Consider the following 57671-nt stretch of genomic DNA (forward strand, 5'->3'; position numbering starts at 1 on the left):
TGTTAAGCACGCCGCCAGCGTTCGTCCTGAGCCAGGATCAAACTCTCCGTGAATGTTTCCGGGATATCCCGGTGACACCACGAGAGCGGAACCAGGGAGAGGAATAGTCTCCCTGGTCCACAGCGTCCTCGCTGTGTGCCTTCCGCAATCGGAAGGACTTTTTCAAAGGAACCTCGTCACCGGACATGATGTCCGGTAGACGGGGTATCAACATATCTGGCGTTGACTTTTGGCACGCTGTTGAGTTCTCAAGGAACGGACGCTTCCTTTGTACTCACCCTCTCGGGCTTTCCTCCGGGCGCTTCCCTTCGGTGTTTCCAAACTCTATCAGGTCTTTTTCGTCCCTCTGACCACGATCTTCTGTGGACATACGGAACCAGACCCCGCGATTAGGATCTGACTCGATAGATGCTGCCGGTCCTCGGCGCTGATCCGATCTTTACTGATCGCGCCGCTCGGCCCTGGGCAGGAACCTGACTCTACATGGGGGTCCAGGCCGGTGCAAATCGTTTGTGCAGCGCTTCTACGTCTGCCAAGCAGGGCCTCCGTACAGAAGCGGAACGAGAAGTTCCTATGACTTACAGTTCTGAACAGTGCGTCGTCCAGGACAGGTAGTGACGGCGGTTCCGAATCTCCACCCCTGGGAGGCTTCCCATGACCAGCGTTACGTCCCCGCTCGCCGGACGCGCCATCGGACTCACTGCGGTACCTGATCCCGTGTTCTCCGGCGCGATGGTCGGCCCGGGCACGGCCATCGACCCCGTGCGCGAGCCCTCCGAGGCCGTTTCCCCGGTTGACGGCATCGTCGTCTCGCTCCACCCGCACGCCTTCGTCGTCGTGGACTCCGAGGGGCACGGTGTGCTGACGCACCTGGGCATCGACACCGTTCAGCTCAACGGTGAGGGCTTCGAGCTCCTCGTCAACAAGGGTGACACCGTTCAGCGCGGTCAGGCCGTCGTGCGCTGGGACCCGGCGGCCGTCGAGGCCGCGGGCAAGTCGCCCGTGTGCCCCATCGTTGCCCTGGAGGCCACGGCCGAGTCCCTGTCCGGCGTCGTCGAGGACGGCGACGTGAAGTCCGGCGACGCTCTCTTCAGCTGGCAGTGACGTCGGCGCCGTCCGTGCTCGACGGCAGGTAGGACATCCACCGCGGCGGCTGGGCCCGTCGCACTATCGGAGACGGGTGAAATGGAGACAACGCTGCGAGGCGTCGGCGTGAGCCACGGAGTGGCGATCGGCGAGGTTCGGCACATGGGAACGGCGGTGCTCGAACCGCCGGCCAAGCAGATTGCGGCGGAGGAGGCCGAGCGCGAACAGGGGCGCGCTCGCCAGGCCGTCGAAGCTGTGGCGGCCGACCTCATGGCGCGCGGCAACCTGGCGGGTGGCGAGGCACAGGCCGTGCTCGAGGCCCAGGCGATGATCGCTCAGGACCCGGATCTCATCGCCGACGTGGACCGGCGCATCGCCGTCGGCAGCACCGCCGAGCGCGGCATCTACGACGCCTTCTCCCACTACCGCGAGCTGCTCGCGGGTGCGGGTGAGTACATGGCCGGTCGTGTCGCCGACCTCGACGACGTGCGGAACCGTATCGTCGCCCGTCTCCTGGGCGTGCCGATGCCGGGTGTTCCGGACAGCGACGAGCCGTACGTCCTCATCGCCCGTGACCTCGCGCCCGCGGACACCGCTCTGCTCGACCCCGCGCTCGTGCTCGGCTTCGTGACCGAAGAGGGCGGGCCGACCAGCCACAGCGCGATTCTGGCGCGGGCGCTCGGCGTGCCCGCGGTCGTCGCGCTGCCCGGCGCCGGTGAGCTTGCCGAGGGGACGGTCGTGGCCGTCGACGGCAGCACCGGTGAGATCTTCGTGGACCCGAGCGCGGACAAGCGTGCCGAGCTCGAGGCCGCGGCCGCCGCGCGCAAGGCCGCGCTCGCCGCCTCCACCGGGCCGGGCGCCACGTCCGACGGCCACAAGGTGCCGCTGCTCGCGAACGTCGGCGGTCCCGCCGACGTGCCGGCCGCGGTCGAAGCGGGCGCCGAGGGCGTCGGCCTGTTCCGTACGGAGTTCCTCTTCCTCGACGACAGCTCCAAGGCACCGAGCGAGGAGAAGCAGGTCGAGGCGTACCGCAAGGTGCTCGAAGCCTTCCCCGAGGGGCGGGTCGTCGTGCGGGTGCTCGACGCCGGTGCGGACAAGCCGCTGGACTTCCTCACCCCGGTCGACGAGCCGAACCCGGCCCTGGGCGTGCGCGGCCTGCGGTCGCTGCTGGAGCACCCGGAGGTGCTGCGGACGCAGCTGACCGCGCTGGCCAAGGCTGCCGAGGGGCTGCCGGTCTACCTCGAGGTCATGGCGCCGATGGTCGCCGACCGTGCCGACGCCAAGGCGTTCGCCGACGCGTGCCGCGAGGCGGGCCTGCAGGCCAAGTTCGGTGCGATGGTGGAGATCCCCTCCGCCGCGCTGCGGGCGCGCTCGATCCTGCAGGAGGTCGAGTTCCTGTCGCTCGGCACCAACGACCTCGCGCAGTACACGTTCGCCGCCGACCGCCAGGTCGGTGCCGTGTCCCGGCTGCAGGACCCGTGGCAGCCCGCGCTGCTCGACCTGGTCGCGCTGTCGGCCGATGCGGCCAGGGCCGAGGGCAAGAGCTGTGGCGTCTGCGGTGAGGCCGCGTCGGATCCGCTGCTCGCGTGTGTGCTGACGGGTCTGGGCGTCACCTCCCTTTCCATGGGTGCCGCGTCGATTCCTTACGTTCGGGCGACGCTCGGCAAGTACACGCTGGCCCAGTGCGAGCGTGCCGCGGCCGCCGCGCGGGCGGCGGACAGCGCCGAAGAGGCGCGCAAGGCCGCGCAGGCGGTGCTGTCCGGCGAGTAGCCGGGCCGACGCCCGCTGACGAGGGCTGTTCCGAGGGGCGCTCCACCACTGGTGGGGCGCCCCTCGGGCGTTCAGTGCCGGTGTCCTGCGGGGGGATCGTCGTCGTCGAGGTCGGGTGCCGCGCAGTAGTCGACGCCTGATTCCGGGGCGATGAGATCGCCGGAGTGGGCGTCGGTGCAGTAGGCGTCGAAGACTTCGGCCGCGGTCAGGGGGTGCAGGCGCTCACCTTCCAGGCGCCAGCCGCGGACGCGCTCTCCTGGGTCGTCGCTGGTGCGCATCACGAGGCCGCCGTTGCTGTGCGTGGCGATGCCCACCGCCAGGACCGTGGTGAACTCCAGGGCTTCGGTCTCGTCCAGGTGGGGATTGCCGTCGGTGCCGATGGTGACGTGCAGCGCCGCGAGCAGTGTCTGGCCGTCGGACGGGACGCTGCACACGAGGTGGCTGGCGCGGCTGCCCGCTGTCCCGATCGCGCGCATGAGCAGGTCGGAGGCGCGGGCGAAGGCGGCGCGGCCGATGTCCACGCCGCACTCCGCGCAGGCGCCGATGCGGGCCAGGAGCATCGTCGCGTACTCCCAGGTGCTCTGCCGGACGGTCTCGTCGACGAGGTCCGGGACCAGGTCGGTGAAGTCCTGGCCCTCGTACGCGACGGTGGGGGCCGCGGTCGCCAGTTCCGCGGTGAAGCGGGTGCGGCTGGCGGAGGTGTCCGGGTCGAGGCCCGTGTCCGCGCAGAACTCCTCGTACTCCTCCGGGTCGAAGAGCGCGATGCTCGTGAGTCGACCCTGCGAGGCCAGGGACCTCAGCAGTCCCTCCACCTGCCTGAGGTAGGTCACGTGGTCGTCGAAGGTGAAGGTGCGGTAGCGGCGCATCGCCGCGAAGTCCTCCGCGTCGGCCAACAGGCCGATGGTGCCGGCGACTTCGCGGCGCAGGGCGCGTCGCATCGTGTCGTGCTGGGTGTGCCCCATGGTTCCCCCTGCGGTCAGTCGATCAGTGCTCACTCAACGTAACGGGTGGCACTGACAATGGCCGCGGAGCGTGAGAATCAGGCGCGCTCGTGGGCCAGTCGCTCGTAGAAGCGGAGCAGGTCGATGTTGTCCACGGAGCCCGGGTTGACGGCCTTGTCGAGCGGAGTGCCTTGCAGAAGGCGCTTGACGGGGACCTCGATGCGCTTGCCGGTGAGAGTGTGCGGGATGCCGGGGACCTCGATGACCTCGTCCGGGACGTGGCGTGGTGAGAGCTGTTCGCGAATGGTCGTCTTGATGCGGGCGCGCAGGTCGTCGTCGAGCGCGGCGCCGGGGGCGAGGTGGATGAAGAGGGGCATCCAGTAGCCGCCGTCGGCTTGTTCGACGCCGATGACCAGGGACTCGCGGATCTCGGGGAGGCGCTCGACGGCTTCGTAGATGTCGGCCGAACCCATGCGGACGCCCTGGCGGTTCAGGGTGGAGTCGGAGCGGCCGTGGATCACCACCGAGCCGCGTGCGGTGAGGGTGATCCAGTCGCCGTGGCGCCACACACCGGGGTAGGTGTCGAAGTAGCTGTCGTGGTAGCGGCTGCCGTCCGGGTCGTTCCAGAAGCGGATCGGCATGGACGGCATGGGGTTGGTGACGACGAGCTCGCCGACCTCGTCGACGAGCGGCTTGCCCTGGGGGTCCCAGGCCTGCAGGTCGGTGCCGAGGCAGGGGGCCTGGAGCTCGCCGATGTGCACGGGCAGCGTCGGCACGGCTCCGGCGAAGCAGGAGCACACGTCGGTGCCGCCGCTGACGGAGGCGATCCACACGGGTCCCGTCACCTCGGCGAACGCGTCGTGCAGCCAGCGGAATCCGTCGGGCGGCAGCGGTGAGCCGGTGGTGGCGACGCACTTGACGCGGGACAGGTCGTAGTCGCGCGCGGGGTGCACGTCCGCCTTGCGGCAGGCCATGACGTACGCGGCGGACGTCCCGAAGAGCGTCGCTCCGGTGCGTTCGGCGATGCCCCACTGCGCTCCGGTGTCCGGGTACCCGGGGCTGCCGTCGTAGAGGATGATCGTCGTGCCGGTGAGCAGGCCGGAGACGAGGAAGTTCCACATCATCCAGCCGGTCGAGGTGTACCAGAAGAACCGGTCGTCCGGGCCGAGGTCGCAGTGCAGTCCCGCCTGCTTCAGGTGCTCGACGAGGATGCCGCCCTGGGACTGGACGATGGCCTTGGGCAGGCCCGTCGTACCGGATGAGTAGAGCACCCACAGGGGGTGGTCGAAGGGGACCGCTTCGAAGACGGGGGTGGTGTCCGCGGCGGTGAGCGCGGACCACTCCAGGGCGCCTTCGGGGGCGGCGGTGCCGAGCAGGGGGATGTGGACGACGGCGCGCAGGGTGGGCAGTTCGCGGCGGAGCTCGGCGACGGTGTCGCGGCGGTCGTGTTCCTTGCCTCCGTAGCGGTAGCCGTCGACCGTGAACAGGACGACCGGTTCGACCTGCTGGAAGCGGTCGAGGACGCTGCGGGCGCCGAAGTCGGGGGCGCAGGAGGTCCAGACGGCGCCGACGGCGGCGGTCGCGAGGAGGGCGACGACGGCCTGCGGGATGTTGGGCAGGTAGCCGCTGACCCGGTCTCCGGGGCGGACGCCGAGCGTGCGCAGTTCCGCGGCCAGGGAGCCGACTTGGCGGCGCAGCTCGGCCCAGGTGACGGGGGTCGGTTCGTGCGACTCGTCGACGTGGAGGATGGCCGGGTCGTCCGCGCGCGCGGGGTCCTCGCCGGCGCGCAGGGCGTGCTCGGCGTAGTTCAGGGTTGCGCCGGGGAACCATGTGGCGCCGGGCATGGCGCGGTCGCCGAGCACGCGCGTGTACGGCGTGGTGAAGCGCACGTCGAACCACTCGGTGACGGCTTTCCAGAAGGTGTCGAGTTCGGCGACGGACCAGCGGTGCAGCGCCTCGTACCCGCCGGTGGCGGGGGCTCCGTGGTGTGCGGCCGCCCATGCCTGGAAGCGCGTGACCTGTGCGTCGGCGATCCGCTCCTGGTCCGGCTGCCAGAGCGGCGAGGGGTTCGCTGAGGACATGGGGCTGCTCCTGGGCTGTACGCGTCGTGGGCGTCTGTCGTGCGCACGGGCTCGGTGTGCGCGTGACACGGCTGACAGGACGATGCCATGTGATCGACTTACGCACCAGGGTGTGCCGCTCGGGGGCGGTTCGGCGACGCCGAGTTGCCGTCCTGGGTGAACGGCAGTTGAACGCGGTGCACCTGCCGCGCCTTCGGTGGCAGGGTGAGCAGCATGAACGGTCGTGACCTGGTGCGTTCGGTGAAGGCAGTCGGTTTTTCCGATACGGCCCAGAGGGTGCGCATGGTGCGCTCAGCGTGGCGTAGGCGGCGGGCCGACGCGGCGGGTCTGGCCGTACGGGGCACCGAGCGGGCCCGTACGCCGGGTCCGGTGACGATGGTCGAGCCGGGTCCCGGTGGCGGGGTGGTGCGGTTCGCGCGCTCCGAGCTGAGGGTGCGGGTCACGTCGGGCGGCGCGGTGTTCTGGGGCTGGGACGGGGCCGAGCCGAGCCCGTCGTGCGCGCTGGTGGGCGGCAGTCCTGAGGCGGATCCTCGGGCGGTTCTGGAGCCCGACAAGGAGGGCGGCTGGCGGGTGGTGTCGGAGCGGGCGACGGTGGTCGTCTCGCGGCACGGGGCGGTGGAGCTGCGGACTCCCGGTGGGGTGATGCTGCGGCGCGATCTGCCGCCGCGCTGGTGGGAGCCGGTCGGTGGCGGCACGGCCCGCTGGGTGCAGCGCTCCGAGGTGGCGGCGGACGCGCGGTTCTTCGGGCTGGGTGGCAGGGCGGCGGGGCCGCGGTTGCGGAATGGGACGTACCGGTTGTGGAACACGGATCCGGGTGGTTCGTTCGAGCCCGGTGACGATCCTCTGTACATCACGATGCCGGTGCAGTTGGTGGTCGCCGACGGGGGCACGCATCTGGTGTTCCACGACGACACCTGGGACGGCACGGTGACCCTGCGCGAGGGCGAGGAGGGTGCGGGTTCCGGTCACGACAGGGTGGGGTCGTGCGAGGTGCGGATGGAGGGTGGTCCGCTGCGGTGCTGGGTCATGGTGGGCACCCCCGCGCGCGTGCTGCACTCCTGGGCGTCGCTCACGGGTGCGCCGGCGGTGCCGCCCACCTGGGCGCTCGGTCATCATCACGCGCGGTGGGGCTTCGGCAGTGAGCAAGAGGTGCGCCGGATCGTCGCGGGGTACCAGGAGCGCGGGTTGCCGCTGGACGCCGTCCACTTGGACATCGATCACTTCGACGCGCACCAGGTGTTCACGGTCGACAAAAAGCGTTTCCCTTCGCTGCCGAAGCTCGCCGGGGATCTGCGCCGGGACGGCATCCGGCTGGTGTCGATCGTGGATCCGGCGGTGAAGGCGCAGCCGGGCAACGCCGTGTACGACGGCGGGGCGGCCGCGGACGCGTTCGTGCGGGACGCTGCCGGACGGGTCGTGCGCGGGCTCGTCTGGCCCGGTGACGCGGTGTTCCCGGACTTCACGGCCGGGCGGGTGCGCAAGTGGTGGGGCGGCCTGTACGACGAGCGGCTCGCGCAGGGCTTCTCGGGCTTCTGGCACGACATGAACGAGCCGGTGTCGTTCGCCGCCTTCGGGGAGACGACGCTGCCCCGCTCGGCCCGGCACGCCCTGGACGGCCGGGGCGGCGATCACCGGGAGGGGCACAACGTGTACGCGTTGGGCATGGCCCGCGCGGGCTACGAGGGGATGCGTGAACTGCGCCCCGGGGAGCGCCCGTTCCTCTTCTCGCGCTCCGGCTGGGCGGGAATGCAGCGCTACGGAGGGACCTGGTCGGGCGATGTGGCCACCGGGTGGCCGGGGCTGCGGGCCTCGCTCGCGCTCGTCCTCGGGCTCGGCCTGTGCGGTGTGCCGTATTCGGGTCCCGATGTGGGCGGCTTCGACGGCAGCCCTTCGCCGGAGCTCTATCTGCGGTGGTTCCAACTCGGCGCGTATCTGCCGCTGTTCCGTACGCATGCGGCGCTGCGGGCGGGGCGCAGGGAGCCGTGGGAGTTCGGTCCCGAGGTCCTTGAGCACGCGCGTGTGGCGCTGGTCGAGCGCAGACGGCTGCTGCCGTACTTCGTGACGCTGGCGCATCTGGCGCGGCGCACCGGTGCGCCGTATGTGCGGCCTCTGTGGTGGGGCTCCCCGGAGGACCGGGCGCTGCGGGACTGCGAGGACGCCTTCCTGCTCGGTGACTGTCTGCTGGTGGCTCCGGTGCTGTGGGAGGGGGCCACGCAGCGGCGGGTGCGGCTGCCTCCGGGGCGGTGGTACGACACCGTGACGGGGCGCGCGTACGAGGGGCCGGGGCAGGTCCTTGTCGAGGCCCCGCTGTCCCGTGTCCCGGTGCTCGCCCGCGCCGGATCGGTGCTGCCCGTGCGGGACGAGGACGGGCAGCCGGCCCTGGAGGTGTGGGCGCCCGCACAGGGGCGTACCGGAGGCGGTCTGGTGATCGCGGACCCGGGTGACGGGTGGGACGAGCCGGAGCTCCAGCGCTTCGGGGTGCGCTGGAGTGATGACCGGGTGCTCGTCGAGCGGGAGGGCGAGGAGTCGAGCGGTGAGGTGGGGTATCCGGTGCGGGTGCGCGGGCTCGACGCTCCGCAGCCGCGGAAACGGCCCTCTTCGAAGTGACCTGTCGGATGGCCGAAGTGGCCCGCCGGACGGCCCGCTCCGGAGGGGGTGTTCGTGAGAGCTGCCCCCTCTCGGCCGTGTCAGATGTAGCGTCCTTCGAACCAGGCCCGTACCACCGACGTGTGCAGCGGGAAGGCGAGTTCGGCGGGCCGGTACAGCAGTTCCCAGCCCTCGGTCTCGTCCGTGGGCGCGGACTGCGGCAGGTCGGCCGCGGGGCGCTCCGGGAGCAGCCCGAACAGCAGCAGGTGCCCGTCGGGCGAGCTGAGCGCTTCGACGATGCGCACGTCGCGGCTCGCGGCGCTGATGCCGGTCTCTTCCTTGAGCTCGCGGACGACGGCGTGCCGCCAGTCCTCCCTGTCGTCCACGTAGCCGCCCGGCAGGGCGGTGCCCCCGCGCGCGGGGGCGATGGAACGGGTCACGGTGACGAGGGCGGTGCCCTTCGTGTCGTACACCGGCTGGAGGGCCACGGCGACGGGCAGTGGGTTGCGGTAGGCCACGGCCTCGCAGTCGGCGCAGGTGCGCGGCCAGCCTGTCACGTGGTCTCCGTAGCGCGCGCCACAGCTCGTGCAGTGGGAGTCCGGTGCGGAGTCGGCGGGGTGCTGGGTTGGGGACACGCGGCGGACTGTAGCCGATCTCCGAGCGTCGGTCTTCCGTGGAGTACCGGGATCCTGATAGACGCACGGACATGACAGCATTTGGCTCCGCTCCGCGGAAGTTCGCCGTGGCCGCCACCGCTCTGCTCGCCGTGGCCGCCGCACCCGCGCCGGCCCGGGCGGACGACGATCCCCACGCCCCGGACGGGTTCGTCGCGTTGAGAGACGTGGACCCGACGATCATCCAGGACATCCGGTACTTCACGCCGCACAACTTCGTGGGTGAGCGCGTCGACGGCTATCGGAAGCCGATGTGCATCCTCACCGAACCGGCGGCGAAGGCACTGCGCAAGGCGCAGCGGACGCTGCTCCGCCAGGGCTACTCGCTGAAGGTGTACGACTGCTACCGGCCGCAGCGGGCGGTGGATCACTTCGTGCGCTGGGCCGAGGACGTGCGCGACGAGCGCATGAAGGGGGAGTTCTATCCCCGGGTCGACAAGTCACGGCTCTTCGAGGACGGGTACATCGCGAAGAAGTCCGGGCACAGCCGCGGCTCGACGGTCGATCTGACGATCGTGCGGCTGCCCGCTCCGCCCACCCGTCCGTACATCCCTGGTGAGCCCCTGACGCCCTGCTACGCGCCGCAGAAGGAGCGGTTCCCGGACAACTCCGTGGACATGGGCACCGGGTACGACTGCTTCGACACGCTCTCGCACACCGACGATCCCCGGGTGACCGGCAAGCAGCGCGCGCATCGTGACCTCCTGCGCGGCACACTGGTCAAGTTTGGCTTCGTGAACCTGCCGGAGGAGTGGTGGCACTTCACGTACAAGCCGGAGCTGTTCCCGGACACGTACTTCGACTTCCCCGTGTCCCGTCGTTCCCTGCCCCGCGCGTAGCCGCTGATCCCGTGGCGCACTGCTGACGCCGTGCCGTCACCCGTGGCAGACTTCTGACGTTCCGTCAGATCCAGCGCCCTGGAGGGATCTTGTCGCGAGTGCCTACGCCTGTGGTGGCCAACTGGTTCGCAGGAGAGGGGGACGCCTTCCGGCTCCTGGGCACGCGGTGTGCCCGGTGCGCCGCGGTGTTCTTCCCACGCGAGGACGGCTTCTGCCGCAATCCCGGGTGCGCGGGTGGCGAGCTCCTGGAGGTGGCCCTTTCGCGGCGCGGGCGGGTGTGGTCGTACACCGACGGCCGCTACCGCCCGCCCGCGCCCTACGTGTCCGACCCGGAACTTCCCTGGCAGCCCTACACGTTGATCGCTGTGGAGCTCGCGGCCGAGGGCATGGTGGTGCTCGGCCAGGCGGCTCCGGGTGTGACCGTCGCCGATCTCGAGGTCGGCATGGAGGTGGAGGTCGTGCCCGGCGTGCTCCATGAGGACGCGGACGCGACCTGGACGACGTGGCACTGGCGGCCCCTGGGGGTGAGGGCGTGACAGGCGAGGTGGCGGTGCTCGGCGCGGGCATGCACCCCTGGGGCAAGTGGGGGCACGGCTTCGTCAGGTACGGGACGGCGGCGGCTCGCGCGGCGCTGGCGGACGCCGGGGTCGACTGGCGGGACGTGGGGGCGATCGTCGGCGCCGACACCGTGCGCGGCGGCTATCCGGGGTACGTGGCCGGGGCGACGTTCGCGAAGGCACTCGGCTGGCAGGGCGCGCGCGTGGCGAGCGTGTACGCGGCGTGCGCGTCCGGGGCGCAGGCGATCGACACGGCACGCGCGCAGCTCCTGTCGGGGCTCGCGGACGTGATCCTCGTCGTCGGCGCCGACGCGGCTCCGAAGGGCTTCTTCCGGCCCCCTGGAGGGGACCGGCCGGACGACCCCGACTGGCTCCGCTTCCGCGTCCTCGGGGCGACGAACCCCGCGTACTTCGCGCTGTACGCCCGCCGCCGGATGGCTGTGCACGGCGACACGCTGGAGGACTTCGCCCAGGTCAAGGTGAAGAACGCCGCCGCGGGGGCGCTCAACCCGTACGCGCGCTACCGCAAGGCCGTCACCTCGGACGAGGTGGCCGCGTCCGCCGTCGTCGCCGACCCGCTGCGGCTGCTCGACATCTGCGCGACGTCGGACGGCGCGGCGGCCCTGGTCCTCTCCACCCTGGAGTACGCCCGTCGGCACGGCGCCGCCGACCCGGTGCGCATCCGCGCGGTGTCCACCGTCACGCCGACGTATCCGAACGCGGTCCTCGACCTCCCGGACATCGCCACCGACTCGACCGCCGCCGCCCGCCCCGCGGAGAGGGCCTTCAGGGCGTCCATCGCGCACGCCGCGTACGAGGAGGCGGGCATCGGCCCGGAGGACCTCTCCCTGGCCGAGGTGTACGACCTGTCGACGGCCCTGGAGCTCCAGTGGTACGAGGATCTGGGGCTGTGCGAGGAGGGCGAGGGCGCCAAACTCCTTCGGGCCGGGGCCACGGCCCTGGGCGGGCGCATACCCGTGAACACCAGCGGCGGACTCGCCTCCTTCGGAGAGGCCGTCCCGGCCCAGGCCCTGGCCCAAGTGTGCGAGCTGACCTGGCAGTTGCGGGGTGCGGCGGGCGCGCGTCAGGTAGAGGGGGCGCGCGTGGGCATCACCGCGAACCAGGGGCTCTTCGGCCACGGCAGTTCGGTGATCGCCGTGCGGTGAGACCGGTGGTCCCGGTGCGGTGCGGCGGGAGGGCAGGGCGTCGAGAGGCGGCTGAGGTCAGGGCCCGCGGTGCGCCGAAGCGGGCGCGTGGTGGGGCGTGACGGGCGCGTGCGGCGTTCCGCCGTGGAAGGCGTCGCGCCGGTTAACCGGTGGCGTCGGCGACCTTGACGCTCCATCACCACCGGTGAACACTTCCCGGTGTCAGTCGGCATCGCCACTCTTCGGCTCCGTGCCGCTCAGGGCCCGTGCGCTCCCCCAGGCTCTGCCCAGAAGGGCCTGCTCAACGGGTCATCCCCCCAGGGGCGATGCGACTGTGACGGCACGCCCCCGCCGGGGCCGACCGGGGCGCGGGAGTCCCCTTGCCCGCGGCGGACGCTGCCGTCCGTGACCGGGCAGTAGTCGTGGGAAACGCACCCTGCACGGAGTACCGGGGCCGCTCGCCCCGGGCGAGGGCCTAGGAGCCGCCATGTACTCGAATGGGGACATCTTCGTCGGTGAGGTCATCGGCACCGCGATTCTGATTCTCTTCGGCGCCGGCGTGTGCGCCGCCGTCACGCTCAACCACTCGAAGGCCAAGGCCTCCGGGTGGATCGTCATCGCCTTCGGCTGGGGTTTCGGCGTGATGGCGGGCGCGTACACCGCCGCACCGCTGTCGGGAGGTCACCTCAACCCGGCCGTCACGCTCGGGATCGCCATCGACACCGACAAGTGGAGCAAGGTCTGGGTCTACCTGGCGGGGCAGATGGTCGGCGCGATGCTGGGCGCCGTCCTCGCGTACCTCGCGTACCTCGCGCAGTTCCACGCCAATGTGCCGGGCGGCGTCAAGGGGGATCCGGCGGGGACGCGGGGGCCCACGCCGACGCTCGGCATCTTCTCCACCATCCCCGAGATCCGGAACCCGGTCGCCAACCTGCTGACCGAGATCATCGGAACCATCGGCCTGGTCCTTCCGATCCTCGCCTTCGGGCTCACCGAGGGGCTCGGCAAGTCCGGCACGCAGATCCTGATCGTCGCCTTCCTCGTCGTCGGCATCGGCCTGTCGCTCGGCGGCCCCACCGGCTACGCCATCAACCCGGCCCGGGACCTCGGCCCCCGCGTCGTCCACCAGTTCCTGCCGATCCCCAACAAGGGCACGTCCGACTGGAGTTACGCCTGGGTCCCGGTGGCCGGGCCGCTGATCGGCGGGGCCCTCGCGGGACTCATCTACAACGCAGCCTTCTGAGCGGGAGTAGCCATGACGGACAGCTCCGAGAAATTCGTCGCCGCGATCGACCAGGGCACCACTTCGAGCCGCTGCATCATCTTCAACCAGGACGGCGCCATCGTCGCCGTGGACCAGCGCGAGCACCGGCAGATCTTCCCCAAGCCAGGATGGGTGGAGCACGACGCCACCGAGATCTGGTCCAAGGTGCAGGCCGTGGTGGCGGGCGCCATCGCGAAGGCCGGCCTTCGGGCGGACCAGCTCAGCGCCCTCGGCATCACCAACCAGCGCGAGACGACGGTCCTGTGGGACCGCGCCACGGGCAAACCGGTGCACAACGCGATCGTCTGGCAGGACACCCGCACGTCGGCGCTGTGCAACGAACTCGGCGGCACGGACGGGCAGGACCGTTTCCGCGAGCAGACGGGCCTGCCTCTGGCGAGCTACTTCTCCGGGCCCAAGGCGGCCTGGCTGCTCGACAACGTGCCGGGCCTCAGGGCGCGCGCCGAGCGCGGCGACATCGCCTTCGGCACCATCGACTCCTGGCTCATCTGGAACCTCACCGGCGGCACCGACGGCGGCGTCCACGTCACGGACGTCACCAACGCCGGGCGCACGATGCTGATGAACCTGGAGACCCTCCAGTGGGACGCGTCGATCCTGTCGGCGATGAACGTGCCGGAGGCGGTGCTCCCGGAGATCAGGTCGTCGGCCGAGGTGTACGGCACGGCCGTCGGGCAGCTCTCCGGAGTGCCCGTAGCCTCCGCGCTCGGCGACCAGCAGGCCGCGGTCTTCGGACAGGCCTGCTACGACACGGGGACGGCCAAGAACACGTACGGTACGGGCAGTTTCCTGCTGCTCAACACCGGGAGCAGGCCCGTGCCCTCGAAGAGCGGCCTGCTCACGACCATGGGCTACAAGATCGGCGGCGAGGCGCCCGTCTACTGCCTGGAAGGGTCCATCGCGATCACCGGCGCGCTCGTGCAGTGGTTCCGCGACCAGCTGGGCATCATCCGGACCGCCGACGAGATCGAGACGCTCGCGGCGAGCGTGGACGACAACGGCGGCGCGTACATCGTGCCCGCGTTCTCCGGGCTCTTCGCCCCGTACTGGCGCTCCGACGCGCGCGGCGTCGTCACCGGCCTCACGCGGTACGTCACCAAGGCGCACCTGGCGCGTGCCGTCCTGGAGGCGACGAGCTGGCAGACCCGTGAGGTCGTCGACGCCATGTACCAGGACTCCGGAGTGCGGATCACCACCTTGAAGGTGGACGGCGGCATGACCAAGAACAACCTCCTGATGCAGCACCAGGCGGACGTGCTCGGCGTGCCCGTGATCCGCCCGCGGATCGCCGAGACGACGTGCCTGGGCGCCGCGTACGCCGCCGGGCTCGCGACGGGCGTGTGGCACGACCTGGACGAGCTGAAGGCCCACTGGCAGCGCGATGTCGAGTGGACGCCGGGCATGGAGGCCCAGGAGCGCGATCGCGAGTACCACAACTGGCGCAAGGCCGTGGAGCGCAGCTTCGGCTGGCACGAAGACGGTGGGGACGGTGGGGACGGTGGGGCCAGTGGGGCCAGTGGGGCCAGCGGGGACGGTGGCGGCGACGAGCCCGGCTGATCCGGTGCGGCGTACACCGTGAGACGGCACGCGCGCGTGATGGCGCTCCCGTGCGGCACGCGCGCGTGCGACGGGGCCACGGCTCGTACCCCGGTCGGCGGGGGTACGGGCCGTGCGCTCCCTGGAGGGAGGGCCGACCGCGCGGGGCCGGGGCCTCAGGTGGTGACAGGCTCCCGGGCCGCGGAGCCGACCGCCATCGCGTGCTCGACCACGTCGATGAGGACCTCCTTGACCGACTCCTTCTCCCGGGCATCGCACAGCACCACGGGGGTGCCCGGGTCGAGGTCCAGGGCCTGGCGCACCGCGTCCGCCGGGTAGCGGGACGCGCCCTCGAAGCAGTTCACGCCGACCACGAAGGGTATGGAGCGGCGCTCGAAGTAGTCGACGGCGGCGAAGCAGTCCTCCAGGCGGCGGGTATCGGCGAGGACGACGGCGCCGAGCGCACCGGTCGCCAGCTCGTCCCACAGGAACCAGAAGCGGTCCTGTCCGGGCGTGCCGAAGAGGTACAGGACCAGGTCCTCGCGGAGCGTGATCCGGCCGAAGTCCATGGCCACGGTGGTGGTGTACTTGCCCGGGACGCCGTCGGTGTCGTCGACCGGACGGCCCGCCTCGCTGAGCGCCTCCTCCGTGCGCAGCGGCTTGATCTCGCTGACCGCGCCGACGAGGGTCGTCTTGCCCACGCCGAAGCCGCCCGCCACCAGGATCTTCAGCGTGACCGGCTCGACGGGGGGCGTGCCGCGCTCAGAACGCTTGAAGATCATTGCTCTCTTCTCCCGGATCCTTAAGTCAGTCATCAGTCGGTTATCTGTCGTTCGGGTATCTATTGTTCAGCTATCTGTCGTTCGGTTATCCGTCAGTCCGTCATCTGTCAGTCAGCCACCGGCCAGGGGGCCGGCAGGCGTGGGGGCGCGTGCGTCAGTCGGGCGACGGTCCGTATCCGCCGCCTCCGGGGGTTTCGATCACGAGGACGTCACCGGGGCCCGCGTCCGCCGAGTCGCTGCCTTCGAGCCGCACCACGTCGCCGTCGGCACGCTCCACGCGGCCCGAGCCGAGTGCGCCCGGCTCGCCGCCCGCCATGCCGTACGGGGCCACCCTGCGGTGCTGGGACAGCGTGGAGACGGTCATGGGCTCCCGGAAGCGGATGCGGCGCACGGCCCCGTCACCGCCGCGCCAGCGGCCGTCGCCGCCGCTGCCGTGCCGCACCGCGAACTCCTCCAGGACGACCGGCAGCCGCCACTCCAGGACTTCCGGATCGGTGAGGCGCGAGTTGGTCATGTGGGTCTGCACGACGGACGCCCCGTGGAAGCCGTCGCCCGCGCCGGATCCGGAGGCCACGGTCTCGTAGTACTGGTACCGGTCGTTGCCGAAGGTGACGTTGTTCATCGTCCCGGAGCCCTCGGCCTGCACGCCGAGCGCCGCGTAGAGGGCGCCGGTGATGGCCTGCGAGGTCTCCACGTTGCCCGCGACGACGGCCGCCGGCGGCTCGGGCGACAGCAGGGTCCCGGAGGGCACGATGATGCGCAGGGGGCGCAGACAGCCGTCGTTGAGGGGGATGTCGTCGTCCACGAGGGTGCGGAAGACGTACAGGACGGCGGCGTTGACCACGGCGAACGGCGCGTTGAAGTTGCTCGTCAGTTGGGGTGACGTGCCCGTGAAGTCCACCGTGGCCGAGCGCTGTTGGCGGTCCACGGTGACACGGACGCGGATGACGGCGCCGGAGTCGGTCTCGTACGCGTACGCGCCGTCCTCCAGGGCGTCGATGACGCGCCGCACGGAGTCCTCGGCGTTGTCCTGGACGTGCCGCATGTAGGCCTGGACGACGTCGAGGCCGAAGGTGGCGATCATGCGGGCGACCTCGTCGACGCCCTTCTGGTTGGCGGCGATCTGGGCGCGCAGATCGGCGAGGTTGGTGGCGGGGTTGCGGGAGGGGTAGCGGGTCTTCGTCAGGAGCCGCAGCGTCTCGGCCTCGCGGAACCGGCCCGCCTCCACGAGGAGCCAGTTGTCGAAGAGGATGCCCTCCTCGTCGATGGTGCGGCTGTGCGCGGGCATGGAGCCGGGCGCGATGCCGCCGATCTCCGCGTGGTGGCCGCGCGACGCTACGTAGAAGAGGATCCGCTCCCCCGGAGCGTCAAAGACGGGGGTGATGACGGTGACGTCCGGGAGGTGGGTTCCGCCGTGGTACGGGTCGTTGACCGCGTAGGTGTCGCCCGGGCGCATGGCCGGGCCGCGGCGGCGGATGACCTCCTTGACGCTGGTGCCCATGGAGCCCAGGTGGACGGGGATGTGGGGGGCGTTGGCGACCAGGTTGCCGTCCGGGTCGAACAGGGCGCAGGAGAAGTCCAGCCGCTCCTTGATGTTGACCGACTGGGCGGTGGACTCCAGGCGGGCGCCCATCTGTTCGGCGATCGACATGAAGAGGTTGTTGAAGACTTCGAGGAGGACCGGGTCGGCCTCCGTGCCCGCGCGGGAACTCGGGGGCGCCGCGACGCGTTCCATGATCAGGTGCCCGTCGTCGGTCATGGCAGCCCGCCAGCCGTCGTCCACGACGGTCGTGGCACCGGCCTCGGTGATGATCGCGGGCCCGGTGACGGTCTCGCCGGGCGGCAGGTGTTCGCGGCTGCGCAGGGGGACGTCGCGCCAGGCGCCACCGGTGTGCAGGCGTACGGTCCGCGCGGTGCCGCCGTCGGTGGTGGCGGCGCCGAGCACCGACAGGTCCGGAGGGTGGGTGAGGCCGGTGGCCTCCACGGAGAGGGCTTCGACCACGAGGGGGCGGTCCAGGGTGAACGAGTAGGTGGCGCGGTGGCGCTCCTCGAAGGCGCGGGTCATGGCGTCCGGCTCGGTCAGCTCCACGGTGAGCGTGGTGTCGGTGCCGTCGTAGCGCAGATGGGCGCGGCGCGCGACGTGCACGCGGTCGGCGGGCACGTCCTCGGCGAGGAGCTCGGCGCGGGCCGCCTCCTCCAGGTCGTCGGCGGTCTTGCGGACATGGGGCATCGAGGACGCCTCCAGGGGCGCCTCCACGGACTGCTCGCGCATCGCCGTCGTGTCGGCGAGACCGATGCCCAGCGCGGACAGGACGCCCGCCATGGGAGGCACGAGGACGGTGCGGATGCCGAGGGAGTCCGCGACCATGCAGGCGTGCTGGCCGCCCGCGCCGCCGAACGTCGTCAGGGCGTAGCGCGTGACGTCGTGGCCCTTCTGGACGGAGATCCGCTTGACGGCCGCGGCGATGTTGGCGACGGCGATCTGCAGATAGCCCTCGGCGACCTGCTCGGGGGTGCGGTCGTCACCGGTCCGGTCGGTGATCTCGCGGGCGAGCGCGGCGAACCGGTCACGGACGAGCGCGTCGTCGAGCGGCTCGTCGCCGCCCGGGCCGAACACCCGGGGGAAGTGGGCGGCCTGGACGCGGCCGAGCGCCACGTTGGCGTCGGTGACCGTCAGGGGGCCGCCGCCCCGGTAGCAGGCCGGGCCGGGGTCGGCGCCCGCCGAGTCGGGCCCCACGCGGTAGCGGCTGCCGTCGAAGTGCAGCACGGAGCCGCCGCCCGCGGCGACGGTGTGGATGTCGAGCATGGGCGCGCGCAGCCGTACGCCGGCGATCTGCGTGGTGAAGACCCGCTCGTACTCCCCCGCGTAGTGCGACACGTCCGTCGACGTGCCTCCCATGTCGAAGCCGATGACCCGGTCGAACCCGGCGAGCTTCGACATGCGGGCCATGCCCACGATGCCGCCCGCGGGGCCGGACAGGATGGCGTCCTTGCCGCGGAACTGCCCCGCTTCGGCGAGCCCGCCGTTGGACTGCATGAACATCAGCCGTACGCCCTGGAGTTCGTCGGCGACGTGCTGGACGTAGCGGCGCAGGACGGGCGAGAGGTAGGCGTCGACGACGGCGGTGTCCCCGCGCGGGACGAGCTTCATCAGGGGGCTGACCTCACTGGACAGCGAGACCTGGGGGAAGCCGATGCGGCGGGCGAGCGCGCCGACCGCCTCTTCGTGGGCGGGGTGGAGATGGCTGTGCATGCAGACGACGGCGACGGCCCGGATCCCCTCGTCGTAGGCCTGCCGCAGCGGTGCGGCGAGCGCGTCCAGGTCGGGTTCGCGGAGAATTTCACCATCCGCTGCGACGCGCTCGTCAACTTCGACTACTCGGGCGTAGAGCGCTTCGGGGAGGACGATTTCGCGGGCGAAGATCCGGGGGCGGTTCTGGTAGGCGATGCGCAGGGCGTCGCGGAAGCCGCGGGTGATGACGAGCGCCGTGGGCTCACCCTTGCGCTCCAGAAGGGCGTTGGTGGCGACGGTGGTGCCCATCCGGACGGCGTCGATCGGTACGGCGCGCAGGTCCGCTCCGTCCAACGCGCCCGCGCCGGCCAGGAGTTGCGTGATGCCTTCGACCGCCGCGTCGGCATAGCGCGCGGGGTTGTCCGACAGAAGCTTGTGGGTGAGCAGGCGGCCGTCCGGGTGACGCGCGACGACATCCGTGAACGTACCGCCCCTGTCGACCCAGAACTGCCAGCCTGTCACGTCTCAATCCCCGCTTTCGCGCTGTTCAGAGCGCCCGGAGGCCGTCGATCACGTCGCGCAGAATACTCTCGTCCGGCAGCTCGGCGGGGGGTACGGGGCGGGTCACGTGCACCAGCCGGTCGTCTACGAGGTCACCGATCAGGACGCGGACCACACCGATGGGAAGGTCCAGTTCCGCCGCGAGTTCCGCGACGGACTGCGGACTGTCACGGCAGAGGTCGACGATGTCCACGTGCTCCGGTGACAGGGTCTGGTCGGCCTCCGTGCCGTCGGCACGGGACTCCGCGATCACGACCGCGATGAGGTCGAGGCGGTGCTGGCCCGCACTGGAGGTGCGGCCGCGCGTCATGGCGTACGGGCGCACCACCGGTCCGGCGTCGTCGTCGAACCAGCGGTGCGCAGACTGGGAAGCCTGGGCGGACTGAGGGGTCTGGGGGGACCGACCGTCGTCGCTCATGACCTCCCACTACCCTCCCGTGGGCAGGTCGGTGCGCGGCGCCGAACCCAGATGCACACCCACCCTCTTGACCAGCAGCGTCATCTCGTACGCCACCAGGCCGACGTCGGAGTCCGCCGCCGCGAGCACGGCGAGGCAGCTGCCGTCGCCCGCCGCCGTGACGAACAGGAACGCGTCGTCGAGCTCGACGACCGTCTGCCGGACCTTGCCCGCGTCGAAGTGGCGTCCGACGCCCTTGGCGAGGCTGTGGAATCCGGACGCGACGGCGGCCAGGTGCTCGCTGTCCTCACGGGTCAGGTTCTTGGACACGCCCGTGGGCAGGCCGTCCCCGGAGAGCACGAGCGCTTTGCGGATGCTGGCGACACGCTCCACCAAGTCGTCGAGGAGCCAGTTCAGCTCGCCCGACCCCCCGGTCGCGGTGGTGCGTGCGTCGGCCTTCGGTGCGGTCATCGACCGTCCCCCTCAGATGTCGTTCCTGGTGCTGTGCCGTCGGGGGCGCTGTCGCCCGCGGCATTCTCTTCACGTCCGCGCTGCCAGCCCCGCTGGAGCGAGGCCATGCGGCTGCGTACCTCGTCGGCGTCGCGCTCCTCCGGGCCGCTGGTCCCGGCCGGGGTCGCACCCCGCTCCGTACGGCTGTCGGGGCCCTCCTTCAGCTGCGGTGCGAGGCTCGCCTGCCGCACGCGGCGCGGCAGGCCGCCGAGGGTGGGCACGGGGTCCTGGGGCGCCGTCCGGGGCGGCGTGCCGGTGCTGCCTGCGGCCCGGTCCATGGGTTCTCTGTCCGTCCTTGCCGCCCGGTCCGCACCGGGCGCTGTATCCGTGCGGGTGGTGGGCCGCGGCGCGTCCGTCACCGGGCGGCGCCTGGGCAGGAGCGGCTGCGGGTCGGGCGGCGTCCCGGTCCTGGCCGGGCGGGGCGCGGGCGGGTCGGGCCAGCCGGAGTCGGTCCGCGGGCGGCGCGGCAGGTCGAGGCCCGCGCGCCCTGTGGTGTCGCGCGCGGGGGTGCTGAGGGCGTCCCGCGCGGGCAGGTCGAGGCCGTCGCGTACGCGTTGGTCGGGTCCCCCGCGCGCGGGGCCGATCTCCGGCCGGGCGTCGAGGGCCCCGGGGCCCGTGGGCCGGGCGTCCCGTTCGGGCCCGCGGCCGGGGCGTCCGGCGCCCGCGTCACGCAGGCCACGTGCGTCGTCGGTCTCCGCGTCCAGGTCGACGGCGTCCACCGCGTCCGTGTCACGGGTGCGGGTGGGGGCGGGGCCGACGCGGCGGCCGTGCGAGGAGACCAGTTTGGGGGTGCGGCGGCGGGGCAGCGGCACCGCGTCTCCGGGGGCGAAATCGTCGTCTACGGAGACGTCGAGTTCCGGCATGTCGTGCCCCGGGGAGTCGGCGGTGCGGGCGGGCTCCCCGGCACCCGGTTCGCGTGCGTCGCGCGCCAGCTGGTGCTGCTCGCCGGCGCTGTCGGTGACGCGGCGGCGCGGCCGGAACAGGCCGCCGCGCTCGCTGTCCTCGTCGCCCAGGGCGCCGGGAAACGCATCCAGGCCCGCCATGCCGACCGGTGCCTCCAGCTCGATGGGGCCGTCCAGGACCGAGGCGGGCAGGCCGGGCAGTTCGACGGGCACCTGGGCGAGGGCGGCCGCGCGGTCGCCCGCGGTGTCGCCGCTCACGGACTTCGCGGGCTGTGGCCGGTCGAGGCGGAACCCGACGCCTCCGGTGTCGGGGACGTCGTCGGTGAGCAGCGACTCCGGGATGAACACGACGGCGGTGGTGCCGCCGTACGGGGAGGGCTGGAGGGACACGCGGACCCGCTGGCGCTGGGCGAGGCGGCTCACTACGAAGAGGCCGAGCCGGTCGGTGTCGGACAGCTCGAACTCGGGGGTCTCGGCGAGGCGGAGGTTGGCGTCCAGGAGCGCGTCGGACGCCATGCCGAGGCCGCGGTCGTGGATCTCCAGGGTGAAGCCGTTGGCGACGTGCTCACCGAGGACCTGCACCGCTGTGTGCGGGGGCGAGAACACCGTGGCGTTCTCCAGGAGTTCGGCGAGGAGGTGGGTGAGGTCGGCGACGGCGGGTCCGGTGACCGCGATGCGCGGCAGTCGGCGTACCTCGATGCGCTCGTAGTCCTCCACCTCGGCAACGGCGGCGCGGACGACGTCCATGAGCTGGACGGGCTTGCGCCACTGGCGGGAGGGCGCGGCGCCGGAGAGGATCACGAGGCCCTCGGCGTGGCGCCGCATGCGGGTGGTCAGGTGGTCGAGGCGGAAGAGGTCGGCGAGTTCGTCGGTGTCCTCGGTCCTGCGCTCCATGGTGTCGAGGAGCGTGAGCTGCTTGTGCAGCAGGACCTGGCTGCGGCGGGCGAGGTTCACGAACACTTCGGAGACGCCGCGGCGCAGGTCGGCCTGTTTCACGGTGGCCTCGACGGCGGCGCGCTGCAGCGTGTTGAGCGCCTGGCCGACCTGTCCGATCTCGTCCTTCTCGTAGCTCAGGCGCGGTGCCTCGGTCTCGACGTCGACCTGCTCGCCCGCCGCGAGGCGCCGCAGCAGGCCGGGCAGCCGCACGCCGGACGCCTCGTGGGCCTCCAGGCGCAGGCGGCGCAGGTCGCGGATCAGGCTCCGGCCGATGCGCACCGAGAGGAAGACGGAGACGAGCACCGCAAGGAGGCCGACCACGCCCGCGACGGCCAGCTGCACGATCACGTTGACGGCTTCCGGGCGCGCCCGGTCGCGCAGACGGTCGATGGCGGCGTCGTTGCGCTCGTCGAGGCCCTGGAGGACCTTGTCCGCCTCCCGGTCCCAGTCGGACGCGGTGACCGCGCGCGGGGTGCCGGGTCCGGATGCCACGAGGGACCGCTCGGCGTCGCGCAGGCGGGTCGTCTCGGCGCCGTTCCAGTAGCGCTCGTAGCGGGCCCGTTCGTTGTTGGGGAGCTGTGCGAGGCTGGTGTCGAGGAGCAGGGTGCGCTGCGCCATCAGGTCGGTGGCCTGGCGGATCTCGCCCTTGGTGACCGTGCCCACCACCAGGGAGGAGCCGATCAACGCGTCCTCACGGGACAGGAGTTCCCTGGCCTGGTCCACGCCCACCAGGGCGCGGCTCTGCGCGGTGATGCTCACGTCGTCCAGGGCGTTGAGCGTCGTCAGGAAGCCGTAGCAGGGGTCGGTCAGGCGCGTGTACATCTTCAGCGCCTTGTCCCGGCTGATGGTGCCCTCCTCGACGGTGCGGCGCAGCGCGTCGATGCCGTCGAAGGCGTCCAGGATGACGGTCATGCGGTCCTCGGAGCGGCCGTCCAGGACGTCGCGGGCGTCCGAGCTCGTGGCCTCGGCCTTGACCTCGGCGACCAGTCTGTCGGTGGCGCGGCGGCTGCGGCGCAGCTCGGCGAGCGCGTCCGACGCACGCGGGTCCGCGAGGTAGACGAGGGTCTGGCGGCGCTCCTCCTGGACGACGTGCGCCGTGTCCTGGATGGGCCTGGCGAGCTCGTCGATGATGTACGCGGTGTCGATGAGCTTGTTCGCCTCGCGGCCGGTGACGAAGGTCGCGAAGCCCCAGATCGCCGTGAGGGACACGAGCGGCACGAGCAGCAATGCCACGATCTTCCGGCGGATTGACTTCCCGCGAAAGCGCATGGCCTCCCCCAGATCGGGCCCCGTGCAGCCGCGCGTTCGGCCAGGGGCACGCATGTGCGTCAACAAACGGCGCGAGCCTACTACTGACACACGAGCAACTCGAAGGAGCGTCCGGGCACTTTTCAGCCGTGACGCGAAAGGATCGTCCGAAGTTGTCCGCCCATTGCGGGAGATTGTCTCCCCGAAAGGGAACGGGCCGGGCGGCCCCACCGTCCTTGCGTGCAGGGCCAGTTGGCCTGAAGTGTTCCCCGCACGCAGCCCATCGCCGGAGGTGGCCGCGGCGCACGTGGTTCCGTGTGGTCTCCTGCGGTCTTGCGTGGTGCGGGAATCTTCGGCGGGGTTCGTTCGTCGATCAGTACGAGGCGGGTGCGGAGACTTACGAGGCGGGGGCGGAGACTTGAGTGCGGCACCCGCGCCGCGGAGGGGCCTGATGACGCGGAATAAAGCAGAGTAAAACGGGCAGCCAGGAGGGAGTCGGGCATGAGGGCTCCCGGTGACCGCCACGCGGCGCACGACAACGGGGGAGGGACGAATTGATGGGCACGACGGAGCGCCACAGGGCGTCCGCGGGGCGCGCGAAGGATGAACGCGCGCTGATGGACGACGAGTTGGCGGCACGCAAGGGCACGGAGGCGGCGATACGCCGGGAGGACAGGGCGTCGGCGTCACGGACCACGGCCGACGCGGCGTGGCGGACAGGAACCACCGGCCGGGACGACACCTATGACGGCCCGTCGCGGCGCCCCCTGTGGGTCGAGGAAGCCGCCGCCCGCCCGCGACTGCCGGACCCGGTGCGCACGGCGGCCGTCCGGGCCGTACTCATCGTCGCGTTGACGCTCATCCAGGCGATGACGGCGTTCTTCTGTGCACTCGCCGAGTCCTGGCTGGCCTTCCCCATGGTGCTCAGCAGCGTGGCCAGCACGGTCGTGGCCACATGGAGCGTGCTCGACGTCTGGGTGACCCGCCAGGTGTGGGTCCAGCGCGACGGAGTCGTGTCGACGCCGAGCAGCACCGCGCGCCGGCTGCGGCGCGAGCGACGCCGGGCCCGCCGCCATGCCCGTGTCGCCGCCCGCACCAAGGAGGGCATACGGAGGCGGGGCGGGTCCCGGCAGTTGTCGCACTCCTGACGTGCGTCCCGTCCCGCCGGACTCCGTCCCGCCGATCAACGAGAGCGGCGCGTGGGGCCCGGTTTCCCTCCGGCCCGCCGTCACGCTGCGGCCATGTGCCGTGCCCGCAGCTCCCTTCGCATCCTCATGAACGGGCGCGGGAGGTCGACCGCCAGGACAGCCGTCGGCCGCCCCTCGTGTTCGTACACGGCGAGGAAGCAGCCGTCGTCCGGAGCGCCCTCCGCGATGCGGACGGTGGCGTCGGCGTGGCGGTGGCCCGCGAACTGGATGCGGGAGCCGTACTGATCGGACCAGAAGTACGGCACCGCGGTGACCGTCTCCGCGGTGTGACCGGCGAGCAAGTTCCGTACGGCCACACGGGGTTGCTCCGTGGCGCTCGTCCAGTGCTCGGCGCGCGAGCCGCCGACGCGGGCGACGTCTCCGACCGCGACCACCTGCGGCAGCGCGGTGACGCAGCCCGCGTCGCACAGGACGCCGTCGCGGAGCGGGAGCGGCGATCCCGTGAGCCAGGCGGTGTTGGGCACGGCGCCGATGCCGACGACGACCACGTCGGCGGGCAGGAGGCGGCCGTCGGCCAGCTCCACGGCGGTGACCTGGTACACGTCCTTCGTACGCAGCCGCACAAGGCGGGCCACGCCCGTTCCCGTGAGCAGCCGCGCGCCGCCCCGCCGGTGCAGGTCGGCGCAGAACGCGGCCATGTCCGAGCCGAGTTGGGGGATCAGGGGCAGGGGCGCGGCCTCGACGACCGTGACGTGGTGGCCGAGCGCCACACACGACGAGGCGGTTTCCGCTCCGATGAAGCCGCCGCCGATCACCACGGCCCGGCGCGGTCCTGCGGCGAGTTCGGCGCGCAGGGCGCGGGCGTCGTCGAGGGTGCGCAGGGTGTGGACGCCCGCGAGACGGGGCCCGGATCCCGGCTCCAACTCCGGCCCCGGGCCGGGCCCTGGTCCTGGTGCTGGCCCTGGCCCCGGCAGTCGGCGGGCCGACGCGCCGGTCGCGATGACCACGCCGTCCGTGTCGACCGTACGGCCGTCGGCGAGGAGCACGGCGCGGCCCCGCGGGTCGAGGCCGCTCGCGGGGACGCCGAGGAGCCACTCGGCGTCGAGGCCGGACATCTCCTCGCCGTCGGTCAGGGCGAGCGGGGCCTCGTCGCCGGCGCCGGTCAGGAAGTCCTTGGACAGCGGCGGGCGGTCGTACGGCGCGTGCGGCTCCGCGCCGACGATCACGAGGCGCCCGTCGAAGCCCTGGGCGCGGAGCTCACGTGCCGCGTAGAGCCCGGCGAGGGACGCGCCCACCACGGTGACGGTGGCCGGGCTCCCCGTGCTCCCCGTGCTCCTCTGTCCGCAGCGGCCCTTCATGCGGCGGAGCCGCCCGCCACGGAGCCCGCCTCGGTCGCGGTCGCCGGCGTGGCCGTCACCTGGACGTGGATCACCCCGTCGACGACAGTGACACGATGCGTGCGCACCGGTCGGCGCGCGGGCAGGCACGTCGCCTCCCCGGTCCGCAGATCGAACGAGGCGGCGTGCAGCGGGCACTCGATGAGGCAGCCTTCGAGCCAGCCCTCGGAGAGGGACGCGTCCTGGTGGCTGCAGGTGTCGTCGACGGCGTACAGCGCCCCGTCGGCGTTGAACACCGCGACCGGCGGTGTGGTGTCGAGGCGGACGGCTTCGCCCGCGGGGAGGTCTTCGAGGCGGCAGACGGGAATCATGGGCCCCCCTCTGGAATCTCGGCCCGTTCCGAGGCCGTTTCGGCCAGGGACGCTTCGGTAACATGAAGTTTCATATGGCGCACCAGAGAGCGCTATGCGCAACAGAATCCGGTGGGAAGCCCGTCGCGTCAAGGGCCTCCCTGGGACGCGGCTTCAACCGGCCGCCAAGTGGTGAGAGTTGAGATATGACCCGCACGCGGAAACAGCCTGACCAGAACGGGGAGCCGCGCCGCACAACGCCTCGGGGAACGCCCCGGGAGACGCCTCAGGAAGTGCCCGGGGAGGCCCCGGCGACACCCTCGGAGCCGCAGCCCGCGAAGCCGGAGCTTGCCGAGCCGCAGCCCGCGAAGCCGGAGCTTGCGGAGCCGCCCGCGAAGCCTCAGGCCGCGAGGCCCAGGGCGGCGAAGGCAGCGAAGGCGGCCAAGTCGACCAAGCCCACGAGGCCGGCGAAGCCCAAGGTCGCGGCGGCCGAGCCCGCCGAGCCCCCGTCCGCGAAGCCGGCGAAGCCCCGGCCGGGGCAGGCCAGAGCGGCGGCCTCCTCGGTCCAGTCCGTGGACCGCGCCGTGAGCGTCCTGGAGATCCTGGCCCGGCACGGCGAGACCGGTGTCACCGAGATCGCCGACGAGCTGGGCGTGCACAAGTCGACGGCGTTCCGGCTGCTCGGCGTCCTGGAGAACCGCGGGCTCGTCGGCCAGGCCAAGGACCGCGGCAAGTACTTCCTCGGCGCGGGCGTGCTGCGCCTCGCGGGCGCCGCGGCCGTGCGCATGGACATCTCCCAGGAGGGCGGCCCCGTCTGCCGGGAGCTCGCCGACGAGCTGGGCGAGACGGTCAACATCGCGGTCCTCGACGACGACGCCGCGGTCAACATCATGCAGGCCCGCGGCCCGGCCTCCGTGACCGCCCAGAACTGGCTCGGCCGCCGCACCCCGCTGCACGCCACGTCCAGCGGGAAGGTGCTGCTCGCCCACCTCCCGACGACCCTGCGCGAGGGCCTGGTCGCCCGGACCCTGCCCCGCTTCACGGAGCACACGGTGACCGGGACGGTGGCGCTGCGCGGCGAGTTGGAGAACGTCACCGAGCAGGGCTTCGCGACCGCCGTCGAGGAGCTGGAGGTGGGCCTCGCCGCCGTCGCGGCACCGGTGCGCGCGCACGACGGCAAGGTCATCGGGGCGCTCAGCGCGTCCGGGCCGGTGTACCGGCTGACGGAGGACCGGCTCACGGAACTCGCGAAGCGCACGGTCGCGGCGGCCGTGGAGCTGTCGCGCCGGATGGGCTACGGCTTCTGACCCCGCGGGGCGCGCCCCCGACGTACTCCCGCACCGAGCGCCGGGCCAGGACTTCCTGGCCCGGCGCTTCTCGCGCACCGCGGCCCGCCGTCCCCCGCGCCGCACACCACAGCCTGCCGCCTCCCGCACTCCCCCCGAACCACGGCCCCTTCCCACGCCCCGGCTTCCTGGCTTCCTGGCTTCCCTGCTCGGCGCTCCGCCCCCTTGACGGCTCCTTGATGCCGCTCGCACGATGTCTCCGATAGCGCAACTTGTCGTGGAGTACGCAACAACAGCCCGCGCTTGCGCGCAGTCGCGCAACGTTCCGCAGAGGAGCCTGGCCGTGCCACACGAGGTCCGTGGCGTCGTCGCCGCGAAGAAGGGCGCACCCGTCGAGGTGCAGACGATCGTCGTGCCGGATCCCGGACCGGGAGAGGCACTTGTCTCCGTGCAGGCCTGCGGGGTCTGTCACACGGATCTGCACTACCGGGAGGGCGCGATCGGCGACGGCTTCCCGTTCCTGCTCGGGCACGAGGCCGCGGGCACCGTCGAGGCGGTCGGCCCCGACGTCGACGACCTCAGGCCGGGCGACTACGTGATCATCGCGTGGCGCGCGCCGTGCGGCGCCTGCCGGTCCTGTCTGCGCGGCCGCCCCTGGTACTGCTTCGACTCGCGCAACGCCACCCAGGCCATGACCCTCCTCGACGGCACGCCGCTCACCGCCGCGCTCGGCATCGGCGCCTTCGCGCAGCAGACTCTGGTGGCCGCGGGCCAGGCCGTGAAGGTCGACCCGGCGGCGCGCCCGGAGGCCGCAGGCCTGATCGGCTGCGGTGTGATGGCCGGGTACGGGGCCGCGGTGAACACCGGGAACGTGGGCCGCGGCGACACCGTCGCCGTCATCGGGTGCGGCGGCGTCGGCTGCGCCGCGATCGCCGGGGCCTCGCTCGCCGGGGCGCGGCGCGTCATCGCCGTCGACATCGACGACGCGAAGCTCGACGGCGCGACGCGGTTCGGCGCCACGCACACCGTCAACTCCCGTGGCACGGACCCCGTCGAGGCGGTGCGCGGGCTCACCGGCGGGTTCGGCGTCGACGTCGCCATCGACGCGGTCGGCGTCCCGGAGACGTACCGGCAGGCGTTCCACATGCGCGACCACGCCGGCGTGCTCGTGCAGGTCGGGGTGCCCGACCCGGCGATGACCGTCGAGCTGCCGCTGATCGAGCTCTTCTCGCGCGGCGGGGCGCTCAAGTCCTCCTGGTACGGCGACTGTCTGCCCACGCGGGACTTCCCCATCCTGGTCGACCAGTACCTCAGCCGCAGGCTCGACCTCGGTGCCTTCGTGACCGAGAAGATCACCCTGGACGAGGTGGAGGAGGCGTTCGCGGCGATGCGGCGCGGCGAGGTGCTGCGGTCGGTGGTGGTCCTGTGACGGGCGCACACGAGGCGGGACGCACGCCTGACCCACACGACACCCCGGACGGACGCACCCACGGACACACCCCCGGCACCCGCGTCGCCATCGGCGGCCCCCGCGTCGTCATCATCGGCGCCGGCATCGTCGGCTGCTCGCTCGCCGACGAGCTGACCGCCCGCGGCTGGACCGACGTCACCGTGCTCGAACAGGGCCCGCTGCCAGCACCGGGCGGCTCCACCTCGCACGCGCCGGGGCTCGTCTTCCGGACCAGCCCCTGCAAGACGCTGAGCGAGTTCGCCCAGTACACCGTCGAGAAGTTCACCTCGCTGCGCGTCGACGGACTGCCCTGCTTCAACCCGGTCGGCGGCCTCGAAATCGCCACCACGCCGGAGCGCTGGGCCGATCTGCACCGCAAGGCGGGCCTGGCCGCGTCCTGGGGCATCCAGGCCGAGGTCGTGGGCCCCGAGCGCTGCAAGGAGCTGTGGCCGCTCCTCGACACCGGGCAGGTGCTCGGCGGTCTGCACACCCCCGACGACGGACTCGCCCGGGCCGTGCCCGCCTGCCGTGCGCAGATCGACCGGGCCACGCGGCGCGGCGCCCGCTTCCTCGACCGGCACACGGTGACCGGCATCGAGCGCGCCGACGGCCGCGTGACCGGCGTGGTCACCGACCGCGGCACCTTCCCCGCCGACCACGTGGTGTCGGCGGCGGGCTTCTGGGGTCCGGTGATCGGGCGGATGGCGGGCGTCGACGTACCGCTGCAGCCGCTCGCCCACCAGTACGCGACGACCCGGCCCCTGCCCGAGCTCGAAGGCGTCAACGATCCGCACGCCGAGGCCTCCCGGCCCATCCTCCGCTTCCAGGACCGGGACCTGTACTTCCGCGAGCACATCGACCGCATCGGCATCGGCTCGTACGCCCACCGCCCGCTGCCCGTCGACCCGTTCACGGTGCCCGCGTACGACGAGGCCACGGCGGCCGGGCGCACAACGCCCACGACGCCCGCCCCGCCTGCCACACCCACCACACCCGCGATGCGCACCATGCCCGCCATGCCCGCCATGCCCTCGGCCTTCCCCTTCACCGAGGAGGACTTCGGGCCCAGTTGGCAGGACAGCTGCGGGCTGCTGCCCGCGCTCAAGGAGTCGGCGGTCGACCAGGGTTTCAACGGCGTGTTCTCCTTCACTCCCGACGGCATGCCCCTGCTTGGCGAGTCCCCTGTGCTGCGTGGCTTCTGGCTGGCCGAGGCCGTGTGGGTCACACACTCCGCGGGCGTGGCCAAGGCGGTCGCCGAGTGGATGGTGGACGGCCGACCCGCGACGGACGTCCACGACTGCGACCTGACGCGCTTCGAGGACGCGCAGCGCTCGCCCGCGTACGTAGCGGAGCGCGGCGCCCAGCAGTTCGTCGAGGTCTACGACGTCATCCACCCGGCGCAGCCCCTCGACCGGCCTCGCCCGCTGCGCGTCAGCCCCTTCCACGCCCGGCAGGTGGAGCTGGGCGCCCAGTTCCTGGAAGGCGGCGGCTGGGAGCGCCCGCACTGGTACGAGGCGAACGCGCCGCTCGCCGAAGGACTTGAGGTCCCCGCGCGGGACGCCTGGTCCGCCCGCTACTGGTCGCCCATCGCCGCGGCCGAGGCGAGGGCGACGCGCGAGCGGGTCGCGCTGTACGACATGACGCCCCTGCGCCGTCTGGAGGTCACGGGCCCCGGAGCCCTGGACTTCCTCCAGCGCATGACCACCAACAACCTCCGCAAGAAGCCCGGTTCGGTCACCTACACCCTCCTCCTCGACGAGGCGGGCGGCGTCCGCTCCGACCTGACCGTGGCACGGCTCGCCCCCGACCGCTTCCAGGTCGGCGCCAACTCCCCCGCCGATCTCTCCTGGCTACAGTCGCACGCGCCCGCCGACGTGCACATCAGGGAGATCACCCAAGGGACGTGCTGCGTCGGCGTCTGGGGTCCGCTCGCCCGCGCGCTCGTGCAGCCGCTGACCCGCGACGACTTCTCGCACCAGGCGTTCGGCTACTTCAAGGCGCGCGAGACATACCTCGGCCACGTGCCGGTGACGGCGCTGCGCCTGAGTTATGTCGGCGAGCTCGGCTGGGAGCTGTACACCAGCGCCGACCTGGGACTTCGACTGTGGGACACGCTGTGGGACGCCGGCCGGGAACACGGCGTGGTCGCTGCCGGGCGCAGCGCCTTCAACAGCCTGCGTCTGGAGAAGGGCTACCGCGCGTGGGGCCAGGACATGACTACCGAGCACGATCCCTACGAGGCGGGCCTGGGCTTCGCGGTCCGCAGGGACAAGGGCGACTTCGTGGGCCGCGCGGCCCTGGAGCGCCGAGGCCCCTGCGCCCGCAGGCTCACCCCGCTGCTCCTCGACGACCCGGCCGCCGTCGTCCTCGGCAAGGAGCCGGTGTACGTCGACGGCGCCGACCAGGCCGACGGCAGGCCCTCCGGAGACCGCACGCCCGCCGGATACGTCACCAGCGCCGCGTACGGCTACACCCTGGGCCGTTGCGTCGCGTACGCCTGGCTGCCGCCGCTCAGCTCCGGAACCGGCACGCACATCGAGTACTTCGGCGAGCGGCTGCCCGCGACCGTCGCCGACGAACCGCTCTTCGACCCGGAGATGACCCGCATCAGGTGCTGACCCCGCAGCCCGAGCCCACCACCCCTGCCCGTGCCCCTGCCCTGCCCCGGGCGCCCCGTAAGCCGCCCCCTCGCCACTCCCCCAGGAGGCCGCCGTGTCCCCCACCACCCCCACGTACGACGTGATCGTCATCGGCCTCGGCGGCATGGGCAGCGCCGCCGCGCACCATCTGTCCGCGCGCGGGGCCCGCGTCCTCGGTCTGGAGAAGTTCGGTCCCGTGCACCAGCGCGGCTCCAGCCACGGCGGTTCACGGGTCACGCGCCAGTCGTACTTCGAGGACCCCGCGTACGTACCGCTGCTGCTGCGCGCCTATGAGCTGTACGAGCAGTTGGAGCGCGACACGGGCCGCCGGATCGCCACCCTGTGCGGCGGTGTCATGGTGGGCCTCCCCGAGGGACGCGTGGTCTCCGGGGCGCGGCTCTCCGCCGAGACCTGGGGGCTGCCGCACGAGATGCTCGACGCCCAGGAGATCCGCCGCCGCTTCCCGACGCTCACCCCGCGCGACGAGGAAGTGGCGCTCTACGAGAAGCGGGCGGGCCTTGTCCGCCCCGAGAACACCGTCGCCGCGCACCTCCAGCTCGCCACGCGTCAGGGCGCCGAGCTGCGCTTCGAGGAGCCTGTGACCCGGTGGGAGCCGTTCCGGGGCGGGGTGCGTGTGCATACGCCCGAGGACACGTACACCGCGGGCCAGTTGGTGATCTGCCCGGGTGCCTGGGCGCCGGAGCTGCTCGCGGACCTCGGGGTGCCGTTCACCATCGAGCGGCAGATCATGTACTGGTTCCAGCCGACGGGCGGCATCGGCCCGTTCCTGCCTGAGCACCATCCGATCTACGTCTGGGAGGACGCGCAGGGGGTGCAGGTCTACGGCTTCCCCGCGATCGACGGGCCCGGCCTCGGCGCGAAGGTCGCCTTCTTCCGCAAGGGCTCGGTGTGCACGCCGGACAGCATCGACCGGACGGTGCACCCGCACGAGGTCGCGGCGATGGCCGACCACATGGCACGGCAGATACCCCTGCTCCCGGGGCGCCTGATCAAGGCCGCGACCTGCATGTACACGACGACGCCCGACGAGCACTTCGTCATCACCCGGCACCCGGCGCACCCGGAGTCGGTGACGGTGGCGTGCGGCTTCTCCGGGCACGGCTTCAAGTTCGTGCCGGTGGTCGGCGAGATCCTCGCCGACCTGGCGCTCGACGGCACCACCGACCACCCCATCGAGCTGTTCGACCCGCGCCGGATCACCGGCCCGCTCGCCCCCGCGCCCGCTTGAGGAGTACGCACGTGACGACCCAGGTCCCCGCGAGCCTCATCGCGACGCTGCCCGGCCGCTCGTACACCGACCCCGAGGTGTTCCGGCAGGAGCAGGAGCACCTCTTCGAAGCGCTGTGGTTCTGTGCCGTGCGCGCCGCCGACCTCGACAGGCCCGGCGCGTACCGCACCGTCCAGGTCGGCCGCGAGAGCGTCCTGATCACCCGCGCCCGCGACGGCGGCCTGCGCGCGTTCCTCAACGTGTGCCGCCACCGGGGCGCCCGCCTGTGCGCCGACGCCGCGGGCGAGGTCCGCCGCAGCCTCCAGTGCCCGTACCACGCCTGGACGTACGACCTGGACGGCCGCCTGATCGCCGCGCCGAACCTGACGCGGATGCCGGACGTGGACCGCGCCGCGTACGGCCTGGTCAAGGTGGCGCTGCGGGAGTGGCTCGGCTACGCCTGGGTGTGCCTGGCCGACGAACCGCCCTCCTTCGAGGAGACGGTGATCGGCGAGGCCGTCGAGCGCCTCGGCGACGCGGCGTCCATCGAGCGCTACCGCGTCCAGGACCTGGCCCTCGGCCGACGCGTCCGCTACGACGTGCGCGCCAACTGGAAGCTGATCGTCGAGAACTTCATGGAGTGCTACCACTGCGCGACCATCCACCCCGAACTGACCGACGTCCTGCCGGAGTTCGCGGAGGGCTTCGCCGCGCAGTACTACGTGGGGCACGGGGCCGCGTTCGGCGACGAGGTGAGCGGCTTCACCGTCGACGGCAGCGCGGGCTTCGGCCGCCTTCCGGAGGTCGCCGACGACCAGGACCGCCGCTACTACGCGATCACCGTCAGACCGGCGGTGTTCGTCAACCTCGTCCCCGACCATGTGATCCTGCACCGCATGTTCCCGCTCGCGGTGGACCGCACGGTCGTCGAGTGCGACTGGCTGTACGCACCCGACGTCGTCGCCTCCGGAGCCGATCTGTCGAAGTCCGTGGAGCTCTTCCACCGCGTCAACGAGCAGGACTTCGCGGCGTGCGAGCGGACCCAGCCCGCGATGACCTCACGCGCCTACCGGGACGGCGGGGTGCTCGTGCCGACCGAGCACCACATCGGCCTCTTCCACGCGTGGGTCACCGAACGGATGGGCGCCGCCTGACACGGCTCACCCCGCGACCGGCTTCTTGAACATCCGCGTCGCCGTGATCTCCCCGTGCACCGTCTCCTCCGCCGGGGCCTGCTGCTCCTGCGGCAGGCCGGGGCGCAGATGCTCCTCGACGCTGATGTACTTCAGGCCCGCGCGCAGGTCCGCGTCGTTGCGCAGGCGGATGACCAGCGGGAACTCGGCGAGCGCGGTCGTGTCGAACAGGCCGGTGGTGTAGAGGAGCTGCACCCCGAGGGCGTCCGACACGGCACGCTGGAGCTCCAGGAGGTACGTGGCGTTGGCGCGTCCGATGGGGTTGTCGAGGAACAGCGTGCCCGCGTGGCGGTGCTTGTCGCGGCCGCGGTCGTTCGACCGGAGCGCGGCCATCGTGCAGTACAGGGCGATGGCGGCGGTGAGCAGCTGGCCGCCGGAGAACACGTCGCCCATCTGGCCGACCGGGACCCGCTCCGCGCGCAGCACGGCGTCGGGCTTGAGGATCTCCACGGCGATGCCGCGCGGCTCCAGGGCGGCCTGAACTCCCCTGAGCAGCAGGGACATTCCGTCCCTCCTCAGGTCGGAGTTCTTCTTCACGGCCGCGCGGGTGGCCTCGTCGATGACCTCGCCGAGCCGCTCGGTGAGCGTGGCCTGGTCGGGCTCCTCGAAGCGGACCCGCAGGAACTCCTGGCCCGACCACTCACCGAGGCCTTCGGGGAGCCGGGACAGGCGCTGGGCGGAGCGCAGGGTCGCGAGCGCGGACTCGACCAGGCCGCGCAGGCGGTCGACGATGCTGTCCCTGTTGCGCTCCAGCTGCGCCAGCTCGTCGGTGAGCACGCGCAGACGGGGCGCGAAGGCGTCGGCCCACTTCTTGGCGTGCTCAGGGAGCGCGGACGCGGGCAGCTCGCGGATCTGCTGCCGTGCGGGGGTGCGGACCTGCTCGTACCGGGTGGAGTTCGCGTGGCGTACGAGGATGTCGCTGGCCTCGCGGACGGCCGTCTCGGCGGCGGACAGGTCGGCGGCGCAGCCGCGCAGCGAGCGGCGGGCCTCCGCGGCGGCCTGCCGGGCCTCTTCGAGGGAGCCGGGGTGGGGCTCGGGCTGCTCCTCGTCCTCCGCGTCGTGGTGCTCGCGGAGCAGGTCGCGCAGGAGCGCGGCCGTCTCGTCGAACCCGCCTGCCGCGTCCTCGGTGGCGCGGTGGGTGCGCAGGAGCGCGGCGTGCGCCTCCTTGGCCTGGGTCAATGCCTCCGTGCGCACGGCCAGTTCGGTGGTGGCGGTGCGCAGCAGCGCCTGGGCGTGCTCCGCGTCGGCGGGCACGAGGTCGTCGGGCAGCTCCGTGTGCGCGTCGCCGTCCTCGGGGGCGTGCCGCTCGGCCTCGCCGCGCAGGCGTCCCAGCTGCTCGCTCGCGGTGGCGGCGCGGGACTCGATGAGCTGGACCTGTGCCTCCGCGCGGGCGGCGGCGGCCTGCCGGGACGGCCCGTCGGCGCCGTCGGTGCCCTCCAGGAGCTGGGCGGCGCGCGTGCGCACCTTGTTGCTGAGCCGGTCGAGCTCGGCGAGGGCCGCGCTCTCGTCGCTCTCGGCGCGGGCCTGCTCGGCGCGCAGGTCGGCGCCGACGCCGACCTTCTCGTACAGCTGCGAGGCCGCGCGGTAGGCCTCGCGCAGCGCGGGCAGCGGCGTCTTGGGGGCGTCCGCGTCCAGGGCCACGTCCTCGGGGGCCCCGGCGATCTCCGCGCGCTCGGCGCGCAGGGCACGGGCCGTGCGGCGGGCGTCGTCGGCGGCGCGCTGGGCGGCGCGGCGGTCCTCGTCGGCGGCGCGGGCGCGGTCCAGACAGGCCTGGGCGCGGGCCTCGTACTCGACGGCCTCGTCGGCCAGCTCGCGCAGCTTCGTCTGCCAGCCGGCGCGCTCGCGCAGGCGGAAGGCGAGCCCCGCGAGCGCGTCGGCGGCACGCCGGGCACGCTGGGCGGCCTCCTGGCGCTCGTCCCTGACGCGGGCGGCCTCGCCCGCGGCCTCATCGGCCTCCGCCCGTGCCGTACGGGCCTCCGCGAGCTCCGCCTCCGTCTCCTCGGCGAAGGCGCGGGCCTCCGTCGCGGCGGCGGCGAGCTCGGCCAGGCGCCCCGCGGGGCAGCCGGAGCGCCAGGACGCGAGCCGCGCGGCGAGCTCCCGGTCCTTGGCGAGGCGCTGGGCGAGCGCGCGGATCTCGTCGTCCCGCTGGGCCGCCCGCGCGCGGAGCGCCTGGCGCTCCTCGTCAGCGGCGTGCTCGTCGTGCATGGCCGGGTTCGGCGGTACGAGGAACACGTCGCCGTCGCCGCTGTGCTCCCCGGGCGTCGGGGCGAGCAGCGCGGCGGCCGTGCCGACGGCGACCGTGGACCGCGGCAGGAGGGCGGCGCCGGTGAGCGCCTCGCGGGCGCGGGCGTGCGTGTCCGGGTCGGTGATGACGACGCCGTCGACGAGCTCGGGGCGGGCCGCGAGCACGCGCGCGTGGTCGGCGGGGTCGACGGCCTGCGCGAGATAGCGCCAGCCGGGCAGCGCCGGGATGCCGTGCTCGCCGAGGAACTCGACGGTGGCAAGGACGTCGGGGCCCGGCGGCAGCAGGCCGCCGTCGCCGAGCGCGCCGAGGATGCGGGCGTCGTCGGCGGCGGCCGTCCTGAGCTCGAACAGCTGCCGCTCGGCGGCGGCCACCCCGTCCTCGAGGAGGCCGCGCAGGTCGTCGGCGCTGTGGTCCAGGGCCTCGGCGGTGAGGGGGGCGGTGCCCTGGCCCTCGTCGCCCGTCCCCGTCCCGGGCTCCCCCTGGGCGTCGGCGCGCCGCGGCTGCGGCACCCCGTCGGGGGTGCCCGCGGTGTCGCCGCCGAGTGCTCCGGGCAGCCCGAGGAGTGCGATCAGCCGCTCGTCCTGGGCGAGCGCGTCGGCGGTGCGGCGCTCCGCGTCGTGGGCCTGCTCGGCGGCCGTCGCGGCGTCCGCGGCGCGGGCCGCCGTCAGCTCGGCGCGGGACTCCGCCGCGGCGGCCTCCTTGGCGTGGTCGGCGGCCCTGCGCGCGGCCTCGCGGGCCGTGTCCCAGGCGGCGACCGTCGTCTTCTCCGCGTCGCTCGCGGCCAGGGCGGCGCGCGCCGGGTCGGCGTCAGGGGCGCTGTCGTCGAGCCAGCCCGCGCGGACGGCCTCGGCGGTCTCCTGCTCGACCTCGGCGAGGCGCTGGCGCAGGTGCCCGGTCTCGCTGCGGGCGCGCTGGGCCTCGGTGGCGGCGGCGGTGGCGTCGCGGTGGGCAGCCTCGCCGGTCTCCTGGAGGGCGGCGGAGCGCTCCTCCTCTTCGTTGGCGAGCGCTTCGGCGCCCTCGGCCGCGGTGTGCAGGGCGCGGACGAGGTCGGCCGCGGCCTTGGCGCGGGCGGCGAGCGCGGGCGCGGCGTCCCGCTCGGCCTCGCGGATCGCGGCGGCCACGCGCGCGGAGCGGTCGGCGGCGGCCCGGTGGCGCAGGACGGCCTCGGCGGCCTGCCAGGCGGAGTGCAGCGTGCGCGCGTCGGCGAGCTCGCGGCGCTGGGCGGCGGCGGCCTTCTCGGCGACGGTGAGGGCGAGGGAGGCGTGCCGGTAGGCGAGTTCGGCGGAGATCAGCGCGGAGCGCTCACGGGTCCGCTCGGCCTCGGTGACGGTGTGGGCGGCGGCGGTGACCTGCTCGGCGAGCTCCGCCGCGCGGCCGCGCTCCTCCACGGCGCGGGCGGACAGGCGCCGGGCGAGGGTGCGGGTGCGCCGCTCGGCGCCCGCGTGCACGTCACGCGCGCGTGCCCGGGTGTCGGCGGCGTCGACGATGCGGCCGAGCAGGTCCACGGAGCCGGCGGTGAAGTCCCGCTCGGCGATGAGTTCGGCGCGGCGGCCCAGCTTGTTGCCGAAGCCGTGGACGAGGTCGGCGAGGCCGTCCGTGTCGCGCGTGTCGGTGACGGCGCGAAGGAGCAGGTCGGTGAAGTCGGAGTCCTTCTTGACGGCGAACAGGCCGGCGGCCTCGCCCTCGTCCGCGTTCATCTCCCGCTGGTAGCGGAACAGTTCCGGGTCGAGGCCGAGGTCGCCGAGGTGTTCGTTCCAGCGGTCGTGGATCTCTTCCCAGTGCACTTCGAGGTGCGGGTAGGCCTTGCCCGCCTCGGTCAGGGCGTCGCGGAAGCCCTTCATGGTGCGCCGCCGCCCCTGGGCACCGGAGCTGCCCTCCGCCGCGGGCCGCACCGCGGTGGACTCGGCGACGGGCAGCGAGTCCAGGCTCATGCCGGGCCCGGGCCGGAAGGAGTACCAGGCCTCGGCGAACTTCCGCGGGTCGTTGGAGACCTGCCGCCCGCGCCACTCGCTCACCTTGCCGACGACGACGCACTCACCGGTGAGGGTGTGCTGCCACTCCAGGGCGACGTGTCCGCAGTCGTCGGCGAGCAGGAACTTGCGCAGCACGCCGGAGCTCGCGCCGCCGAGCGTGTTGCGGTGGCCGGGCAGCATCACGGAGAAGATCAGCTTGAGCAGGACGGACTTGCCGCCGCCGTTCTCCAGGAAGAGCACGCCCGCGGGCGCGGGCCTGCGGGGCGGCCCGACGGGCTCCTCCTCGAAGAACTCCGCCTGCGCGGGCGCGGGGTCGGGCACCACGTCGCCCACGCCGCGCAGGTCGAGGACGGTGTCGGCGTAGCGGGCACCGGCCGGTCCGATGGAGTAGAGGCGGACCCGGGACAGCTCGTACATGGCGGCGGACTCTCGTCGTAAGTCGGTCAGTGGTGCGGGGTCGGCAGGGGCCCGGCGGGCGTCAGGAGTGGAAGGGCAGGCCCGCGTCGGCGGCGAGCTCCAGATCGTCGGTGTCGTCGGGCGGCAGCAGCGTCGCGGAGCCGTCGGTGACGGGGACGACGCCGAGCTCCAGGAGCTCGGCCATGGCGGCGCTGCCCGCCATGTCGCGCACCTGGAGCTGGTAGCGCGCGGTCGTGCGGTACGTCCCGCCGGAGTCGTCGCCCGTGCGCTGGAGGAACCCGGACTCGGTCAGGAACGCCGCCGCCTTGCCGACGATGCCGGTGGTCGAACCGGCGAGCCTGCGCGCGTCCTTGGTGGCTCCGGTGGAGCTGCGGCGCGCCCAGATGCGCCAGGCGGACTCCAGGCCGGGGGCGTCCGTGGCCGGGTCCGTGTTCTCGCCCTGCTCCTCGGCGCGCTCCTCCAGGCGGCGGCAGGCCTGGCGTACAAAGGCGTCGACGCCGTTGACCGTGACGCGTCCCACGTACCCGTCGTCGGCGAGGTCCTCGGGGCGCGGGAACGCCATGGCGGCGACGGCGAGGTGGGCGAGGCCGTGCAGGAAGCGGTCGGTGGAGTCGGCGGCCGCGCGGCGGGCGTAGTCGCCCATGCGGACGGCGAACACGGAGTCCTCGGCGGCGGTGACGGCCATCCCCGCGCGCGGGGACACCTCGAGGACGACGAGTCCGAGCCCGGTGGCGACGGCGTCGGCGAGGCGCGCGAACGGCGGGTCCTCGCGGTAGCGGCGCAGCAGGTCGCCGTACTCCTGGTCGCGGGCGGGCTGGAGCTTGGGCTGGAGCCCGAAGGCGACGAGCCGCGCGGCGTCGGCGGCGTCGGCCGGGGTGACGGCGGCGGTGGCCGAGGGGGCCGCCGTGGAGTCCGGCTCGCCCCACGCGGCGTGCTCTGCGGGGTGGTCGGTCACGGCTGCGGCTCCTTGGTGCGGTGGGTCGGTCGTACGGTGTCCAGGGCGCGCTTGCGTACGGGGCTCTGGGTGCCCTGGTGGGCAGGGGCCCGGGTGCCCGCGTGTGCGGGGCTCGGGGTGCCCTGGTGCACAGAGCCCCGGGTGTCCTCGTGTGCGGGGCCCGGGGAGGCCCCGCGGGGCCGGGGCGTCACGCGGCCTCCGTCCGGTCGGCCGCCATCCCGGCGGCGTCGAGCAGCGCCGTGCCCACGATCAGGTCGGCGCCGCCGAACTCCGGGTCGTCGAGCTCGGTGCCGTCGTCCACGGCGAAGAGCAGCTGCTGCTCACCCTGGCGGTAGGCCGTGCCGACGGGCGGGCTGGCCGCGTGCACCGACAGGAGGGCGACCAGATACGGCAGTTCGGGGTCGCGGCGGCGGGCGTCGGCGAGCAGCCCGGAGAGCCTGCGGGGCGCGTCGGGCGGCAGGGCGAGCAACTCCAGGGCGCTCGCCAGCTGCTCCTCGCTGAAGCGGCTGTCGTCGGGGGTGGCGACGAGGTCGGGCTCGGGCATCTCCGCGCCCAGGTGCTCGCGCTCTATCGGGGGCGTGAGCAGTATGTCCACCAGGTCGCCGACGCGGACGGAGACCGGGGTGCGCAGGCCCGTGCCGTGCGCGAAGAACGCGTCCGTGACCCGGAGCGCCTGCTCGGCGGGGAGCGGCAGGACCGGGGCGACGAGCTGACCGTACAGGTCGAGGCCCGCGCGGGCGGTGGGCGTCGCGAAGGCCTGCCGGTCCTGCTCGGCGCGGAACAGCGGGCCCGCTTCGAGGAGGCGGGACTGGAGCTGGGTGTGGCGGCGGATGCAGTCCTTGACGATGTCGACGAGCTCGGCCGCGCGGCGCTTCTGCTCGGGGTCCTCGGACTCGTCTCGGGCCTTGCGGATGTTGGTCAGGATCGCGTTCTCGTGGCGGTACCGGTCGGCCACGTGGTCGAGGGCCTCGGCGATCATGTCCGGCACGGCCTGCAGCCAGTCGACCGCGCGGACGTTGCGCCGGGTGGCGTCGAGGGCCTTGCGGAGCGACTCCGAGTACTGCACGGTCCGGTAGCGCGCCTGCTCGGCGGCGAGCTGGGCGTCGGCGAGGCGGCCGCGGCTGATCAGGACCTCCAGCTTCACCTCGGCGGCGATCTGGGCGCTGGTGACGTCCGTGTCGAGGGCGCCCACCAGGACGTTCACGGCCTCGTCCGTCGTGCGCAGGAACACGCCGCCGCCGTAGCCGGGGACCTCCTCGATGAGCTTGAAGTCGTAGTCGCGCCGGACGTAGGACCCGTCCGCGCCGAAGGTGCCGTACACCGCGCGGAAGCCGCGGTCCACGCTGCCGACGTTGATCAGGTTCTCCAGGACCCAGCGGGCGACGCGCTCGTGCTCGGCGGCCGGGCGGCGCGGGGCCTGGGCGGCGACGCGGGGCAGCAGGCGGGCCACGATCTGCTCGTGGTCGGCGCCCGTGTCGAAGTCCATGTTCAGCGTGACGAGGTCGATGGCCGAGAGGGCCACCTCCGCCATCGCGTACACCGAGTACTCCCCCGCCAGGTTGGCCTTGCGGGCGTCCAGGTCGTGCAGCGGGGCCGTGCACGCGAGCGCGCGCAGGCGCCGCGCCAGGCCCTCGTCGGCGGCCGGGCCCGGCGCGGGCCGCGGCCCCGCGCTGAGCTGGGGCGGAGCGGTGTCCGATACGGCAGGCGAAGTCACGGTGCACAGACTAGGTCCTCGGTCTGACAACGGTCGAAACGACGCAGATGCCCCCGGGCCCCGGGCCGCGGCCCGGGGCGCTCAGCCCGTGCCGATGCCGCCCTCCGCGACCCGCCGCGCGTAGGTGTCCACCAGGCCGCGCCGCGAGTCGTCGAGGTAGACGGCGAGCAGCCGCTCGGCCTCGGGGCCGTCCCCGGCCTGGAGGGCCCCGAGGATCTGCTGGTTGCGGGCGAGGTAGGGCTCGTGCAGGCGGCGCGGGTCGGCCACCACGTGGAAGGCGAGGCGCAGTTCGGCGAAGACGCTGCGCATCAGCTCGTCGGTGCGGGCGCTGCCGGCGAGCGCGACGAGCTCGCGGTGGAAGTGGATGTTGGCGGTGGAGACGCCCTTCCAGTCGCGTTTCCGCGCCGCCGCCCGGCCATCGGCGACGGCTTCCGCAAGCGCGTCCACGGCGTACGGCGGCCGCCCGAGCTCATGGACGACGGCGCACTCGACGAGGCGCCGGACGCGGTAGATGTCCTCGACGTCGTCGACCGTCAGGACCCGCACGAAGACGCCGCGGTTCAGCTCGTGCACCAGCAGGCGTTCGTGGGTGAGCAGTCGGAAGGCCTCGCGCAGGGTGTTGCGCGAGACGCCGAGCGCGCCGCCGATGCTGTCCTCCGACAGCCGGGTGCCGGGCGGGAAGTACCCCTCGGCGATGCGGCTCCGCAGGATGTCCGCGACGCGCTCCGCGGTGCTCGTGCGGCCCAGCAGTGCGCGGTCGTCGGCGAGACCGGTCAGTTCAGCCATGCTCAGCCATCCCCTCAGCCATGCCGGGATTCAACCGCAGGGACAAGAACGAAACAACATGGGTATTGAGGGATCGTTGAACAATCCTCTACGTTGTCCGGCAAGCGGCTCCCGCTCCCCGCACGGCGCCGCCATGCTCGGCTCCTCAGAGCGCTCCCGTTCTCCCCGGAGCTCCCAGAGCTCCTCCAAGCTTCAGAAGCACCCTCCAGCACCGCCGACCCCTCTGCGAGGTGCCCATGAGCACGACCCCACCGCCTTCCCCGATATCCCTGGACGACCAGCGGGGCGAGGACCGACTCCCCGATGACAGCGGCGCGTTCGGCTGGCTGCGCGCCCTCGGCCCGCGCGGGCGCCGCGCCTTCGCCGGCGCCTTCGGCGGGTACGCGCTCGACTCCTACGACTACTTCACGCTGCCGCTGAGCATGGTCGCCCTGAAGGCGTACTTCGACCTGGACAGCGGCCAGACCGGCCTGTTCACCACGGTCACGCTGGTCGTCTCCGCGGTGGGCGGCGCCATCGCGGGCGTCGTCGCCGACCGCATCGGCCGCGTGAAGGCCCTGATGATCACGGTCGTCACGTACGCGGTGTTCACCGTGGCGTGCGGCTTCGCGCCCAACTACGAGACGCTGCTGGTCTTCCGCGCCCTCCAGGGACTCGGTTTCGGCGGCGAGTGGGCGGTCGGGGCCATCCTGGTCGCCGAGTACGCGAGCGCCAAGCACCGGGGCCGCACCCTCGGCGCGATCCAGAGCTCCTGGGCCGTGGGCTGGGGGCTCGCGGTGGTCGTCTACACCCTGGTGTTCCAGTTCCTCGACGACGACGCCGCCTGGCGCGTGATGTTCTGGACCGGCGCACTGCCCGCGCTGCTCGTCATCTACGTACGCCGCCATGTGCACGACGCGCCCGCGGCGGCGGCCGAGCGCGAGAAGAGCGCGCGGAAGGGGTCGTTCACGGCCATCTTCAAGCCGGACCTGCTGCGCACGACGTGCTTCGCGGTGCTGCTGTCCACCGGTGTGCAGGGCGGCTACTACACGCTCGCCACCTGGGTGCCCACCTACCTCAAGGACGACCGCGACCTGACGGTCGTCGGCACCGGCGGCTATCTCACGTTCCTCATCTCCGGAGCCTTCGTCGGCTACCTGACGGGCGGCTACCTCACCGACAAGCTGGGCCGCAAGCGGAACATCACCCTGTTCGCCTTCCTGTCGGCGGCCTGCATCGCCGCCTACACGAACATCCCGGACGGCGCCAACGGCCTTCTCCTGGTGCTCGGTTTCCCGCTGGGCTTCTGCATGTCGGCCATCTTCAGCGGCTTCGGATCCTTCCTCAGCGAGCTGTATCCGGCCGCCGTGCGCGGTACGGGACAGGGCTTCACGTACAACACCGGTCGCGCGGTGGGTGCGGTCTTCCCCACCACGGTCGGGTTCCTCGCGGACAGCTGGGGCGTGGGCGGAGCGCTGATCTTCGGAGCGATCGGTTACGCGATCGCCGTCGTCGCCCTGCTCGGCCTCCCGGAGACGCGTGGAAAGGAGCTCCTGTGACCCCCGGAGACGCACGGGTGACCCCCGGAGACGCACGGGAGCAGTTCCGTTCCGGCCTGAGCGTGCCGACCGCGGGGTGGGCCGCCGGGCACACCCAGGCGAACCTGATCTCCGTGCCCGCCGACTGGGCGTACGACATGCTGCTGTTCTGCCAGCGCAACCCGAAGCCGTGCCCGGTCCTCGACGTCACCGACGCGGGCTCCTGGTCCACCCCGCTCGCCCCGGACGCCGATCTGCGCACGGACCTGCCGCGCTACCGCGTGTGGGAGCACGGGGAGCTGGCCGACGAGCCCGGGGATGTCCGCGCGCACTGGCGCGAGGACCTGGTGTCGTTCCTCATCGGGTGCAGCTTCACCTTCGAGTGGGCGCTGTCCGCCGCGGGCGTGCCGCTGCGCCACATCGAGCAGGGCCGCAACGTCTCCATGTACGTCACCGACCGCCGGTGCCGCGACGCCGGGCGGCTGCGCGGGCCCATGGTGGTGTCGATGCGCCCGGTGCCGCCGCGGCACCTGGCGGCGGCGATCCGGGAGAGCTCCCTGCTGCCCGCAGTGCACGGCTCCCCCGTGCACTGCGGCGACCCCGCGGGGCTCGGCATCGCCGACCTCGACAAGCCCGACTTCGGCGACCCGGTGGACGCCGAGCCCGACGACATCCCGGTGTTCTGGGCGTGCGGAGTGACGCCGCAGGCCGCCGTGATGGCCTCGCGGCCGCCGTTCGCGATCACGCACGCGCCGGGGTTCATGTTCGTCACCGACGCCCGCGACGAGCAGTACCGGGTGGCCTGACCAGCACCGACGGCCCGGCCATGACGGTACGGGCCCCCTTGAGACACGGGAGCGATACGTTCATGACCTGGGCCTCGATCGACCTCAACGCCGACCTCGGCGAGGGCTTCGGACGCTGGCGGCTCACCGACGACGAGGAGCTGCTCTCCGTGGTCACCAGCGCCAATGTGGCGTGCGGCTTCCACGCGGGCGACGCGGCCACCATGCGGCGCGTGTGCGAGCGCGCCGCCGAGGGCGGGGTGCGGATCGGCGCCCAGGTGTCGTACCGCGACCTGGCGGGCTTCGGGCGGCGCGCGATGGACGTGCCGCCCGCGGAGCTCGCGGCCGAGGTGGCGTACCAGATCGGCGCCCTGGAGGTGTTCGCGCGCGCCGCGGGCACGCGCGTGGCGTACGTGAAGCCGCACGGGGCGCTGTACAACCGGGTGGTCCACGACGCCGAGCAGGCGGGTGCCGTCGTCGACGGCGTGCTGCTCGCCGACGACCGGCTCCCGGTGCTCGGGCTGCCCGGATCATGCCTCCTGGAGGCGGCGGAGAAGGCCGGACTGCCCACGGTGACCGAGGCGTTCGCGGACCGCGCGTACACCGAGGAGGGCACCCTGGTGCCGCGCGGCAGCGACGGCGCCGTCATCACGGAGGCCGACAGCGTCGTCGAACGGTCCATCGCGCTCGCCCGGTTCGGCACCGTCGCCGCCCACAGCGGCCGGCGCATCACGGTCCAGGCGCGCTCCCTGTGCCTGCACGGCGACACCCCGGGCGCGGTGGGGCTCGCCCGGCAGGTCAGGGCGCGCCTTGAGGCGGCGGGCGTGCGGGTGGAGGCCTTCGCGTGAAGGTCCTGCCCATGGGCGACCGGGCCCTGCTCGTCGAGCTGTCCGACGGGGCGGCGGCCGCGGCGCTGCACGCCGAGCTGCTGCGCCGCCGCGCGGACGGCGACCTGTCGGTACGGGAGATCGTGCCCGCGGCGCGCACGGTGCTGCTCGACGGCCTCGACGACCCGGCGCGGCTCGCGGCGCGGCTGCCCTCCTGGGAGATACCTCCGCTGCCGCCGCGCGCGCAGGACGTCCTGGAGCTCCCCGTGCGGTACGACGGCCCCGACCTGGAGGAAGTGGCGGCCCTGTGGGGTGTCCCGGTCCGGGACGTGCCGGGCATCCACGCGGCGGCCGAGTTCCGCGTCGCGTTCTGCGGGTTCGCGCCCGGCTTCGCCTATCTGACCGGCCTCGACGGCGTGCCCGACGTGCCGCGCAGGGCCACTCCGCGGACGACGGTGCCTGCGGGGTCCGTCGCCCTGGCGGGGCCGTACACCGGTGTGTACCCGCGCCCGTCGCCCGGCGGCTGGCAGCTGATCGGCTCCACGGAGGCCGTGCTGTGGGACCACGCGCGCGTACCGGCCGCGCTCCTGACTCCGGGGGCCCGGGTCCGCTTCGTGCCGGAGGCCCGATGACCGACAGGGCCTTCGCGGTCGTACGGGCCGGGGCGCTGACCACCGTGCAGGACGAGGGGCGGCCCGGCCACGCCCACCTCGGCGTGCCCCACTCCGGAGCGCTCGACCGGCCCGCCGCCGCCCTGGTGAACCGTCTCGTCGGCAACCCCTCCGACGCGGCCGTCCTGGAGACCACCCTCAACGGCTGCGCACTGCGGCCGCGTTGCGCGGTCACCGTCGCGGTGGGCGGCGCCCCGTGCCCGGTGACGGTGGACGGACGCCCCGCGCCCTGGGGAGCGGCGGTACGGGTGCGCGCCGGGGCCCTCCTGGAGGTGGGGGCCGCCGTCTCCGGAGTACGCAGCTACGTCGCCCTCAGCGGCGGCGTGGCCGTCGACCCGGTGCTCGGCAGCCGCTCCACCGACCTGCTCTCGGGCCTGGGACCGCCGCCCCTGGTGGACGGCGCGGTGCTTCCGCTCGGCGGCCTGGCGGTCACCCACGCGCGCGTGGACGTCGTTCCGCACCCGGCGCCCCCGCGCGAACTGGTGCTGCGGCTGACCGTGGGGCCCCGCGCGGACTGGTTCACCGACGCGGCCCTGCGCACGCTCACCACGCGCGCGTACCGCGTGTCGTCGTCGAGCAACCGGATCGGCCTGCGCACGGAGGGGCCCCCGCTCACGCGGGCGGTGAGCGGTGAACTGCCCAGCGAGGGCATGGTGACCGGCGCGGTCCAGGTGCCGCCGGACGGCAGACCCGTGGTGTTCCTCGCCGACCATCCGACCACGGGCGGCTACCCGGTGGTGGGGGTGGTGCGGCAGGCGGATCTCGCGGCGGCGGCGCAGGCGGTGCCGGGGACGGTGGTGCGGTTCGTGGGTGGGGGGTGGCGCCCCGTCAGGCGGCCTCCGGATGCCGCTCCGGGGTCGTAAGGGCGGCGAGGGCCGCCGTGACGGCGTGGGTGGCCCGGACGTCCAGGCCGCCGCTCGTGCCGCGTGCCCAGTGCCGTACCTCCGTCACGGCCAGACCGAGCAGTTGGGGCAGCAAGTCGGTGCAGCGCCGGGCGACCCACCCGGTGCCTGCCGTGGCCAGCCACCACAGGCTCTCCGACGCCGTGGGGACCGGCTGTTCGGGCGCGCACCCGGGCGCGGTGCCCAGGGCCAGGCCCTCGGCGGCGAGGAGGGCGTGGAAGCGGGCGGCGAACACCCGGTGCCCGCGCTCCCCGGGGTGCAGCCGGTCCGCGCTCCACAGGGTGCGGTCGCGGACCCACTCCTCGCCCGCGGCGTGCAGGTGCAGGGCGCCGTGGCGCTCGGACAGGGCGTGGACGACCGCGTTGACCGCCCGCTGCCGCCGGGCCAGCGGGCGGCCGAGCGCTCCCGGAAGCCCGAGCATCGCCCCGGGGTCGGGCAGGCAGGCGGTCAGCAGCACCGCGCCGCCCGCCGTGAACGCGCCGTAGACCTCGTCGAGGCGCGCGGCCACGGCCGGGAGGTCGAAGGTGCGGCGCAGGGTGTCGTTGACGCCGACCACGACGGAGACGAGGCCGGGCCGCAGGGCGAGCGCCGCGGGCGTCTGGCGGTGCAGGACGTCCCAGGTCTGGGCGCCGTTGGCCGCCACGTTGTGGAACTCCACGGTCTGGCCGGGCGCTCCGAGTGACGCCGCGAGCAGCGCGGCCCAGCCCCGCCATCCGCCCGCCACGGGGTCGCCCACTCCCGCGGTGAGCGAGTCGCCGAGGGCCACGTAGGTCAGGGTGCTCATCCGCCACCGCCGTGCCGTCCGGCGGCGTCCGGGAGCCGCGGCGCGCGCCCCTCGGCGGCGTGAGCGTCGGTGCCGGACACCGGACCGGGGACTCCGGCAGCCCCGGCCTCGTGCGCGGCCAGGAACGCCGCCACCGCCGCGTCCCACCCGAAGCACTCCGCACGCGCGCGTGCCGCCGCTCGCCGTTCCCCTTCCAGCCGGGCGAGCACGGCCCGCACCGCGTCCGCGAAGGCGTCCGCCGTGTCGGCGGCCGCGGCACCCGCACCGCCCACGATCTCCGGCAGCGCGGACGAGGCACTGGCCACCACCGGTGTCCCGCACGCCAGGGCTTCGAGGGCGGCGAGCCCGAACGTCTCGCAGGGGCCGGGGGCCAGGCACACGTCGGCGGTGGACTGCAGCGCGCCGAGCGCGGCGCGGTCCGCGACGTGCCCGAGGAACGTCACCGGCAACCGCCGCTCCCGCGCCCGCTGTTCGAGCCGCGGCCGCAGCGGGCCGTCCCCGGCGACGACGAGGACCGCGGGCACACCGCGCCCGCGCAGCGCCTCCAGGGCGTCGAGGGCCGTACCGGGCCGCTTCTCCACGGAGAGCCGGGAGCACATCAGGAGGAGAGCGTCGTCCACGCGCGCGTACCGGTCCCGTACGCGTGGATCGCCGAGCCCCGGATGCCGCTCCCGCAGGTCGACGCCCAGCGGGGCCCGTACGACATTGCCCGCGCCGATCCGTACGAACTCACGCTCCGCCCACTCAGTGGTGCACACCACGCGCGCGTAGGCGTGTGCGGTACGGGTGTTGAGGGCGTCGGCCGCGCGCCGTGCCGCGGCCGGTGGCAGCCCCCAGGTGCGCATGACGGCGTCCGCCGCTTCGTGGGAGACCATCACGGCCGGGACCCGGGCGCGCCGTGCCCACGCGCCGGTCCAGCGGAGGGTGGTGCGGTCGGACACTTCGATGCGGTCGGGCGCGATGCGCTCCAGGAGGCGGGTCAGGCCGCGCCGGTCGGCGAGGACCCGGTAGCCGCCGGTGCCGGGGAGTACGGGTCCGGGCAGCGTCACGACCCGCCCCTGCTCGGTGTCCCGCACCCCGGCCCGCTCGCCCGGCACGATCAGGACGGGCTCGTGCCCCGCGGCCAGGTAGCCGCGGCCGAGCTCCCGCAGGGCGGTGCGCAGGCCGCCCGACGAGGGGGTGACGAAGTTGGCGAGCCGCACGATCCGCAGGGGCCCGGTGTCCCGCACCATCCGCAGCGGCCCCGTGTCCCGTGCCTTCCGCAACGGCCCCGCACCCCGGGCGGTCGACAGCCGCCCCCCTTCCTGCACGGCGCCCACCTCCCGCGCTGCCCCCGGCACCCCAGTGCCCCAAGGCCCCGCTCCCGCCGTCATGCCGCCACCACCGTCCGCTCGGCGAGCACCTCTTCGTAGTGCCCGATGAGCTGCTCCCCGACGGCGTCCCACGTGCGGCCCTCGACGGCGGCGCGCCCGGCGGCGCCGTACGCCGCCCGCAGCCCCGGGTCGGCGGCCATGGCCCAGACGGCGTCCCGTACGGCATCCGCGTCGCCCGGCACGACGAGGCTGCCGGTGCGTCCGGGCACCACGAGGTCCAGCGGGCCGCCGACGGCGGGCGCGACCACCGGCACGCCGCTGGCCATGGCCTCCTGGACGGTCTGGCAGAACGTCTCGAGGGGGCCGGTGTGCACGAAGACGTCCAAGGAGGCGAAGATCCGGGCGAGTTCGTCCCCCGTGCGGCGGCCGAGGAACAGGGCGCCGGGCAGCGCCGTACGCAGGGCACCGGCGCTCGGCCCGTCGCCCACGACGACCACGCGCACCCCGTCGAGGCCGCACACCGCCGACAGGAGCTCGACGTGCTTCTCCGGGGCGAGGCGGCCGACGTAGCCGACGATCAGCTCGCCGCCGGGGGCGAGTTCGCGCCGTACCTCCGTGTCCCGCAGGGCGGGGCGGAACCGTTCGGTGTCCACGCCGCGCGGCCACAGCCGCACCCTGGGCACGCCGTGCGCCACCAGGTCGGTGAGGGCCGCGGTGGACGGGGCGAGCGTGCGGTCGGCGGCGGCGTGGACGGTGCGGATGCGGCGCCAGGCCGTGGCCTCGCCCATGCCCATGTAGGTGCGCGCGTAGCCGCCGAGGTCGGTCTGGTAGACGGCGACGGTGGGGAGGTCCTGGCGGGAGGCGGCGGCCATGCCCCGGGCGCCGAGCACGAACGGGCTGGCCAGATGGACGAGTTCGGCCCGGTGCGCGCTCAGGGCTGCGGCCAGGCGCCGACTGGGCAGCGCCACTCTGACCTGTGGGTAGCCGGGCAGTGGCAGCGAGGGGACACGGACGACGGGGCACGGCCCTTCGGTGTCGGGCCCGTCGGCGGTGGCGTGGGCGGGCGCGGGGGCGACGACGAGGGGGTCGTGGCCGCGGGCGACGAGCTGCCGCGCGGTCTGCAGGGCGCAGTGCGACACGCCGTTGACGTCGGGCGGGAAGGATTCGGTGACGATGACGACACGCATACCGGTGTTGTCGTCAGACCGGGCGTGCCCACGTCAAAGTGGATCTTTCCTGACGAGGAACGTCCCATGAGCGTTGCGCTCCGCGGGCGGCTCCATGGACCGCGCACCAGGCACCTTCACTGAGCGCGCACCAGCCCACTCCGCGGGCCGCTCCACAGCCCGCCCCGCGGAACCGGGACGTGCCCGCCGGACCTCGTCCGACGGGCACGACGGCGCCTCAGGCCACGAACACCTCAGGCCACATACACCTCAAGCCGCAGCCACCGCAGACCGCGACCGCTTCAGACCGCAGGCGCGTCAGGCCCGATCCGGCTCCGTACCGCCGACTGCACGTCGTCCTCCTCGGCGGGATCCGCGGCGAGCCTTCTGAGCTGGGCGACGACGCGGGCGTCACCGGTCTCGGCGTGCCGGGCGGCGACTTCGCGGGTGGACTCCTCGCAGTCCCAGAGGCACTCGACGGCGAAGCCGGAGGCGAAGGAGGGGTCCGTGGCGGCGAGCGCGCGGGCGGCGCGGCCCCGCAGGTGGGACGACGCGGTCTCGCGATAGACATGGCGCAGGACGGGGGCCGCGCAGCCGATGCCGAGGCGGCCCGCCCCGTCGACGAGCGGCCACAGTGACGGCGCGTCGGGGCCTTCGCCGCGCACCGCCTCGCGCAGCGCGGTGAGCACCAGGCCGCTGTCCTGGGCGCCGCCGCGGCAGGCGAGCACACGCCCGGCGGCGGCACCGAGCACGTCGGGACGCCCGACCCACTGGCGGGCCCGCTCCACGGCGGCGACGGAGCGCATCCGCTCGAAGGTCTCGGCCGCCACGTCCACGACGGCGCGCGACGGGCTCAGCGCGGCTTCTTCCAGGAGGTCGAGTACTTCGGGGTCGTGCGCGTCGGCCAGATAGCGCAAGGCCGTGCCGCGCGCCCCGTCCGAGCCGTGCCGCGCCGCCTCGACGATCTCGGCCCGGTCCTCGGGCCCGGCGACGGCACCGAGGCAGCGGGCGGCCGGCACATGCAGCACGGCGCCGCGCTCAAGCCCTTCCTGTGCCCAGGCGAGGACGGCCTGGACGCTCCATCCGGGGCGTGGCCCCGATGGCTCCATCTGGCGCTGCCAGCGGTCGAAGGACCCCCGCTCGCGGGCCGCCCGCACGCGGGCGCCGACCTCCGGGCGCGGATCCTCGGCCCACAGCCGCCAGGGCCGTGGCTCGAAGGCGTCCCGTACGGCGGCGGCGAGGGCGGCCTCGCCCTCGGCGTCCCGGGGGAATCTGGCGAGCACGGGACCGGCGAGGTCCCGCAGGCCCGCGTCGTCGTCGCGCAGGGCCAGCTCGTCCAGGGCCCAGGCCCAGTTCGTGCCGGACTCGGCGTACCTGCGCAGCAGCCGCAGGGCGTCGAGCCGGTCGTAGGACGCGAGGTGGCCGAGCACGGAGAGCGCGAGTCCCGTGCGGGAGTCGTCCGTGACCATGACGTCGTCGGGGTCGAAGAGGTGGCGCTCGATGGCGCCGAGCCCGCCGTTCAGATCGAGGTACAGGCGGGCGTAGTACAGCGAGCGGTTCTCCACCTGCCAGTCGTGCCGCGGGTCGTTCAGCACACAGTGGTCGAGGGCGGAGAGCGCCTCGGGTCGTGGTGCGGTGAGCGCGTGCAGCGTGCCGTCGCCGCGGCCCCGCTGCAGCAGGCCGAGCAGCGTACCGCTGGGCGCTATGACCGGTTCGAACATGGGAAACAGCCTCACATCAAGCGTCGACGCAACCGGGAATCTGCATTACCTGGCCGTGCGCCAACACGTCGGGCCGCCCGCCGTCTCTTGCTTGTTGAAGACCATTTTCCTCTGCCTCTCGTCGGTGGCCCGGAGGTTCCCGGACGCCAAGTCCGGGGCCGAGCCGCTCACGGGCCACGCGCTGCGGCACTACCTGCCCCGACGCTGCGTCCGTGAATCACGTCGTCATGATGACCCAGCGGTTCCGCCCGCCGCGACCACATTTCCGGCGCCCCCGTCGCACCAGGTCGGCTACCCGCTCAGGCGGCGCCGAACAGCGTGAGCAGCTCCGCCTTGTCGAACATCCGTGCGGTGTCGATCGCCGACGGCGTACCCGCGGCCGGATCGGCGCCCCCGTCCAGGAGGGCACGGACCACGTCGTCGGCGCCCTTGAAGACGGCGCCCGCGAGCGGGGTCTGGCCCTTGTCGTTGGCGCGGTTGGTGTCGGCGCCGCGCTCGACGAGGGCCCGGACCGCGGCCGCGTGGCCGTGGTAGGCGGCGAGCATGACCAGTGAGTCACCACTGCCGTTGGTGAGGTCCACGGGGACGCCCGCGTCGACGTACGCGGCGAGGGCGTCGGCGTCGCCGCCGCGCGCCAGATCGAAGATCTTGCCCGCCAGCTCCACGACCTCGGGGTCGGGGGCTTCGCTCATGGTGCTGACCGCCTTTCGCGCTGCGCCTGGGACCGTACTGACCCGCCGCTGCCCAGCAGTGCAGCCGTACGAGTGAACCGACAGGGTACTGCGCGTCACGGCACATGACCGACCGCGTACGCGGCAAAGCTCACGCCGTGCGGCCGACGCCGCCCCCACCCCGCCACCGTCGGCGCAGCAAGCCGCCGCCATCCGGGGGAAATATCGAGAATTTCCCCCATTTGCACCTCATGCCATATGGATACATGCTGTGAGCCTGGAAGTACTGATGGTGACTGTCCCCCTCGATCAGGAGAACCCCCATGGTCCTGTCCATCTCCGGTGTCGTGCTGCTCGGCATCATCGTCTTCCTCTTCTTCCGCAAGGACGGGCTGAAGGCGTCCCACGCGCTGGTCTGCGCCCTCTTCGGCTTCTTCCTGGCGGGCACCGCCATCGCGCCGAGCATCCAGGCGGGCAGCGCGAGCCTCGCGAGCCTGCTCGGCGGGATCAAGTTCTGACGGCTGCCCACGGCCGCCCCCTCACCACCTCAAGCACCACCCCCAGGAGACCGACGTGGCCCGGCGCCCCCTCCCCCGCATCCTGAGCACCGGCACCGCCCAGATCGCCCGGGGCCGGGAGCACATCGCCCGCAGCCGCGAGCTGGCCCGGTCGGCCGCGGACAGCGCCACCGACGTCCTCCATCCGCTGATCACGATCACCCGCGGACTGCGCCGCCTCGCCGGAGCCGGGCGGCGCAAGTGGTCCGCCACCCCCAAGGACCGGCGCGGGCCGCTGCTGTTCCTGGTGGCGTCCGTGATCCTCGTCGTGGCGCTCATCCCGTACGGCCCGCTGCTCGCCGTCATCTGCCTCATGGCGGCCGCGGCCTGGACCGGCCGCGAGCGCAGCGCGCCGGAGCCCACCGGCCCCGACGACGGACAGGTCCAGCGCCTGCAGTCCCTCTACGAAGCGCTCGTCCCGTACTTCTCCGTCCCCGAGGACCCGAGCCCGCTCTTCGCACACGGCGGCGAGTGGGAACAGGCCTTCCCCGCGTACGAGTTCGACGCGACCGGCCGCATCTCCCACCTGGTCGTGCGCTACCCCGCGTACTTCACGGACGGCGAGGCCGACTCCCGCGCGCGCATCGAACAGCTGCTGCACGCCAAGTCGGGCCGCGGCCGCGAGTACCACTTCGCCTGGGACGAGGAGGGCAACACGCTCACCGTGACCGTCCTCCCGCCCCTGCCCACCGACATCGCCGCCCAGCGCTTCGTCACCGCGCCGGGCGAGACCGTGCTCGGCTTCACCGACCCCACCTCCGTCCAGCGCACCCTGCCGGTGGCCGACGGCGACGAGCAGCGCGACGTCCCGCCCGTGGTGTGGCGCACCGGCCCCCGCTCGACCGAACCGCACCTGCTCGTCCTCGGCAGACCCGGCAGCGGCACCACGACCCTGCTGCGCTCGATCGCCCTGCAGGCACTCCAGTACGGGGACGTCGTCGTCATCGAGGGCAGCGGCACCGGCGACCACGCGTGCCTCACCGGGCGCGACGGAGTCCTCGCCGTCGAGTGCGGGCTCGCCGGGGCGCTCGCGAGCCTTGAGTGGGCGGCGCACGAGACGGAGCGGCGGCTCATCGCGGCCAACCGCGCACGGCAGGCGGGCCACCCGCCGCCCGACGACATCAAGCGCCCCCTGTGGATCCTGCTCGACCACCCCGGCACACTCGGCCACCTGGCCGCCGCCGACGGCCACCGGGACCCCCAGTCACTGCTCCCCGTACCCCTGCGGCACGGCCGCGCCGCGGGCGTCACCGTCGTCGTGGCCGAGCAGCTCGACAACCTGGACACCCTGAGCGACGCCGTACGCCAGCACACCCGCGCGCGGGTGGTGCTCGGCCCGGCCACCCCCGACCAGCTGGAGGAGGCCCTGGGCGCCCCGCCGCCCACCACCCCCACGGCGGACGCACCCCCCGGACGCGGATACGCCCGGCTCGGCACCGGCCCGGTGCACCGCCTCCAGGTCCCGGCGACCCCGGACCCGTACGACGACGCGACGAGCGAGGCCCACCGCCGTGCCGTGATGGAGCTGCTCCCGGAGCGCACGACGCCCGCGGACGGGCCGCTCAGCGGGGCACGCGGGGCCACCGAGGAAGCAGCGGTCGCCGACAGCTGACGGCCGGCTCACGAAATCTCAAAGCTGAACGCTGAAACGCTCAAGACTGAGATATTGAAGGCTGAAAGCCGCGGCTCACAGCGCCGCATCCGTGGCCTCACGCCACGAACGAGTGCGGCGACTGCACCCCCGTCCCCGCTCCCGTCTCCACAAGCCGTGCCGCCGCCGCGAGTCGTACGGCGGCTTCCTCCGCGACCGCCCCGCCGACGGTGAACGGCAGCCGTACGTACCCTTCGAAGGCGCCGTCCACACCGAATCGGGGCCCTGAGGGCACCCGGACGCCCACGCGCTCGCCGACCTCCGCGAGCCGCGAGCCGGAGAGGCCGCCGGTGCGCACCCACAGGGTCAGGCCGCCGCGCGGCACGTCGAACTCCCAGTCGGGCAGTTCGCGGCGTACGGCGGCGACCAGGGCATCGCGGTTGTCGCGGGCCTGGGCCCTGCGGACGTCGACGGCCTCGCGCCAGCCGCCGGTGGTGAGCAGCCAGTTGACGGCGAGCTGTTCCAGGACGGGCGTGCCGAGGTCGGCGTACGCGCGGGCGGCCACCAGGCTGCGGATCACGTCGGGCGCCGCCCGGACCCAGCCGATGCGCATGCCCGCCCAGAAGGCCTTGCTCGCGGAGCCGACGGTGATGACGGTGGCGCCCGCGGGGTCGAATCCGCAGACCGGGCGCGGCAGCTCCACGTCGTCGTCGAGGCGCAGCTCGCTCATCGTCTCGTCGACGACGAGGACGGTGCCCGCGGAGCGGGCGGCGTCGACGAGGCGGCGGCGCTGGTCCTCGTCGGCGAGGGCACCGGTGGGGTTGTGGAAGTCGGCGACGACGTACGCGAGGCGAGGCGCGGCGTCCCGCAGGACCTGCCGCCAGCGGTCCAGGTCCCAGCCGCCGAGGCCTTCGGACATGGCGACGGGCACGAGGCGTGCGCCCGCCTCGCGCATCAGCTGGAGGATGTTGGCGTACGACGGCGACTCGACGGCGATGCGTTCGCCGCGGCCCGCGAAGAGGTGGCAGATGGCGTCGATGGCCCCCATGGCGCCGGTGGTGACCATGATCTGCTCGGGCATGGTCGGGATGCCGCGGGCGGTGTAGCGCTCGGCGAGCATGGCACGCAGGGCGGGCAGGCCCGCGGGGTAGTCGCCGTGGGTGTGGGCGTAGGGCGGGAGTTCTTCCAGGGCGCCCTGTACGGAGCGGGTGAGCCAGGGTTCGGGTGCGGGCAGCGCGGCGCAGCCGAGGTCGATCATGGAGCCGAGCGCTTCGGGGGGCAGGGGTTCGAGCCCGCGCGCGGGCAGAGGGTTACCTGCGGGTACAGCGGTCCAGCTGCCCGCTCCCCTGCGGGACTCCAGGAACCCTTCGGCGCGCAGCGCCTCGTACGCGGCCGCGACGGTGGTGCGGCTCACGGACAGCGCGACCGCGAGTTCCCGCTCGGCAGGCAGGCGCGCGGCCACGGGAACGCGTCCCTCTAGGACGAGGAGCCTGATGCCGTCGGCGAGGGCGCGGTACGCGGGCGGGCGCCGGGAGCCCGTGCCCGCGGGGCGCGCCTGCTGGGAGGTGAGCAGCCGGGCGAGCTGGGTCGACCCCACCGCCGATGTCCACTGAGCCATGATCCCAGTCCACCTTCATCGAATTGGCCATGGTTGGCGCCTTGCGCCAAGCCACAGAGTGTCATGCATCAGGCCACTACCACCACGGGGGTATCTCTTGTCCACGGCGAAATCAGGCCCTTCGACCACATCGGAGGCGTCCACCTCGGAGCCGTCCACATCGGAGGCGGCCACATCGGAGTCATCCGCGTCGGAGCCGCCCACGCCGGACCCGTCGGCGTCGGCGCCATCGGACTCGGCGGGCTCAGCGGCGTCGGCGCCCTCCGGCGGGGGCGGCACGCGGCGGTTCGGCGGGCGGCAGCTGTCGCGCCGGCTGGTGCAGCTGTACGTCGGTCTCGCCCTGTACGGCGCGAGCTCGGCGCTCCTCGTGCGCTCGGGCCTCGGCCTGGAGCCGTGGAACGTCCTGCACCAGGGCGTGGCCGAGCGGACCGGGATGTCGATCGGCGTCGTGTCGATCTTCGTGGGGGCCGCGGTGCTGCTGCTGTGGATCCCGCTGCGGCAGCGGCCGGGTCTCGGCACGGTGTCGAACGTCTTCGTGGTGGGCCTCGCGATGGACGGCACGCTCGCGCTCGTCCCCGACGCCCACGCGCTGGGCGTCCGCATCCCGCTGCTGGTGGCGGGCATCGTCCTGAACGGCGTGGCGACCGGCCTGTACATCGCGGCCAAGTTCGGTCCGGGCCCGCGCGACGGCCTGATGACGGGGCTGCACGAGCGCACGGGCCGGTCGATCCGGCTGATGCGCACGTGCGTGGAGGTGGCGGTGGTCGTCACGGGCTTCGCGCTCGGCGGGACGCTCGGCGTGGGCACGGTCCTGTACGCCCTGGGCATCGGGCCGCTCGCCCAGTTCTTCCTGCGCCTGTTCGCCGTGCCCGCGCCGTCCGCGGGTGGCGTGGTGGCCGCCGGGGCGCCGTCGGGGCGGGCGATACTGCAACGGTGACCACGCGCGTACGCCATCCCTATCTCGACCATCCGGGACCGATCGCCTTCGCCCACCGGGGCGGGGCGGCCGACGGCCTGGAGAACACCGGTGCCGCGTTCCGGCGCGCCGTCGACGCGGGCTACCGCTATATCGAGACGGATGTGCACGCCACGTCGGACGGCCTGCTCGTCGCCTTCCACGACGCCACGCTCGACCGGGTCACGGACGCGACGGGGCGGATCGCGGACCTGCCGTGGAGCGAGGTGCGCCACGCGCGCGTGGCGGGCCGCGAGCCGGTGCCGCTCTTCGAGGAGCTCCTGGAGGCGTTCCCGCAGGTGCGCTGGAACGTGGACGTGAAGGCCGAGCCCGCGCTGCTGCCCCTCATCGACCTGGTCGAGCGCACCCGCTCCTGGGACCGCGTCTGCGTCGGTTCGTTCTCGGAGGCGCGGGTGGCACGGGCGCAGCGGCTCGCGGGCCCGCGGCTCGCCACGTCGTTCGGCACGCGCGGGGTCCTCGGTCTGCGGCTCCGCTCGCTGGGTGTGCCGGCGACGCCGCGGGTCTCCGCGGTGTGCGCCCAGGTGCCCGAGTCGCAGTCGGGGGTCCGGGTGGTCGACCACCGCTTCGTCCGCACCGCCCACGCGCGCGGGCTGCAGGTGCACGTGTGGACCATCAACGACGCGGACCGCATGCACGCCCTGCTCGACCTGGGGGTCGACGGCATCATGACGGATCACATCGAGACGCTGCGCGAGGTCCTCGAGGACCGGGGGACCTGGGTCTGACCGCGGAATCGCGTCACTTGCGGGGGCCGGATTTAGCAACCGGCGGCGAAGGCCGGTA

General features: G+C 73.3%; 44 protein-coding genes. 23 read left to right on the forward strand and 21 right to left on the reverse strand.

Going from position 1 to position 57671, the window contains the following annotated elements; all coding sequences use genetic code 11:
- Positions 1 to 654 precede the first annotated feature (654 nt).
- A complete protein-coding gene (locus ACFWZ5_RS18195) occupies positions 655 to 1104 on the forward strand; it encodes a PTS glucose transporter subunit IIA (RefSeq protein ID WP_384800651.1) in 450 nt (149 codons plus the stop codon).
- 81 nt (positions 1105 to 1185) lie between these two features.
- Complete coding sequence (gene ptsP, locus ACFWZ5_RS18200) at positions 1186 to 2856, forward strand: phosphoenolpyruvate--protein phosphotransferase (RefSeq protein ID WP_384800654.1); 1671 nt, start codon at positions 1186 to 1188, stop codon at positions 2854 to 2856.
- A gap of 71 nt (positions 2857 to 2927) precedes the next feature.
- Here the strand turns inward: ptsP and ACFWZ5_RS18205 are convergent, their stop codons facing one another.
- Entirely contained in the window at positions 2928 to 3818 is an 891-nt protein-coding gene (locus ACFWZ5_RS18205) for a hypothetical protein (protein WP_384800657.1), read from the reverse strand.
- 77 nt (positions 3819 to 3895) lie between these two features.
- Positions 3896 to 5878: an acetoacetate--CoA ligase gene (locus tag ACFWZ5_RS18210; RefSeq protein WP_384800660.1), complete on the reverse strand. Its 1983-nt coding sequence runs from the start codon at positions 5876 to 5878 to the stop codon at positions 3896 to 3898.
- Between the two features lie 213 nt (positions 5879 to 6091).
- Between ACFWZ5_RS18210 and ACFWZ5_RS18215 the strand changes: the two genes are divergently transcribed.
- The gene (locus ACFWZ5_RS18215; RefSeq protein ID WP_384800663.1) at positions 6092 to 8485 is read left to right on the forward strand and encodes a glycoside hydrolase family 31 protein; all 2394 of its coding nucleotides are present in this window, start codon (positions 6092 to 6094) and stop codon (positions 8483 to 8485) included.
- 80 nt (positions 8486 to 8565) lie between these two features.
- Here ACFWZ5_RS18215 and ACFWZ5_RS18220 read toward each other — a convergent pair whose 3' ends face one another.
- Entirely contained in the window at positions 8566 to 9099 is a 534-nt protein-coding gene (locus ACFWZ5_RS18220) for an NUDIX domain-containing protein (RefSeq protein ID WP_384800666.1), read from the reverse strand.
- Positions 9100 to 9170: 71 nt separating this feature from the next.
- Between ACFWZ5_RS18220 and ACFWZ5_RS18225 the strand changes: the two genes are divergently transcribed.
- The 5 genes from ACFWZ5_RS18225 to glpK all read left to right on the forward strand — a co-directional run bounded on the left by ACFWZ5_RS18225 (position 9171) and on the right by glpK (position 14521).
- Entirely contained in the window at positions 9171 to 9977 is an 807-nt protein-coding gene (locus ACFWZ5_RS18225; protein WP_384800669.1) for a M15 family metallopeptidase, read from the forward strand.
- Between the two features lie 110 nt (positions 9978 to 10087).
- Positions 10088 to 10513 carry a Zn-ribbon domain-containing OB-fold protein gene (locus tag ACFWZ5_RS18230; RefSeq protein ID WP_384800687.1) on the forward strand — a complete coding sequence of 142 codons (426 nt, stop codon included), beginning with the start codon at positions 10088 to 10090 and terminating at the stop codon, positions 10511 to 10513.
- Positions 10510 to 11700, forward strand: coding sequence for a lipid-transfer protein (locus ACFWZ5_RS18235; RefSeq protein WP_384800672.1), 1191 nt, complete (start codon positions 10510 to 10512; stop codon positions 11698 to 11700). The genes ACFWZ5_RS18230 and ACFWZ5_RS18235 overlap by 4 nt, the downstream gene beginning before the upstream one ends.
- 466 nt (positions 11701 to 12166) lie before the next feature.
- Complete coding sequence (locus ACFWZ5_RS18240) at positions 12167 to 12922, forward strand: MIP/aquaporin family protein (protein WP_384800675.1); 756 nt, start codon at positions 12167 to 12169, stop codon at positions 12920 to 12922.
- Positions 12923 to 12934: 12 nt separating this feature from the next.
- Positions 12935 to 14521 carry a glycerol kinase GlpK gene (gene glpK, locus ACFWZ5_RS18245; protein WP_384800678.1) on the forward strand — a complete coding sequence of 529 codons (1587 nt, stop codon included), beginning with the start codon at positions 12935 to 12937 and terminating at the stop codon, positions 14519 to 14521.
- Positions 14522 to 14676: 155 nt separating this feature from the next.
- Here the strand turns inward: glpK and ACFWZ5_RS18250 are convergent, their stop codons facing one another.
- The 5 genes from ACFWZ5_RS18250 to ACFWZ5_RS18270 form a co-directional block, all read right to left on the reverse strand.
- The gene (locus ACFWZ5_RS18250) at positions 14677 to 15282 is read right to left on the reverse strand and encodes an ATP/GTP-binding protein (protein ID WP_384800681.1); all 606 of its coding nucleotides are present in this window, start codon (positions 15280 to 15282) and stop codon (positions 14677 to 14679) included.
- Positions 15283 to 15436: 154 nt separating this feature from the next.
- Positions 15437 to 19036 (reverse strand): hydantoinase B/oxoprolinase family protein, encoded by a 3600-nt coding sequence (locus ACFWZ5_RS18255; RefSeq protein ID WP_384890848.1) that lies wholly within the window; start codon positions 19034 to 19036, stop codon positions 15437 to 15439.
- Between the two features lie 25 nt (positions 19037 to 19061).
- A complete protein-coding gene (locus ACFWZ5_RS18260; RefSeq protein ID WP_384794643.1) occupies positions 19062 to 19493 on the reverse strand; it encodes a DUF742 domain-containing protein in 432 nt (143 codons plus the stop codon).
- Between the two features lie 9 nt (positions 19494 to 19502).
- On the reverse strand, positions 19503 to 19943 hold the full coding sequence (locus tag ACFWZ5_RS18265) for a roadblock/LC7 domain-containing protein (RefSeq protein WP_384794645.1): 441 nt from the start codon (positions 19941 to 19943) through the stop codon (positions 19503 to 19505).
- Positions 19940 to 23089 carry a nitrate- and nitrite sensing domain-containing protein gene (locus tag ACFWZ5_RS18270; RefSeq protein ID WP_384794647.1) on the reverse strand — a complete coding sequence of 1050 codons (3150 nt, stop codon included), beginning with the start codon at positions 23087 to 23089 and terminating at the stop codon, positions 19940 to 19942. The genes ACFWZ5_RS18265 and ACFWZ5_RS18270 overlap by 4 nt, the downstream gene beginning before the upstream one ends.
- Positions 23090 to 23685: 596 nt before the next feature.
- On the opposite strand from ACFWZ5_RS18270, the gene ACFWZ5_RS18275 reads away from it, so the two are divergent.
- Complete coding sequence (locus ACFWZ5_RS18275) at positions 23686 to 24216, forward strand: hypothetical protein (RefSeq protein ID WP_384794649.1); 531 nt, start codon at positions 23686 to 23688, stop codon at positions 24214 to 24216.
- Between the two features lie 80 nt (positions 24217 to 24296).
- Here ACFWZ5_RS18275 and ACFWZ5_RS18280 read toward each other — a convergent pair whose 3' ends face one another.
- A complete protein-coding gene (locus ACFWZ5_RS18280; RefSeq protein ID WP_384794651.1) occupies positions 24297 to 25574 on the reverse strand; it encodes an NAD(P)/FAD-dependent oxidoreductase in 1278 nt (425 codons plus the stop codon).
- Positions 25571 to 25924: a bifunctional 3-phenylpropionate/cinnamic acid dioxygenase ferredoxin subunit gene (locus ACFWZ5_RS18285; protein WP_384794653.1), complete on the reverse strand. Its 354-nt coding sequence runs from the start codon at positions 25922 to 25924 to the stop codon at positions 25571 to 25573. The genes ACFWZ5_RS18280 and ACFWZ5_RS18285 overlap by 4 nt, the downstream gene beginning before the upstream one ends.
- Before the next feature lie 551 nt (positions 25925 to 26475).
- Here ACFWZ5_RS18285 and ACFWZ5_RS18290 point away from each other — a divergent pair.
- From ACFWZ5_RS18290 to ACFWZ5_RS18310, 5 genes are all read left to right on the forward strand, one after another.
- Positions 26476 to 27210, forward strand: a complete 735-nt coding sequence (locus ACFWZ5_RS18290; RefSeq protein WP_384794695.1) for an IclR family transcriptional regulator — start codon at positions 26476 to 26478, stop codon at positions 27208 to 27210.
- Positions 27211 to 27532: 322 nt separating this feature from the next.
- Positions 27533 to 28618: an S-(hydroxymethyl)mycothiol dehydrogenase gene (locus ACFWZ5_RS18295; RefSeq protein ID WP_384794655.1), complete on the forward strand. Its 1086-nt coding sequence runs from the start codon at positions 27533 to 27535 to the stop codon at positions 28616 to 28618.
- Positions 28619 to 28707: 89 nt separating this feature from the next.
- Complete coding sequence (locus tag ACFWZ5_RS18300) at positions 28708 to 31257, forward strand: FAD-dependent oxidoreductase (RefSeq protein WP_384794697.1); 2550 nt, start codon at positions 28708 to 28710, stop codon at positions 31255 to 31257.
- Positions 31258 to 31351: 94 nt separating this feature from the next.
- Positions 31352 to 32527 carry an N-methyl-L-tryptophan oxidase gene (gene solA, locus ACFWZ5_RS18305; protein WP_384794657.1) on the forward strand — a complete coding sequence of 392 codons (1176 nt, stop codon included), beginning with the start codon at positions 31352 to 31354 and terminating at the stop codon, positions 32525 to 32527.
- 11 nt (positions 32528 to 32538) lie between these two features.
- Positions 32539 to 33660, forward strand: coding sequence for an aromatic ring-hydroxylating dioxygenase subunit alpha (locus ACFWZ5_RS18310; protein ID WP_384794659.1), 1122 nt, complete (start codon positions 32539 to 32541; stop codon positions 33658 to 33660).
- Between the two features lie 6 nt (positions 33661 to 33666).
- Here ACFWZ5_RS18310 and ACFWZ5_RS18315 read toward each other — a convergent pair whose 3' ends face one another.
- From ACFWZ5_RS18315 to ACFWZ5_RS18335, 5 genes are all read right to left on the reverse strand, one after another.
- A complete protein-coding gene (locus tag ACFWZ5_RS18315; RefSeq protein ID WP_384794661.1) occupies positions 33667 to 38334 on the reverse strand; it encodes a hypothetical protein in 4668 nt (1555 codons plus the stop codon).
- A 61-nt stretch (positions 38335 to 38395) separates the two neighbouring features.
- A complete protein-coding gene (locus tag ACFWZ5_RS18320; RefSeq protein WP_384794663.1) occupies positions 38396 to 39289 on the reverse strand; it encodes a hypothetical protein in 894 nt (297 codons plus the stop codon).
- A complete protein-coding gene (locus tag ACFWZ5_RS18325; RefSeq protein WP_384794665.1) occupies positions 39286 to 39480 on the reverse strand; it encodes a hypothetical protein in 195 nt (64 codons plus the stop codon). Before ACFWZ5_RS18325 ends, ACFWZ5_RS18320 begins: the two co-directional genes overlap by 4 nt.
- Positions 39477 to 41003 carry a hypothetical protein gene (locus tag ACFWZ5_RS18330; protein WP_384794667.1) on the reverse strand — a complete coding sequence of 509 codons (1527 nt, stop codon included), beginning with the start codon at positions 41001 to 41003 and terminating at the stop codon, positions 39477 to 39479. Before ACFWZ5_RS18330 ends, ACFWZ5_RS18325 begins: the two co-directional genes overlap by 4 nt.
- Before the next feature lie 81 nt (positions 41004 to 41084).
- Positions 41085 to 41789, reverse strand: coding sequence for a GntR family transcriptional regulator (locus ACFWZ5_RS18335; protein ID WP_384794669.1), 705 nt, complete (start codon positions 41787 to 41789; stop codon positions 41085 to 41087).
- A 236-nt stretch (positions 41790 to 42025) separates the two neighbouring features.
- On the opposite strand from ACFWZ5_RS18335, the gene ACFWZ5_RS18340 reads away from it, so the two are divergent.
- From ACFWZ5_RS18340 to ACFWZ5_RS18360, 5 genes are all read left to right on the forward strand, one after another.
- Positions 42026 to 43327, forward strand: a complete 1302-nt coding sequence (locus tag ACFWZ5_RS18340; RefSeq protein WP_384794671.1) for an MFS transporter — start codon at positions 42026 to 42028, stop codon at positions 43325 to 43327.
- Positions 43324 to 44112, forward strand: a complete 789-nt coding sequence (locus ACFWZ5_RS18345; protein WP_384794673.1) for a putative hydro-lyase — start codon at positions 43324 to 43326, stop codon at positions 44110 to 44112. Before ACFWZ5_RS18340 ends, ACFWZ5_RS18345 begins: the two co-directional genes overlap by 4 nt.
- Positions 44113 to 44174: 62 nt before the next feature.
- The gene (locus ACFWZ5_RS18350) at positions 44175 to 44939 is read left to right on the forward strand and encodes a LamB/YcsF family protein (RefSeq protein ID WP_384794675.1); all 765 of its coding nucleotides are present in this window, start codon (positions 44175 to 44177) and stop codon (positions 44937 to 44939) included.
- A complete protein-coding gene (locus ACFWZ5_RS18355) occupies positions 44936 to 45550 on the forward strand; it encodes an allophanate hydrolase subunit 1 (RefSeq protein ID WP_384794677.1) in 615 nt (204 codons plus the stop codon). The genes ACFWZ5_RS18350 and ACFWZ5_RS18355 overlap by 4 nt, the downstream gene beginning before the upstream one ends.
- Positions 45547 to 46452, forward strand: a complete 906-nt coding sequence (locus ACFWZ5_RS18360; protein ID WP_384794679.1) for a biotin-dependent carboxyltransferase family protein — start codon at positions 45547 to 45549, stop codon at positions 46450 to 46452. Before ACFWZ5_RS18355 ends, ACFWZ5_RS18360 begins: the two co-directional genes overlap by 4 nt.
- Here ACFWZ5_RS18360 and ACFWZ5_RS18365 read toward each other — a convergent pair.
- The 5 genes from ACFWZ5_RS18365 to ACFWZ5_RS18385 form a co-directional block, all read right to left on the reverse strand.
- A complete protein-coding gene (locus ACFWZ5_RS18365; RefSeq protein ID WP_384794681.1) occupies positions 46418 to 47275 on the reverse strand; it encodes an SGNH/GDSL hydrolase family protein in 858 nt (285 codons plus the stop codon). The two genes, ACFWZ5_RS18360 and ACFWZ5_RS18365, sit on opposite strands and share 35 nt — an antisense overlap.
- The gene (locus ACFWZ5_RS18370; protein WP_384794699.1) at positions 47272 to 48507 is read right to left on the reverse strand and encodes a glycosyltransferase; all 1236 of its coding nucleotides are present in this window, start codon (positions 48505 to 48507) and stop codon (positions 47272 to 47274) included. Before ACFWZ5_RS18370 ends, ACFWZ5_RS18365 begins: the two co-directional genes overlap by 4 nt.
- A 137-nt stretch (positions 48508 to 48644) precedes the next feature.
- Positions 48645 to 49775, reverse strand: coding sequence for a glycosyltransferase family 4 protein (locus tag ACFWZ5_RS18375; protein WP_384794683.1), 1131 nt, complete (start codon positions 49773 to 49775; stop codon positions 48645 to 48647).
- A 281-nt stretch (positions 49776 to 50056) separates the two neighbouring features.
- Positions 50057 to 51475, reverse strand: a complete 1419-nt coding sequence (locus ACFWZ5_RS18380) for a HEAT repeat domain-containing protein (protein WP_384794685.1) — start codon at positions 51473 to 51475, stop codon at positions 50057 to 50059.
- A gap of 299 nt (positions 51476 to 51774) precedes the next feature.
- On the reverse strand, positions 51775 to 52167 hold the full coding sequence (locus tag ACFWZ5_RS18385; protein ID WP_384794687.1) for an ankyrin repeat domain-containing protein: 393 nt from the start codon (positions 52165 to 52167) through the stop codon (positions 51775 to 51777).
- 302 nt (positions 52168 to 52469) lie between these two features.
- Here ACFWZ5_RS18385 and ACFWZ5_RS18390 point away from each other — a divergent pair, with 302 nt between their 5' ends.
- Positions 52470 to 52664, forward strand: coding sequence for a hypothetical protein (locus ACFWZ5_RS18390; RefSeq protein WP_030674661.1), 195 nt, complete (start codon positions 52470 to 52472; stop codon positions 52662 to 52664).
- Positions 52665 to 52719: 55 nt separating this feature from the next.
- Positions 52720 to 54315 (forward strand): hypothetical protein, encoded by a 1596-nt coding sequence (locus tag ACFWZ5_RS18395; protein ID WP_384794689.1) that lies wholly within the window; start codon positions 52720 to 52722, stop codon positions 54313 to 54315.
- 97 nt (positions 54316 to 54412) lie between these two features.
- Here ACFWZ5_RS18395 and ACFWZ5_RS18400 read toward each other — a convergent pair whose 3' ends face one another.
- Positions 54413 to 55912 carry a PLP-dependent aminotransferase family protein gene (locus ACFWZ5_RS18400; protein ID WP_384794691.1) on the reverse strand — a complete coding sequence of 500 codons (1500 nt, stop codon included), beginning with the start codon at positions 55910 to 55912 and terminating at the stop codon, positions 54413 to 54415.
- Between the two features lie 301 nt (positions 55913 to 56213).
- Here ACFWZ5_RS18400 and ACFWZ5_RS18405 point away from each other — a divergent pair, with 301 nt between their 5' ends.
- Together ACFWZ5_RS18405 and ACFWZ5_RS18410 are read left to right on the forward strand one after the other, a co-directional pair.
- Positions 56214 to 56849 (forward strand): YitT family protein, encoded by a 636-nt coding sequence (locus tag ACFWZ5_RS18405; protein ID WP_384794701.1) that lies wholly within the window; start codon positions 56214 to 56216, stop codon positions 56847 to 56849.
- The gene (locus ACFWZ5_RS18410) at positions 56846 to 57613 is read left to right on the forward strand and encodes a glycerophosphodiester phosphodiesterase (protein ID WP_384794693.1); all 768 of its coding nucleotides are present in this window, start codon (positions 56846 to 56848) and stop codon (positions 57611 to 57613) included. Before ACFWZ5_RS18405 ends, ACFWZ5_RS18410 begins: the two co-directional genes overlap by 4 nt.
- The last annotated feature ends 58 nt before the right edge of the window (positions 57614 to 57671 follow it).

It is taken from the genome of Streptomyces sp. NPDC059003, from assembly GCF_042740445.1.
In the GTDB taxonomy this organism is placed as follows: Bacteria; Actinomycetota; Actinomycetes; order Streptomycetales; family Streptomycetaceae; genus Streptomyces.

Coding starts and splice junctions, on each gene's coding strand:
- ACFWZ5_RS18215 (WP_384800663.1), top strand. CDS start 6,092: ATGAACGGTCGTGACCTGGTGCGTTCGGTGAAGGCAGTCGGTTTTTCC.
- ACFWZ5_RS18380 (WP_384794685.1), bottom strand. CDS start 51,475: ATGTTCGAACCGGTCATAGCGCCCAGCGGTACGCTGCTCGGCCTGCTG.
- ACFWZ5_RS18205 (WP_384800657.1), bottom strand. CDS start 3,818: ATGGGGCACACCCAGCACGACACGATGCGACGCGCCCTGCGCCGCGAA.
- ACFWZ5_RS18370 (WP_384794699.1), bottom strand. CDS start 48,507: ATGGTGCGGGACACCGGGCCCCTGCGGATCGTGCGGCTCGCCAACTTC.
- ACFWZ5_RS18250 (WP_384800681.1), bottom strand. CDS start 15,282: ATGATCTTCAAGCGTTCTGAGCGCGGCACGCCCCCCGTCGAGCCGGTC.
- ACFWZ5_RS18275 (WP_384794649.1), top strand. CDS start 23,686: ATGGACGACGAGTTGGCGGCACGCAAGGGCACGGAGGCGGCGATACGC.
- ACFWZ5_RS18195 (WP_384800651.1), top strand. CDS start 655: ATGACCAGCGTTACGTCCCCGCTCGCCGGACGCGCCATCGGACTCACT.
- ACFWZ5_RS18385 (WP_384794687.1), bottom strand. CDS start 52,167: ATGAGCGAAGCCCCCGACCCCGAGGTCGTGGAGCTGGCGGGCAAGATC.
- ACFWZ5_RS18260 (WP_384794643.1), bottom strand. CDS start 19,493: ATGAGCGACGACGGTCGGTCCCCCCAGACCCCTCAGTCCGCCCAGGCT.
- ptsP (WP_384800654.1), top strand. CDS start 1,186: ATGGAGACAACGCTGCGAGGCGTCGGCGTGAGCCACGGAGTGGCGATC.
- ACFWZ5_RS18265 (WP_384794645.1), bottom strand. CDS start 19,943: ATGACCGCACCGAAGGCCGACGCACGCACCACCGCGACCGGGGGGTCG.
- ACFWZ5_RS18375 (WP_384794683.1), bottom strand. CDS start 49,775: ATGCGTGTCGTCATCGTCACCGAATCCTTCCCGCCCGACGTCAACGGC.
- ACFWZ5_RS18400 (WP_384794691.1), bottom strand. CDS start 55,912: ATGGCTCAGTGGACATCGGCGGTGGGGTCGACCCAGCTCGCCCGGCTG.
- ACFWZ5_RS18350 (WP_384794675.1), top strand. CDS start 44,175: ATGACCTGGGCCTCGATCGACCTCAACGCCGACCTCGGCGAGGGCTTC.
- ACFWZ5_RS18240 (WP_384800675.1), top strand. CDS start 12,167: ATGTACTCGAATGGGGACATCTTCGTCGGTGAGGTCATCGGCACCGCG.
- ACFWZ5_RS18335 (WP_384794669.1), bottom strand. CDS start 41,789: ATGGCTGAACTGACCGGTCTCGCCGACGACCGCGCACTGCTGGGCCGC.
- ACFWZ5_RS18315 (WP_384794661.1), bottom strand. CDS start 38,334: ATGTACGAGCTGTCCCGGGTCCGCCTCTACTCCATCGGACCGGCCGGT.
- ACFWZ5_RS18280 (WP_384794651.1), bottom strand. CDS start 25,574: ATGAAGGGCCGCTGCGGACAGAGGAGCACGGGGAGCACGGGGAGCCCG.
- glpK (WP_384800678.1), top strand. CDS start 12,935: ATGACGGACAGCTCCGAGAAATTCGTCGCCGCGATCGACCAGGGCACC.
- ACFWZ5_RS18365 (WP_384794681.1), bottom strand. CDS start 47,275: ATGAGCACCCTGACCTACGTGGCCCTCGGCGACTCGCTCACCGCGGGA.
- ACFWZ5_RS18270 (WP_384794647.1), bottom strand. CDS start 23,089: ATGCGCTTTCGCGGGAAGTCAATCCGCCGGAAGATCGTGGCATTGCTG.
- ACFWZ5_RS18340 (WP_384794671.1), top strand. CDS start 42,026: ATGAGCACGACCCCACCGCCTTCCCCGATATCCCTGGACGACCAGCGG.
- ACFWZ5_RS18225 (WP_384800669.1), top strand. CDS start 9,171: ATGACAGCATTTGGCTCCGCTCCGCGGAAGTTCGCCGTGGCCGCCACC.
- ACFWZ5_RS18210 (WP_384800660.1), bottom strand. CDS start 5,878: ATGTCCTCAGCGAACCCCTCGCCGCTCTGGCAGCCGGACCAGGAGCGG.
- ACFWZ5_RS18390 (WP_030674661.1), top strand. CDS start 52,470: ATGGTCCTGTCCATCTCCGGTGTCGTGCTGCTCGGCATCATCGTCTTC.
- ACFWZ5_RS18360 (WP_384794679.1), top strand. CDS start 45,547: ATGACCGACAGGGCCTTCGCGGTCGTACGGGCCGGGGCGCTGACCACC.
- ACFWZ5_RS18285 (WP_384794653.1), bottom strand. CDS start 25,924: ATGATTCCCGTCTGCCGCCTCGAAGACCTCCCCGCGGGCGAAGCCGTC.